We start from the raw sequence: 55700 nt of genomic DNA, 5'->3' as shown, positions 1-55700 counted from the left end.
CACGACCGAGCCCGAACGTCGCGCAAAATGCTGCTATGCAGCAGTCTTTTGCGGGGTTATCGCGCAAAAAAACAAGTGCTAGCATCGACGAGGAAGTCCGCTGCACGAGCCCGCCCCAAGCGCGCGTAAAGACGCGCGTTTTGCTTTTGAAGGCCCGTGCGACCCAACGTTTCAGGAGATCTGCAATGAGCTTCATCGAACGCCTCGCCCCCCTGCGCACCCAGCCCGGCACCCGCCTCACCAACGGCCTGGATGACGCAACCCTGACTGCCCTCGCCGCCAACCATCCGCAACTGGTTGCCGCAGTCGATGCCGCTGCTGCCGAATTCGCGCGCGTGCAGGCCGAGCTGGGGCCGCTGCTGGCACAGGATGAGCAGGCGCAGATCGATGCCATGCAGGACGGCTTCGTCAATTTCTACGCCGATGATGCGGTGACCCCATACGTGGCGCTGGCCGCGCGCGGCCCGTGGGTGGTCACCCTGAAGGGCGCGGTGCTGTACGACGCCGGCGGCTACGGCATGCTCGGCTTCGGCCACACCCCCGATGCGGTCATGGAGGCAATGTCACGGCCGCAGGTGATGGCCAACATCATGACCCCCAGCCTGTCCCAGCAGCGCTTCATCACCGCGCTGCGGGCCGAGATCGGCCACCGTCGTGGCGGCTGTCCGTTCACGCGCTTCATGTGCCTGAATTCCGGCTCCGAAGCGGTTGGCCTGGCCGCGCGCATCGCCGACGTCAACGCCAAGCTGCAGACCGACCCGGGCGCCCGCCATGCCGGTGCGGCGATCAAGCGGGTGGTCATCAAGGGCAGCTTCCACGGCCGTACCGACCGCCCGGCGCTGTATTCCGATTCCAGCCGCAAGACCTACATGCAGCACCTGGCCAGCTACCGTGGCGAGGAGTCGGTGATCACCGTCGCGCCGTACGACGAGGCCGGGCTGCGCAAGGTGTTCGAGGATGCCGCGCAGAACAACTGGTTCATCGAAGCGGTGTTCCTGGAGCCGGTGATGGGCGAAGGTGACCCGGGCCGCTCCGTGCCGCCGGCGTTCTATGCACTGGCCCGCGAACTGACCCGCGCCCATGGCAGCCTGCTGCTGCTGGACTCGATCCAGGCCGGCCTGCGCGCCCATGGCGTGCTGTCGGTGGTCGACTACCCGGGCTTCGAAGGCCTGGATGCGCCGGACATGGAAACCTATTCCAAGGCACTGAACGCCGCGCAGTACCCGCTGTCGGTGCTGGCGGTGACCGAGCACGCCGCGCAGCTGTACCGCAAGGGCATCTACGGCAACACCATGACCAGCAACCCGCGTGCGCTGGACGTGGCCTGCGCCACCCTGGCCCAGCTGACCCCGCAGGTCCGTGCCGCGATCTCCGAGCGTGGCGCCGAAGCGGTGCGCAAGCTGGAGCAGCTGAAGAACGAGCTGGGCGGCCTGATCACCAAGGTGCAGGGCACCGGCCTGCTGTTCTCCTGCGAACTGGCGCCGCAGTTCAAGTGCTATGGCGCCAACTCCACCGAGGAATGGCTGCGCCAGCACGGCATCAACGTGATCCATGGCGGCGAGAACTCGCTGCGCTTCACCCCGCACTTCGGCATGGACAGCAGCGAGCTGGACCTGCTGGTGGGCATGGTCGGCCGCGCGCTGCGTGAAGGTCCCCGCCGCGAGCAGGCTGCCGCTGCGTAACCGCAGACCCTCGTAGAGCCGGGCACTGCCCGGCTGAAGGCCGACGGGCTGGCGGTGATCTGAACGAAATGCCGCCGGGCATGGCCCGGCGCTACAGAGAACATCGGTAAGGCCTCATAATTGCCCGGACACCCCGCCCTGCGACCGGCTTCACTGGTCGACCGCGGGGCGTTTTCGTTTCCGGCCAAGACAGGAAGATCCATGAAGTCGATCTGTGTGTACTGCGGTTCCAACGCTGGCAGCAAGCCGGTCTACACCGAACGCGCCATTGCGCTGGGCGACCGCATCGCCCGCGACGGCATGCGCCTGGTGTACGGCGGCGGCAATGTCGGCCTGATGGGCACCGTGGCCAATGCCGTGCTCGCCGCCGGCGGTGAGGTCACCGGCGTGATTCCGCGCCAGCTGGCCGACTGGGAAGTGGCCCATCGCGGCCTGACCGAACTGGAGATCGTCGGTTCGATGCATGAGCGCAAGTCGCGCATGTTCGATCTGTCCGATGGCTTCGTCGCCCTGCCCGGCGGCTTCGGCACCATGGAAGAGATCTTCGAGATGCTGACCTGGCGCCAGCTCGGCATCGGCAACAAGCCCTGCGCGTTCCTCGACGTGGACGGCTTCTACGCACCGCTGATCGGCATGATCGATCGCATGGTGGAAGAGCGCTTCCTGCACCCCGAGCAGCGCCAGGACCTGTGGTACGGCTCGGACATCGAAGAGATGCTGGCCTGGATGAAGAACTACCAGCCGGCCCAGGCGTCGAAGTGGATCGACGAGAAGCGCCGCGCGGCGCTGCGTTGAAGACTGCGCGCGCGGTGGCTCAGGCCGCCGCGCGCGTCCACGGCGCCGGTCGGCCCAGCAGGTAGCCCTGGCCATAGTCGCAGCCGAGTTCGAACAGCGTGTCACGCTGCGCCTCGGTCTCGATGCCTTCGCCGATCGTCTCGATGCCCAGCGTGCGTGCCAGTGACAGCACGCCCTCCACCAGCGCGCGCGTACTCTGCGCCTCCGGTCCATGCAGGCCGGCAATGAAGCTCTGGTCGATCTTCAATGTGCTGATCGGGAACCGGTGCAGGTAGGACAACGCCGAGAAGCCGGTACCGAAGTCATCCAGCTGCACCTGGATGCCGCGTTCGCGCAGGCCCTTCAGGATGCGCAGCGTATGCGGACCATCGTCGAGCAGCGCGACCTCGGTGATCTCCAGGCGCAGCCGCCGCGGGTCCGCGTTGCAGGCCTCCAGCAGACCATACAGGCGCTCGCTGAACTCGGCAGAGCGGAAATGCCGTGGCGACACATTGACCGACACGTAGCCACGCCCGCCGTCGGCGAGGCCGGCGATGACCTGCTCGTAGATCAACCAGTCGACCTGTTCGATCAGGCCACTTTCCTCGCCCAGCTCCAGGAACGCGCCCGGCAGCAACAGGCCACGGCGCTCGTGCTTCCAGCGCAGCAGGGCCTCGTGGCCGACCACCTCGCCGTCGGACAGGCGCACGATCGGCTGGTAGAACGGCACGAAATCGCGATTGTTGATCGCCCGTCGCAGGTCGGCCTCCAGGTCCAGGCTGCGCAACGCCTGCTCGCGCATCTCCTCATCGAAGATGGAGCAGCGGTCGTGGCCCTGCGCCTTGGCCCGGTACATCGCCGCATCGGCATCGCGCAGCAGTTCCTCGCCGGTGCGATAGCGCGGGTTCCACAGGGCAATGCCCAGGCTGCCGGACGGGAACAGCTCGCGACCGGCGATCCACATCGACTCCTGCAGCGCCAGCAACAACCGCTGGCCGAAATCCAGGGCCTGCGCCAGGCCCTCCGGACAGTGCAGCAGCACGGCGAACTCATCGCCGCCGAGGCGCGCCACCACGTCGTTGTCACCCGCCATGGACACGATGCGCTTGGCCACTTCCACCAGCATGCGATCGCCGGCGGCGTGGCCGATGCTGTCGTTGACCAGCTTGAAGCGGTCGAGGTCCAGGAACAGCACCGCGAACACCGGGCCGCCTTCGCGCCGGGCCAGCGCCAGCGCATCCTGCAGCCTGTCCAGCAGGTGCAGGCGATTGGGCAGCCCGGTCAGCGCGTCGTGCATGGCCTGGTGGGTGAGGCGCTGCTCGGCGCGCAGACGCTCGCCGATCTGGCCCAGCAGCTTGTCGTTGACCTCGGCCAGTTCACGGGTGCGCTCCTCCACCCGCTTTTCCAGTTCGGCATGCGCCGAGCGCAGGCGCTGCTGGTCGCGCTGGCGCGCAAGACCGGTGCCGATGTTCTGCGCGACGAAGATCAGCAGGCGCTGGTCATGCACGCTGAAGGCGATCTGCTCGGTGTAACTCTGCACCACGATCGCACCGACCACTTCGTCATCGCGCAGCAACGGCACGCCGAGCCAGCACTGCGAACGGGCGCCGGATTCGCGCACCTCCCCGGTTTCCAGCAGCGCATCGATCTGTGCACGCGAGGCAAGCAGGGGCCGGCGATGGCGAACCACATATTCGGTCAGGCCGCGACTGAACGCGCGCGGTGCACGACTCGCGTTGTGCTCGTCGACCGAATAGACGAAATCCAGCCCATCGCCCTCGGCATTGACCAGCGCGATATAGAAATTGCGCGCATCCAGCAAGCGCCCGACCACGCCGTGCACCTGCCCGTAGAACTGCGCCAGGCTGTCGGCCGACATCGCCATTTCGGCAATGTTGTACAGCGCGGTCTGCAACTGCTCGGCGCGGCGGCGCTCGGCCACTTCATCCTGCAGGCTGAGATTGGCGCGCTGCAGCTCCTGCGTGCGCCGTTCCACCTGCTGCTCCAGCCGCACCTGCGCCTGGCGACGGTCCATGGCGGTCTGCACGTGCTGGGCGACAAAACCCAGCAGCGCGCGTTCGGCTTCGCCGTAGCGGTCGGCATGCTCGTAACTCTGCACCACGATCGCACCGCACACACGGCCATCGCGCAGCATCGGTACGCCCAGCCAGTCCAGGCTTTCCGGGCCGCGCTGCGGGTCGTGCTCCTGGTCGACGCGGGCCAGCAGTTCGCGCGAGGGCCCGCTCAGCGGCCGGCCATGCCGCAGCAGCGCCACGGTCAGGCTGCGTGGCATCTGGTCGATGTCGTAGCCCTGTGCAGGATCGGCGACGAAGTCATCGACCTGGTCGGCGAAATACAGGAAGCGGATCTGCCGACGAGCATCGTCGTACTCGACGATGTAGCAGTTCTCCGCATACATCAGCGTACCCAGCACGCCGTGCACATGGCGCAGCATCTCGCTCATTTCCAGGTCCGCACCGGCCAGGTCGGCAATCTGGAACAGCGCCTGCTGCAACCGCTCCGCCTCTTCCAGCGCTTTGATCTGCCCCGCCTGGCGGCCACGCTGCAGGGCCAGTTCCATGGCCTGCCGGGCCAGCCCCCACCAGGCCGGGGAAGGCGTCGCGCCGCGTACCGACAGCAGCAGCCGGGCACCGTCGTACTCCCAGCCGTGGTGGCCTTCGGCAGGGTCGGCCAGCGGCGACCAGACGTCCTCGTCACCGTTGCCGATCGGCCAACCGCCCTGCCCGCTGCCGAGCTGCGGATCGTCCCAGCCGACGCGCACGACCGCCGTTTCCGGCAGCAGCGCATGCAGCGCGCGCACCAGCGCCGCGCTCAGCACGGGCTCGTTGTGTGACGCTTCCAGCGCGCGGTCGGCTTCGGTGGACAAATGACGTTCTCTTGGCGCCGCCTGAGCGCCGCCTCCCCTGAATTACCGAGCATAACGCGCCACCCGGGGGGCAATGGAAGCCCGCTAACCCCGAAACGTGCCGTCGGACGTTTTTCCTGTCGATCCTCTCCCGATTCCCGCCGTGACTGTCGCCCTGTCCCACACCATCGCCGGCTATGCGCCACCGCCCGCAGGGCTTACCCTGTACGGCGTGGATGCCAGCGCCCTGCCAACCGATGAAGCCTTGATGCTGGCCTGGGCCGCCGGTGAAGTGCACGCGTTCGAAAGCCTGTATGCACGTCATCGCAAGCGCCTGTTCGGCTTCCTGCTGCGGCAGCTGCGCGACACCGCGCTGGCCGAGGAGATGTTCCAGGACGTCTGGCAGCGGGTGATCAGCGCGCGGGCCGGCTGGCAGGCCGACGCGGCCTTCAGCACCTGGCTGTTCCGCATCGCCCACAACCGCCTGAATGACCACTGGCGCGCCGCCCGCCATCGCCCCCATGCACCGGCCGATGCCGATCTGCGCCTGGCCGCGCTGGAGGATGGGCAGACCCCGGAAGCGGAGCTGTCCGAATTCGAACAACGTCGCCGCATCCAACTGGCGATGGAAGAACTGCCCGCAGAACAGCGTGAAGTGCTGCAGCTGCGGCTGGAACAGGAACTGAGCCTGGAGGAGATCGGCCAGATCACCGGCGTTGGCCGGGAAACCGTGAAATCGCGGCTGCGCTATGCGATGGACAAGCTGCGTGCGGGACTGAACGCATGAACCGAGACGATCCACTGACGCCGGAAGAACGCGAGCTGGCACGCCTGCTGGGGCGCCGCGCCGAACAGAGCCCTCCGCCGGCGCTGGACGCGGCGATTCTGGCCGCCGCGCGTGCGGCCGTGGAGGCGCCGGCCCCTGAGGCGACTCTGCTGCCGGCCGCACCGCGTACGCTGCGCCCGCGCCGCCGCTGGCCGGCCGTATTCGGCGTAGCCGCATCGACGGTGTTCGCCGTCGGCATTGCGTGGCAGATGCGTCCAGAACCGCCGTCGGCCCCTGCGGAGGCGGTTGCCACCGCGCCGGCTGCACAGGAAATGGCAGCCGATGCGAGCGCCGAAGGCATGGCCGCCGACAGCGCAGCCGCCGATGTCGCCTCCGCCGAGACGGCACCGCCACCGGCACCGGCACCGACAGCAGCACCTGGATCTGCGCCCGCTGAGGCAGCACCTGCTTCGGCGGCGGCCATCGCAGACGTGCCGAAACCCGCGCCCGCCATGCCCCGACAGGCACCTGCTCCGATGATGGCGCCGGCACCGCCACCTGCGCCCACCGCCGACACAGCGTTCGTCGCGCCTGCGATGCCCGCGGCAGCGCCAGCCGCACCGGAAGCCTATTCGGTGCCTGCGCCTGCATCCGCGCCTGCGGTTCCTGCCGCGGCGATGAGGGCGCGCAAGGCCACGGCGGCGACGGCGGAATCAACGTCTTCCGCACAGGCCACGGCCGAAGACCGCATCGCACTCACCGCGGCCAAGCAGGACGCGGCCGGCAGAACCGCACCGGGCGTCATGCGCCGCGCCAGCGATGCAGGCCTCAGCGCGGAGGCCGTACAGGCCGAAGTGCAGGCCGATGCCGGGCTGCCCCGCCGGCAATGGCTGCAGAAGATCCGCGAGCGTCGCGATTCCGGCCAGCGCGACCTGGCCAGGGCGAGCCTGGAGCGCTACCTGCAGACCTATCCCGAGGCGCGACTGCCAAAGGATGTGCGGCCATTGCTGGACGACTGAGGCACGTCGACGGCAAGCCCGTAGAATGAAGGGAATGCCCGATACCCTCGCCCAACCGGTCAGCTACACCCTCGACGTCAAGCACAGCCGCTTCATCGCGCATGCCGCGCCGATCGAGGGTGCGTCTGCTGCGCTGGCCTTTCTGCAGGAGGTGGCCGTGGCCGATGCGACCCACAACTGCTGGGCCTACCGGCACGGCCAGGACTATCGCTCCAGCGACGATGGCGAACCGGCCGGCACCGCTGGCCGGCCGATCCTGGCCGCCATTGATGGCCAGGGATTCGACCGGGTGATGGTGGTGGTCACCCGTTGGTTCGGCGGCATCAAGCTGGGCGCCGGTGGCCTGGTCCGCGCGTACGGCGGCGCCGCTGCCGAATGCCTGCGCACCGCGCCACGCCTGCCGCTGGTCGCGATGGCGCGGCTGCAGCTGCTGGCCGGATTCGAGGATCTGGGCGCACTGCACGCGGCCCTGCCCGCCCATGCCGCCGAAAAGCGCGATGAACAGTTCGATGCCAATGGCGTGAGATTGCGGGTGGAATTGCCCGCCGACCAGGTCGACGCATTGAAAATCCGCCTGCGCGACGCCACCCGTGATCGTATCCGTATCCAAGATGACCGCCTCGATGACTGACAAGGACGCACCGGCCTCCGACCCGGCCACCCCGCCGCTGCGCCGACTGGGCAGCCTGCGTACGCTGTGGCCGTTCGTGCGCCGCCACAGCGGCTTGTTCAGCGCCTGGCTGCTGGCCCTGGCCGTTTCTTCGGCGGCGACCCTGAGCCTGCCGCCGGCCGTGAAGCAGATGATCGACCACGGCTTCAGCAGCGGCGGCCAGATCAACCGTGCCTTTGCGCTGCTGATGCTGGTGGCTGTGGTGCTGGCGCTGGCGACGGCCGCGCGTTTCTACTTTGTTTCGCTGCTCGGCGAGAAGGTCGTGGCGGATCTGCGCAGCCGCCTCTACGCGCACCTGATCCAGCTCGGCGCTGGCTTCCACGACCGCAGCCGCAGCGGCGAACTGGTGTCGCGCCTGACCGCCGACAGCGAACTGCTGCGCAGCGTGGTCGGCTCGACCATGTCCGTGGCGCTGCGCAGCAGCGTCACCGTGGTCGGCAGCCTGGCGATGCTGTTCGTCACCAGCCCACGGCTGGCCGCCTGGTCGCTGCTCGGCATTCCGCTGGCGGTGCTGCCGATCATCATCGGCGCGCGCAAACTGCGCGTTGTCGCCCGCAGCAGCCAGGACCGCATCGCCGATGCCAACAGCCTGGCCAGCGAAACGCTGGGCGCGGTGCGCACGGTGCAGGCGCATGCGCGCGAACCTTATGAACGCGGCCGTTTCGACCATGCGCTGGGCGATGCGATCCGCGCCGCACGCCGGCGCATCGGAGCGCAGTCGCTGGTCACCGCCAGTGCCATCCTGCTGGTGTTCGGCGCGATTGTCGGCGTGTTGTGGCTGGGCGCGCACGACGTCATCGACGGGCGCCTCAGCGCCGGCACGCTGGGTCAGTTCGTGCTGTACGCACTGATCGGCGGCGGCTCGGTCGGTGCCTTGGCCGAAGTGTGGAACGAACTGCAGCGCGCGTCCGGCGGCATGGGCCGCATCGGCGAGCTGCTGCAGGAAGACATCGAGATCCGTGCGCCGGCCACGCCGCGTGCGCTGCCGCAGCCACTGCGTGGCGAAATCCACTTCGACGACGTGGTGTTCAACTACCCGCAGCGACCGGACCAGGCCGCACTGGACCATTTCAACCTGCACGTGCGACCGGGTGAAACCGTCGCTCTGGTCGGCCCCTCAGGCGCCGGCAAGAGCACGGTGCTGTCGATGCTGCTGCGCTTCCACGATCCGGCCGCCGGGCGCATCTGCGTGGACGGCATCGATGTGCGCGACGTCGATCCGGCCGCGCTTCGCGCACAGCTTGCGCTGGTGCCGCAGCAGCCGACGTTGTTCGCCGCCAGCGCACGCGACAACATCCGCTATGGCCGGCTGGATGCCAGCGACGCCGAAGTGGAAGAGGCAGCCCGTGCCGCCGAGGCCGACGCCTTCCTGCGTGCACTGCCGCAGGGTTACGACAGCGAACTGGGCGAGCGCGGTGCCCGCCTGTCCGGTGGCCAACAACAACGTGTGGCGATCGCCCGTGCCTTGCTGAAGGACGCACCGATCCTGCTGCTCGACGAAGCCACCAGCGCGCTGGACGCGCAGAGCGAGCATGGCGTGCAGCAGGCACTGGAACGATTGATGGCCGGGCGCACCACGGTGGTCATCGCCCACCGGCTGGCGACCGTGCTCAAGGCCGACCGCATCGTGGTGATGGATCATGGCCGCATCGTGGCCGAGGGCACGCATGCGCAGCTGCTGGCTGAAGGCGGCCTGTATGCCGAGCTTGCACGCCTGCAGTTCATCGATTGATGACGGCCGGCTAACACCGGCCGGATCACTCTGGCAGCGTAGCGAACAACCGCTGAGGGAGGTCCACCATGTCGTTCCGTCAGTTCCCTGCTGTCGACAGCAATGGCGAAAGCCACATCATCATCGAGTTCAAGCCCGAGGCCAGCGGCAGCGGGCACGGTTCCGAGACGACGCCACGTTATGAACTCGACGACGGCCGCCAGCTGGTGCGCAACGGCCGCGAATTCACGACCAGCGGTGGTGAGGTCAGGTTGTCGATCTAGCGTTCCGCTGCAGCGCCGAGCCACGTTTGGCTCAGCCGTTGGTTCCATCAAAAAAGGTTGGTCATTTTTTGACCAACCATCTTGACAACCTTGCCTGCCAAGGCCTGCAGCCGGTTATCCACATGTTTGCGCAGAAGCCATCCACACGCCCTGTGGATGAATGTTCTATGCGAGCACCCGGCCGATCCCGCTGGCATCCACCTCGGCGGCGGCGGCGGCGATAGCCTCTGGCTCGCTGCCCGCCACGAAGCCGATACGGAAATGCACCTCACCGGCCGGCGTGCGCGAGGAATGGATCGAGGCCAGGCTGATGCCATGCTGCTCGAACACGTTGAGCAGTTCGCGCAACGAACCCGCGCGGTCTTCAGGCAGATGCACCGACAGGGCGTTGCGCTCGGTCAAGTCGGCCAGCAGATAGCCGACGCGTTCGAAGGTGTAGTTTCCCGCGGCCAGTGCCTGATCGCCGAAGGCAGTCCTGTTGGCCCCCAGCAGGTGTTCGCGGAATGCGCCACGCGCAGCATCGTCGCCCTGCCCTACCTGCGCCTGCAGGGTCTGCAACTGGCCGATCAACCGTTGCAGCATCGGCGCCACATAGGGATTGCCGAACTGGATGTCTTCATAGATCGCCGGATTCAACGACAGGATGCGCGAGATGATCGCGGTATCCAGCTCGAACGAGGCCGACCGATACGGCAGCATCGCCGCCAGCGTGCCCAACTGCGGCTGGTACTCGCGCAGCACACCCGCCTGGGCCAGATGGCTCGCATGCACCATGGCCTGCACCAGCGCCATCATCTGGTCGTGGTGCTGTGGCGTGGCCCGCACGCACTCTGCCTGCAGCGCCTGGCACAACGCGTCGACCCAGGGCCGCCACTGCTGCAGCCGGGCCTCGCAGATCACCATCACCCGGCCCTTCAGGGTCGGCGCCTTGGGCGGCGCGGTCATCGGATGCAGGCCCACCACCTCGGCGCGCGAGGCCAGCATCGCCTGCACCGGCGCTTCCTTCACCGAGGTCACATCCAGCCACAAGCGTTCCTGCTCGCGGCCAGCCGACAGGCGCGCGTACTCGGCGATCAACGCGGACGTGTGCCGGATCGGTGCGGAGAACACCAGCACATCGGCCTGTTCCAGCAACTGCTCCGGCGCATGCGAATCTGGATCGGCCGGATCGTGGCCGATCACCCGCACCTGCATGTGCTGTTCGAAGAACCGGGTCAGCCAGCGCCCGTAGGCGCCGGCACTGCCGACGATGCCGACCGTGCGCGGCGTGCGCTCGTGCAGCCCGCTCATGCCAGCCGTTCGGCGCGGAAGCGCATCCCGTCGGCCAGTGCCGCCGGTGCGGCCGCGATCACGTCGAACTCCTCGAAGCCATGGGCCAGGGTTGCCTCCAGCGCCGCGTGGGTGCCGGCGATGGCACGCGAGATGGCCATCTGCATCGGCTCACCGCGCAGCAGGAAGGACACCATCAGCGACATCAGCACGTCGCCGGTGCCCGCCACGTCGACCGGCAGCAGCGGCGAGGTCCAGCGCCAGGTTTCCTCGCGACCTACCGCCAACGTCACCAGCTCGCCCGGATTGCCGCCGACGCTGTGGGCCAGCACCCATTGCGGACCGCGCGCCAGCAGCGCACGCGAGGCGGCGATGGCATCGGCTTCGGCCAACGCCGGCATGCCGGTCAGGCGACCGAGTTCGAACGCATTCGGGGTGACCAGCCAGGCATGCGGCAGCAGGCGTTCAGCGAAGATCGCCTCCAGGCCTGGCTCCACGTAGGGACCGGTGTGGGTATCGCCGATCACCGGGTCCAGGCAGTAGCGCAGCTGCGGGCATGCCGGCAGGATCTCGTCCAGCCAATCAGCAAACGCGGCACCATTGGCGGCGCTGCCGAAGTAGCCGGACACCAGCATTTTCGCCCGTTGCGGAAGACCACGTTCGCGCGTGCCGAGCAGCAGGTCGGCGAACCAGTCACTGGGCAGCACTCGGCCACGGGTGGTCTCGTAGAACGGCGCATTGCTCAGCAGCGTGGTCGGGATCGAGGCCACGCGCACACCGAGCGCGCGCATCGGCGGCAGCGCGGCGCTGTTGCCGGCATGGCCGTAGACCAGTTGTGATTGGACCGAAATGACATCGATCGGCGAAGGGCCGTCGGGCCGCTGGCGGCGGCCGTGGACCAGGTGGTTGTCGAGGGATTCGCTCATGCCCGCATTCTACGCCCAAGGGGGTTTTCGGCAGGGCTGCGCCCTGCACCTGCAGAGGCAACGGCCAAAGCCACGGCAACAGCAACAGCAACAGCGGTACTCCGAGGGATGGCGGGGCACTGTGGGTTTGCGGGGACGCCGTGAATCCGTCCATGGAGGCTTGGTCGCCGCATCCATGCGGCTCACACCCCGCAAACCCACAGTGCCCCGCCTTCGACAGTTCCCCGCGAGCAGTAGATCCACGCCATGCGTGGATGAATCTCCATCGAAATCGAATATTTCGACAATTGATCAAAGAGCATCCACGCATGGCGTGGATCTACGTGTCGACCAAGGTCGACACCCACCAACAGCAGCAGAAATCTGTCGAAGGCGGGGTGGGTCCGGTTGCGGGGGTGTCCGCGGCATGGATGCCGCGGCCAAGCCTACAGGGACGTATTTACGGCGTCCCCCGCAACCGGACCCACCCCGCCATCCCACGGAATGCCCGCTGTTGCTTTGGCTGTCGCCATTGCCCTGGCATCGGCGGGTGCAGGGCGCAGCCCTGCAGAAGAGCCCCCTCAGTGCGCAGCAGGCCTGGACGACGGCAACCATGCCGCCACGATGCCCAGCAACGGCAGGAACGCGGTGAGCTGGTAGACGAATTCGATGCTGGTCTTGTCGGCCAACAGCCCCAGCACCGCCGCGCCGAGGCCGCCCATGCCGAAGGCGAAGCCGAAGAACAACCCGGAAACCATGCCGATCCGATGCGGCATCATTTCCTGTGCGTACACCACGATGGCCGAGAACGCGGAAGACAGCACGAAGCCGATCAGCACAGCCAGTATCGTGGTCCACAGCAGATCGGCATGCGGCAGCATCAGCGCGAACGGTGCCACGCCCAGGATCGAGGCCCAGATGATCGGCTTGCGACCAATACGATCACCCAGCGGCCCACCAAAGAAACCGCCCGCCGCGGACGCCACCAGGAAGGCGAACAGATGCAGCTGCGCCTGCGCCACCGGAATGCCGAAATGATGCATCAGGTAGAAGGTGAAATAGCTGCCGATGCTGGCCATGTAGAAATACTTGCTGAAGATCAGCACCAGCAGGATCGCCAGCACCCGGGCGATCGTGCGCGGCGGATGGCGTGCGGCGATCACACCCTGTGCTGCGGGGCGAGGAGCCCCCAGATGCAGCGAGTACCAGCGGCCGACATAGGTCAGCAGGGCAATGCCGATCAACGCTGCACCGGCAAACCACGATGCGGAATGCTGGCCGTAGGGCACGATCACCGCGGCGGCGATCAGCGGCCCCAGCGCCGTACCGAAGTTGCCGCCCACCTGGAACACCGACTGCGCCAGGCCATGACGGCCGCCGGAGGCCAGGCGCGCGATGCGCGAGGCTTCCGGATGAAAGATGGCCGAACCGATGCCGACCAGCGCGGCGGCCAGCAGCACCATCGCGTAATTGGGCGCAAAGCCGAGCAGCAACATGCCGCACAAGGTCGAGGCCATGCCGATCGGCAGGGAGTACGGGGCCGGCCGGCGGTCGGTGGCAAGGCCGACCAGCGGCTGGAAGATCGAGGCGGTCAGCTGGTAGGTCAGCGTGATCAGACCGATCTGGGTAAAGCTGAGATTGAAGCCACCCTTGATCACCGGATAGATGGCCAGGATCAGCGACTGCATCATGTCGTTGACCATGTGCGAGCTGGAGATCGCCGCCAGCACTCCGGGCGATACGGGGCGGGCGGATACGGTGGGAGAAGCCAGAGTCGACATTGCGCACGGTCAGGATGGGGGCGAGCCGTGCATGCTACGGTGGCCTTCCACTCCCTTCTGCCGCGTTCTGGTCATGGCCTATCGCAAAAAGGACACCCCCTGCCCTGTCCGCGAAACCGCGCCGTGGAACGAGGTGCCGGTGCATCGCCCGGTCACCTGCCGCGCGCGCGACTACCGTGCCGGCACCCACATCTCGGCACACAAGCACCGCCGACACCAGCTGGTCTATTCCATGTCCGGGTTGATGGTGGTGCGGTCGGAAGTCGGCCGCTGGGTGGTGCCCTCCACCCGTGCCATCTGGATGCCGGCGGGCATGGCGCATGCGGTGGACTGCATCGCCGAGGTGCACATGCGCAGCCTGTACATCGAACCGGCGTTCGCCCCGCAGCTGCCCGCCGAGCCCTTCGCCGTGCAGGTGGCGCCGCTGCTGCGCGAGCTGCTGCAGGCGGCCATCCTGATCGACGGACCGCATGAAGAAGACAGCCGCGACGGCCGCGTAGTGCGACTGATGCTCGATGAGCTGCACCGCATGGACGTATTGCCGTTGCACCTGCCCGAGCCCGTCGACCCGCGCCTGCACAGGATCTGCCAGCACATCCAGAAGCATCCCGGCGACGAGGCGACCCTGCAGGACTGGGCGCAGGCGTTGGCGATCGACGTCAAAACCATCCAGCGCCACTTCGCCAGCGAACTGGGCATGACCTTCGGCCAGTGGCGGCAACAGGCGCGCCTGCTGGCCGCGATGGAACGGCTGGCCCGCGGCGAGAAGGTGATCGACGTGGCGCTGGCGATGGGCTATGACAGCCCGAGTGCGTTCACCAGCATGTTCAAGCGCCAGCTGGGGCAGACGCCGGCAGCATTTTTCCGTTGAGCCGTTGAACGGCATCCACGCATGGCGTGGATCTACTGCGCCACCTACAGGTAGGGATTCTGCTTGTCAGGATACAAGTGGAAAGTCCGTCTCATTTTCGCAACCGCACCCATGTTCCGATAGCACCTCACGGAAGAGGAAGCACTTGTGACGAAGGCATGGAGTATCAGCCGATGGCTTGCGGTTGCTGTGTTGCTGGCCCTGACGGCAATGCAACCATCCGCATATGCGAGCGGCACGCAGTTCCGTTTCTACTCGGATGAACAGAAGGACGGTTTTCATTTCTTTCTCGAGATCCAAGGTCGAAGCGACGATGGCTACATCCATGTTCGTTGGAAGGGACAGCCCAAGGATGCCGCCCCGCGGAACCCGTACTACGTCGAAATGAACCGTGCCCAGAAGCGCTTCTACATCCGGCCCAAAAAACGGGATGGCCACCCTTGGTTCGAACTGGATGTAGTGGGTGATCGCGGAACGCTTCTGTTCGAGGGGCGCCGGCTGTACGGAAAAGCCGATTGGGAAATCCTGTAAAACAGCCACAAACGAAAACGCCGGGCAGAGCCCGGCGCTGTCGTTCAACATGTCCGTTGACAGATCAGGACGTCATCCGATCCCAGAAGCCCTTGACGCCGTCGATGAAGGTCGCCGACTTCGGCGAATGCTTGCGCGCATCCTCGCCGTTGAAGGTGGCTTCGAACTGTTCCAGCAGCTTGCGCTGGTCGCTGGTGAGGTTGACCGGCGTCTCCACCACCACGCGGCAGTACAGGTCGCCTTCGCTGCGGCTGCGCACCGAACGCACACCCTTGCCGCGCAGGCGGAACAGCTTGCCGGTCTGGGTCTCGGCCGGAATGCGGATTTCCGCCTCACCACCGAGGGTGGCCACGCGCACGGTGTCACCCAGTGCGGCCTGCGAAATGCGGATCGGCACTTCGCAGTGCAGGTCGTCGCCGTCGCGCTGGAAGATGTGGTGCTCACGCACGCGCACTTCCACGTACAGATCGCCCGGCGGCGTACCGGCCGGACCGGCCTCGCCCTCACCCGCCAGGCGGATGCGGTCACCGGTATCCACGCCTGCCGGTACCTTCACCGACAGCACCTTGTCTTCCTCGACACGGCCGTTGCCGTGGCAGGTCTTGCAGGGCTTGGCGATGATCTGGCCACGGCCGCCGCAGTTGTGGCAGGCCTGCTGCATGGCGAAGATGCCACGCTGGATGCGCACCTGGCCGCGACCATGGCAGACGTTGCAGGTCTCGACCTTGCCGTCTTCCGAGCCGCTGCCATCGCAGTCGCCACATTCGGCCAGGGTCGGAATCTCGATGCGGCGTTCGACGCCACGCACCGCTTCTTCCAGGTCCAGCTCCATCACGTAGCCGATGTCGGCGCCGCGACGCGCCTGGCGTGGACCGCCGCCGCCGGCACCACCAAAGATGTTGCCGAAGATGTCGCCGAAAATGTCGTTCATGTCCGGGCCGCCCGGACCACCACCGCCACCGCCCATGCCGTGTTCGAACGCGGCGTGGCCATGGCTGTCGTACATGCGGCGCTTGTTGCCGTCGGACAGTACTTCGTAGGCTTCCTTGCACTCCTTGAAGGAGGCTTCGGCCGCCGCATCACCCGGGTTGCGGTCCGGGTGGAATTTCATCGCGCAACGACGATAGGACTTCTTCAGTTCTTCGTCGGTGGCGGTGCGGGCAACGCCCAGCACTTCGTAGTAATCGCGCTTGCTCATATCGTGGATCGCATTCCGGAAAGTCGGGATTCGTCAAAGCGGAAGAGCGGAACCAGGTCCGCTCTTGCGTCGGGCGCCCCGACACGCCAGAGGGCGGTCAGGACCCTGATGCGACAACGGGACGCTGGTAAGCAGCGTCCCGCGTCGGTCCGGATCAGGACTTCTTGTCGTCCTTGACTTCGGTGAACTCGGCGTCCACCACGTCATCCTGCGCCTTGCCCGCATTGCCGGCGTCGGCGCCCGGGGCAGCACCGCCCTGGTCGGCCGAAGCGGCAGCGAACAGCGACTGGCCAGCTTCTTCCAGCACCTTCGACTTGGCTTCGATCTGTGCCTTGTCGTCACCCTTCATCGCGGTTTCCAGGTCGGCCAGGGCCGCTTCAACCTTGCCGATCACTTCGCCACCGACCTTGCTGCCGTGCTCGGTGATCGCGCTGCGGGTGCCGTGGATCAGGGCATCGGCCTGGTTGCGGGCCTGCACCAGCTCCTGGAACTTCTTGTCTTCTTCGCGGTTGGCTTCCGCGTCGGCGACCATGCGTGCGATCTCTTCCTCGGACAGGCCCGAACCGGCCTTGATCTCGACCTTCTGTTCCTTGTTGGTCTTCTTGTCCTTGGCCGACACGTGCAGGATGCCGTTGGCGTCGATGTCGAAGGACACTTCCACCTGCGGCAGGCCACGCGGGGCCGGCTCGATGCCGGACAGGTCGAACTTGGCCAGCGACTTGTTGAAGCGGGCCTGTTCGCGCTCACCCTGCAGCACGTGCACGGTCACGGCCGACTGGTTGTCCTCGGCGGTGGAGAACACCTGCGAGGCCTTGGTCGGGATGGTGGTGTTCTTCTCGATGATCTTGGTGAACACACCGCCCATGGTTTCGATGCCCAGCGACAGCGGGGTCACGTCCAGCAGCAGCACGTCCTTGACGTCGCCGCCGAGCACGCCACCCTGGATCGCAGCACCCAGTGCCACGGCTTCGTCCGGGTTGACGTCCTTGCGCGGCTCCTTGCCGAAGAACTCGGTGACCGCCTGCTGCACCTTCGGCATGCGGGTCTGGCCACCGACCAGGATCACTTCGCTGATGTCGCTCGAACGCAGGCCGGCGTCATTCAACGCGACGCGGCACGGCTCGATCGACTTCTTGATCAGCTCTTCCACCAGCGATTCCAGTTTGGCGCGGGTCAGCTTGATGTTCAGGTGCTTCGGACCCGACGCGTCAGCGGTGACGTACGGCAGGTTCACTTCGGTCTGCTGGGCGCTGGACAGCTCGATCTTGGCGCGCTCGGCAGCATCCTTCAGGCGCTGCAGGGCCAGCGGATCCTTGCGCAGGTCGATGCCCTGGTCCTTGTTGAACTCTTCAACCAGGTACTCGATGACGCGGTTGTCGAAGTCTTCGCCACCCAGGAAGGTGTCGCCGTTGGTGGCCAGCACTTCGAACTGCTTCTCGCCGTCGACGTTGGCGATCTCGATCACCGAGACGTCGAAGGTGCCGCCGCCCAGGTCGTACACAACGATCTTGCGATCCTTGTTGTCGCCCTTGTCCAGGCCATAGGCCAGCGCGGCCGCAGTCGGCTCGTTGATGATGCGCTTGACGTCCAGACCGGCGATGCGGCCGGCGTCCTTGGTCGCCTGGCGCTGGCTGTCGTTGAAGTAGGCCGGCACGGTGATGACCGCTTCGGTGACCTTCTCACCGAGGAAGTCCTCGGCGGTCTTCTTCATCTTCTCCAGCACCTTGGCCGAGATTTCCTGCGGCGCCATCTTCTTGGCATCGCTGGTGGCCACCCAGGCATCGCCATTGTCATGGGCCAGGATGCTGTACGGGACGTGCGCGATGTCCTTCTGCACTTCGGCGTCGGTGAACTTGCGGCCGATCAGGCGCTTCACAGCGTAGAAGGTGTTCTTCGGGTTGGTCACGGCCTGGCGCTTGGCCGAGGCACCGACCAGGACTTCGCCGTCCTTGGTGTAGGCGACGATCGACGGGGTGGTGCGATCGCCTTCCGAATTTTCGATGACGCGGGCCTTGCCGCCGTCCATGATCGCCACGCACGAGTTGGTGGTGCCGAGGTCGATACCAATGATCTTGCCCATGGGGGAGACTCCTTGAAGGATGTTGTTTTTGTCAGTCCGGCCGTTCGGCCGGTGGATGAATGGGATGTGGGGGAGGCTCGTGGAACATTCAAGCCATCCCCCGAACGCTGTGTTTCCGTTCGCTCAACACGTTCAGCGTCGGTCGTGCCGATGCCCCGTCCGGGGCACGGACACCCTCGCCAGGCCGGGCCCGGCGCGCGGGGTCAATCGGCGGCAACCACCACCAGCGCCGGTCGCAGCAGGCGCTCGTTGAGCAGGTAACCCTTCTGGAACACGGTCACCACGCTGCCCGGGGCGGCGCCGGGGGCCGCGACCTGGCTGATCGCCTGGTGGTGTTCCGGGTTGAACGGCTGGCCGGTCGGGTCCAACAGCACCAGGCCGTTGTCACCAGCAACCTTCAGCAGCTGCTTGTAGGTCAGCTCCAGGCCTTCGCGAAGCGGATGGGCATCGTCGCCGGCGGCCTTGAGGCCGGCATCCAGGCTGTCGAATACCGGCAGCAGCTCGCCCAGCAGCTTCTCGTTGGCGAACTTGCGCGCCTGTTCGATGTCGCGGGCCACGCGCTTGCGCTGGTTGTCCAGGTCGGCGCGCTCTCGCAGCGCTTCGGCCTTGACCTGCTCCACTTCGGCACGGAGCTGTTCGATCTGTTCGTTGACGCCCTCGGCGGCAGCTGCGTCGGCGGCGGCCTGCTGGGCGGCGATGTCTGGCTGATCTTGATTCATGTCTGGGTCCCTGGCGGTCACTCTCCGCCTCCACCCACCCTAGTGTGGGCGGGATGCTGCGTTTCAAGCGTCCGATGCACCCGGAGTTCGCCCGCCGGGCGAAAAGGCCGCACCGAGCACATCGGCGGTGGCCTGGACCAGCGGGATCATGCGGTCGTAGGCCATCCGTTTCGGCCCGATCACGCCCAGCACGCCCAGTACCTGGCCATTGGCGGTGTACGGCGCGGTGACCAGCGAGACGCCCTGCAGGGGCACCACGCCGGTTTCTTCGCCGATGAAGATGCGCACGCCGGGGGCCTGGATGGTCCGCTCCAGCAGCTGCAGGATCTCGCGCTTGCTGGAGAACAGCTCGAACAGCTCGCGCAGGCGCTCCAGGTCGGACAGGTCCTGCACCCCCATCAGGCGGGTCTGGCCGGCCACCAGCATGTCATCGGCCGGCGGCTGCAGGGCCTGCTCGGCCAGCTCGATGCTGTGCGCCAGCACCTGTTCCAGCTCGGACCGCGCGTCGCGCAGCTCCAGCAGCAGGCGCGTGCGGATCTCGGCCAGGGGCAGTCCGGCGAAGTGGGCATTGAGGTAGTTGGCCACCTGCTCCAGCTGCCCCGGCGCGAAGTCCTGGCGGGTCTCGATCACCCGGTTCTGCACCTCGTTGTCGGCAAACACCAGGATCGCCAGCACCCGGCGCCCATCCAGCGCCACGAAATCGATCTGGCGGAAGGCGAACTGCTCGCGCCGCGGGGCGCTGACCACGCCAACGAAATGACTCATCGCCGACAGCAGCTCCGAGGCGCTGCCGAGCAGGGCCTGGGTACTGCCGCCTCCGGCCAGCTCCTGACGCAGCCGGGCCAGCTCACCCTCGCCCGGCGGCTGCATCTGCAGCAGGCTGTCGACGAACACCCGATAGCCATGCGCGGTCGGAATCCGCCCCGCCGAGGTATGCGGCGAGGCCAGCAGGCCCAGGTCTTCCAGGTCGCCAAGGATGTTGCGGATGGTGGCCGGGCTGACCTCCAGGCCGGCCACGCGCGCCAGCGTCTGCGAGCCCACGGGTTCGCCGTCCTGGATGTAGCGCGCGATCAGCGTGCGCAGCAGGTGCCGCGCGCGCGGGGCAAGTTGGTCGGGAGAACCGTGCATGGAATCAACCTGTGAGACAGGGACATTAGATAATGGCGACGCATCCCCTTGGCAAGTCATTGGACGACCCCGCCGCGCGTGCTAGCGTTGCGCGGCTGCAGACACCCCCTTACCCATGCTCAGACATCTTTCAATCAAGGATTTCGCCGTCGTCCGCGCCACCGAACTGGAGTTCGGGCCGGGCATGACCGTGGTTTCAGGCGAGACCGGCGCGGGCAAGTCGCTGATGGTCGACGCGCTGGGCTTCCTGTCCGGCCTGCGCGCCGACAGTGGCGTGGTCCGCCATGGCGCTGCCAGGGCCGAACTGTCGGCCGAGTTCGCGCTGGACCAGCTGCAGGCCGCCCGCCAGTGGCTGGCCAGCAACGAGCTGGACGATGACGACCAGTGCCAGCTGCGCCGTGTGATCCGCGCCGACGGCGGCTCACGCTCGTGGATCAACGGCCGCCCGGTCACCCTGGCGCAACTGGCCGACCTGGCCGGCCTGCTGGTGGAGATCCATGGCCAGCACGAGCAGCAGGCCCTGCTGACGCGTCCGTCGCAGCTGGCCCTGCTGGACGCCTATGCCCGCAACGAAAGCGAACGCCGCCAGGTGCGCCGTGCTGCCGCCACCTGGCAGGCGCTGGTCGATGAATCCCTGGCACTGTCGCAACAGGGCGATGTGAGTGACCGCATCGGCTTCCTCGAACACCAGCTGCGCGAACTGGACCGTGAGGATCTGGAACCGGAGTCGATCACCGCGCTCGGCGCCAGCCATCGCCGTCAGGCGCACGCCAGCGCCTTGTTGGCCGCCTGCCAGGCAGCTTCGGACCAGCTCAACGGCGACGAAGGCCACTCGGCGCTCGATCTGCTGCAGCAGGTGCGGCATGAGCTGGCCAGGGTGGCCGAACATGACCCGCGGCTGGGCGATGTCGATGCCTTGATTGACAGCGCCTCCATCCAGCTGCACGAAGCCCTGGCCCTGCTCGACAGGGTGCATGACGACCTGGACGCCGATCCGGACCAGTTCGAGGAGAACGAGCGCCGTCTGGGCCGCCTGCACGATCTGGCCCGCAAGCACCGCGTGCCGATGGATGAGCTGGGTATGCAGCGCGAGCGCATGCACGCCGAAGTGGAACAGCTGCGTGGCGCCGACGAGCGCCTGCAGCGACTGGCCGGCGAGATTGAAAAGGCCGCAGCGGCCTGGCGCGTCGAGGCCGCGGTGCTGACCAGCAGCCGCCGCACCGCTGCTGCCGAACTGTCGGCCACCACCACCGGCATCATCGCCGAGCTGGGCATGGGCGGCGGCCAGTTCCTGATCGAACTGGAGCCGCAGGACAGCGGCAAGCCGGACCCGCAGGGCGCCGAGCGCGTTGAATTCCTGGTGGCGGCCAATGCTGGCCAGCCACCGCGTGCGCTGCGCAAGGTCGCTTCCGGTGGCGAGCTGTCACGCATTTCGCTGGCCATCGAAGTGGCCGCGCTCGACCTCGACGCGGTACCGACCATGGTGTTCGACGAAGTCGACTCCGGCATCGGTGGCGCGGTGGCCGATATCGTCGGGCAGAAGCTGCGCGCGCTCGGCGAGAAGCGTCAGGTGCTGTGCGTGACCCACCTGCCGCAGGTCGCCTCCAAGGGTCACGCGCACTACCGGGTCAGCAAGGCGCCGGTGGAAGGCATGACCCAGAGCGCGGTGGAGAAGCTGGACACCAAGGCGCGCGAGGAAGAGCTGGCGCGCATGCTCGGTGGCGTGGAAGTGAGCAAGGAAGCCCGCGCCGCCGCGCGCAAGCTGCTGCAGGCCTGAGGCTGGTGGCGCCGAGCGTGGGCTCGGCTCTACAGGAATCTCGAACGGAACCGACGTGTAGAGCCGAGCCCATGCTCGGCTTCCGCGCGGCAGCGCGGCGCATGTCACCCCAGCGGTCGCGCCAGATCCACCGTTTCCACCAGGAAATCGAGGAACGCGCGCACCCGCAGCGGCAGGTAACCACCCTGCCCCAGGAACACGGCGTGCACCTCTTCCAGGTCGCCCGGGTTGGCGTCCTCCAGCACCGGCAACAACCGTCCTGCCGCGATGTCGGCCTGCACCTGGAACGCCGCCAACCGGGCCATGCCCAGCCCGCCCAGCACCAGCTGACGCAGTGCATCGCCATTGCTGGCGCGCGCATTTCCGCTGGGCAGCACCCGCTGCTCCTGCCCATCCTGCAACAGCGGCCAGCCCTGCACCGACCGTGCGTGGCCGATATCCAGCCGGTTGTGCGCCAGCAGCGCCTCGACATTGCCCGGCAATCCGTGTCGTGCCGCATAGGCCGGTGCCGCCACGATCATCATCCGCGTTGCCCCCAGCCGGCGCGCGACCAGGCTGGAGCTCTTCAGCGGACCGGCCCGCACCGCCACGTCGGTACGCTGCTCCAGCAGATCGATCACCTCGTCGGTCAGGGTCAGGTCCACCCCCACCTGCGGGTGCCGCTGCAGGAATTCCGGCAGCAGTGGCAGCAGGAAGTGCTGGCCGAACGGCACGTTGGCATTCACCCGCAGCCGCCCGCGCGGCTCGGCGTGGGCGCTGGCGCAGCGTTCGGCTTCTTCCAGATCAGCCAGCACGCGCAGGCCGCGCTCATAGAACGCACACCCCTCCGGGGTCAGCTGCAGCTGGCGGGTGGAACGCTGCAGCAGGCGCGTCCCCAGCCGCTGTTCCAGCCGCGCAACCAGCTTGCTGACCGCCGAGGGCGTCATCTCCAGGCTGCGGGCGGCAGCGGAAAAGCCGCCGGTCTCGATCACCCGCACGAACACTTCCAGTTCGCCGGATCGGTTGATGTCGGTGCGTGCCATGGCAATGAATTTGATTCACAGATGATTGTCCATGCGCATTCTAGTTCACAGGCGAGCGCGGACGCACCATGGCCGTCCCTGCTACCGGGTCACTCCCATGAATCGTTTGAGCCAGCTGACCGCCACCGCCCTGCTTGCCCTGTCCGGCGCCGCCGCCGCATCACCTGCCGCGCACTGGGTCGCCAGCTGGCAAGCCAGCCCGCAGCCGGTGTGGGGCAGCGATTTTCTGTTTCCCACCCTCATCCCCGGCCAACTGCAGGACCAGACCTTCCGGCAGAGCGCGCGCCTCAGCCTGGGCGGGCCGCGCCTGCGGGTCCGGCTGAGCAATGCCTATGGCACCCGGCCGTTGAAGATCGGCGCTGCCAGCGTGGCCGCACATACGGGTGATACACCGCAGCCGCTGCGCTTCGACGGCCAACCCGGGGTCGTGATCGGGCCGGGGCAGGACCGCCTGAGCGATCCGCTCTCCCTTCCCACGGCTGATCGGCAGGCCTTACAGGTGGACGTGTACCTGCCTGACCCCACGCCGCTGCAGACCTTCCATTGGGAAGGCAGGCAGACCAGCTGGATTGCGCCGGGCGACCAGCATCGCCTGCCTGCATTGCACGGCGCCAGCAGCACCACGGCCCGCCTGCTGTTGTCTGGCATCGAAGTCGAGGCTGCGGCCAGCGCGCGCAGCGTGGTGGTGGTCGGCGATTCAATCACCGATGGCGCCACCGCCAGCCTCGACCAGGACCAGCGCTGGACCGATCACCTCGCCGCGCGGCTGGCACCAGAAGGTATAGCGGTGGTCAATGCCGGCATCTCCGGCGGTCGCCTGCTGCGCGATGGCATGGGCGAATCGGCCTTGGGCCGCTTCCAGCGTGATGTGCTCGATCAGCCCGGCGTCGCCAGTGTGATCGTGCTGATCGGCGTCAACGACATCAGCTGGCCGGGCACCGCCTTTGCCCGCGACGAGACGCGGCCGACCCTGGCCGAGCTGCAGGCCGGCTACCGCGACCTGGCCAAGCGCGCCCATGCCCGCGGCCTGCGCATCCTCGGTGCGACCCTGACACCGTTTGCCGATGCCCTGCCCGGCACCCCGCTGGACGACTACTACGCCCCTGGCAAGGACGCCCTGCGCCAGCAGCTCAATGCCTGGCTGCGCACGGACGGTCCGTTCGATGCGGTAATCGAGCTCGACGCCGCCCTGCGCGATCCGGCCGATCCCTCAAGGATGGCGGCGGCCTATGACTCCGGCGACCACCTGCACCCGGGCGATGTGGGGAACCGGGCGATGGCCGAGGCGGTGGATCTGGAGGTTCTGCTGGGCCCATCCACGCATGGTGTGGATCTACGCTGACAAACGAAAAACCCCGGGCATGCCCGGGGTTTCGTCGCAATCGGCTGGCTGCGGGGCTTACTTGCGCTTCTTGCGCACGTACAGCACCAGCGAGTGCTCTTCCAGCTCATAGCCGTGATCGGCGGCGATCTTGCGCTGCAGGTCTTCGATCTCGGTGCTTTCGAACTCGATGATCTTGCCGCTGTCCACATCGACCATGTGGTCGTGGTGGCCGCCGCGGTCGAGTTCGTAGACGGCCTGGCCGCCTTCGAAATTGTGCTTGAGCACGAGGCCGGCGGCCTCGAACTGGGTCAGCACCCGGTACACCGTGGCCAGGCCGATCTCGTCGCCATGCTCCAGCAGCTGGCGGTAGATGTCTTCGGCGGTCATGTGGTGCTGGGCATTGCGCTGCTCGAGCAGCGCCAGGATCCGCATCCGCGGATGGGTCACCTTCAGGCCGACTTTACGCAGGTCGTGGGTTTCCATAGGTCTCCGTTCATTGGCGATTTAGCGCCAGCTGCCTCGGATTGGGTCGCGGTGGCACGCCGGGAGTGTATCATCGGATTGATTTCCCCAACCGCCAGTCCCGATGCGCAATCTCCTGTTGGTCGCCGCCGTTGCCTTGTCCACCACCGGGTGCGGCATCATCTACAAGCAACCCATCTACCAGGGCAACCTGATCCGGGAAGATGCCGTGGCCAAGCTGCAGGTCGGGCAGAGCAAGCAGCAGGTCAACGCTCTGCTGGGAACCCCCTCGGTGCCGGACCCGTTCCACGCCCAGCGCTGGGACTACACCTCGACCGAGCGCGTGAACCGCCTGGGCCGTACCGACGTGAAGAATTTCGTCGTGTACTTCGAAAATGATGTGGTCACCCGTTGGGATGGCGATTACTTCCCGGCCAACGACAAGGCCCTTGCCCAGCAGACCGTGCGCCAGTTCGGCCGCAATCTGCCGAAGGACAAGAAGAAGAAGGGCGGCCGCTGAGCCACCCTGCCCGTCCTTCGGGACGGGTCTTGAGGATCATCCGCCGCGCGCACGTCGCCGGCGGTTGTCCTTCGGGTCGGCCTGCAGGACACGCAGCAGCTCCACACGATCACCATCCAGCAGCACCTGCTGCGGCCGCGCCAGCACGCCATGCACCGCAGCGGCCGGACAATCGGCACTGCCTTCGAGCCCGGCCGCTGCCACTGCATCAGCCACGGTCGCCCCTTCCTCCAGCTGCAGCCGGCGCGACAGCACCTGTTGTGGCCAGGCCAGCACGACCTCGACCTCGATCATCGTTCAGCCCTCGTCGGCGACGCGGACGAAATCGTTGACCATGCGATCGGCCAACCCCTGGAAGCCGATCGCCAGCGCCGGGCCCAGCAGGCGTGAACTCGGCTCGAAGTCCAGGGTGAGGGTGACCTTGCAGGCATCTTCAGCCAGGGCATGGAACTCCCAGCGGCCGTGCAGTTGCTTGAAGGGCCCCTCGCGCAGCTGCATGTCGATGCTGTGCGGGCGCTGCAGGGTGTTTTCGGTCTGGAACCAGGTACTGAACGAACCCAGGCCCAGGTCCAGGCGAGCGACCAGCCGGTCTTCGCCCTGCTCGAGGATGCGGGCGTCGGAGCACCAGCGGAAGCGGCGCGGATAGGCCTGGACATCGTTGACCAGATCGAACATGCGCGCGGCCGAATGTTCGACCAGGGCACTGCGGCGGATAGTAGGCATGAATACAGGACGCTTCGGCAATCGACCGGGCGGGCCCGAATCGGAGACAATACGGAAATGAGCAAGAACACCGGCAAGGATAAAGCAAAGAGCGCGACGGCCAACAAGACCATCGCGTTGAACAAGCGTGCCCGTCACGAGTACCACATCGAAGACCGCTTCGAAGCCGGCCTGGCCCTGCAGGGCTGGGAAGTGAAGTCGATCCGCGCTGGCCGCGGCAACATCGTCGACGCCTACGCCTACGTGAAGGATGGCGAGATCTTCCTGATCGGCGCGCAGATCACCCCGCTGATCCAGGCCTCCACCCACGTGGTGGCCAACGACCGGCGCGAGCGCAAGCTGCTGCTGCACCGGAGCGAGATCGACAAGCTGGTCGGCAAGGTCGAGCGCGATGGCTACACGATCGTGCCCACCGCGATGTACTGGAGCAAGAACAAGATCAAGCTGGAAGTGGCGCTGGCCAAGGGCAAGCAGACCCACGACAAGCGCGATGCCGCCAAGGATCGTGACTGGGCGATCGAGAAGCAGCGGGTGATGCGTCGCGGCAACCGCGACGCATAAGGACGCCGGCCCGCTTTCGTGTGGAGCCGAGCCATGCTCGGCTTCGGCAAGGAAGCAGCCGAGCGCAGGCTCGGCTCTACAAGACGCTGATCAGCCCGCCAGCAGGCCCTGCCCGCGCAGACGCGGTGACAATGCAGCGTGCATCACCGCCAGGTGCATCACCACCGACAGCTCCGGCGCATGGCGATCATCACCGGCCCGCCACTGCTGCGCCAACCGCGCGGCCTCAACCGGCAGCAAGGCCAGCAGTTGCGCATCATCCAGCGCATCGGCGGACGCCTGCAGCTGCCGCGCCAACTGCCGCGACTGCCACACGTGCATGCCGATGCTGAGGCTGGCCAGCGACATCAGGGTCAAGGCCAGGCCGTGCTCGAACCACTGTGACAGCACATCCGGACCCCACAACAGCGCGGCCAGCACCGCCAGCGCCGGCAGCCGCCACCCCAGCCAGTGGAAGCGGCCACGCCGCGGCCAGTGCACCACCACCGCACTGGCGATCAGCGCAGCTGCAGCCGTGGCCGGCAGCTCGGTGGCCCACGTTCCAGCCAGCAACACCGCCAGCACCGCCCAGACCCAGCCGGGCGGCAGTGCCCGCCGCTGGTAATCGGCCCCTACCGGGCCAACCAGCTGACGCAGGCTGCGCTGTTGCATTGCTTCGGTCACCGGCCGTCTCCGTCTCTGTGCTGGCTCGAATGGTCGTGGCCAGTGTGTCGCAAATTCGTGCCAACGACGTTAGCAATCCGCTATGACGGAAGCTCTACAACATGTTGCGGATAGACGTGGGAACGGCTGGGCGGGCCGGGTGACTGTTCAGGCTTTTTGGCGTAGCATGTGCAGCGTTAGGCGGGCACTGACCGTGGCAACACGAAACAGGCCTTGTACCTTGCAGGACTTGAAGAAACCGGGGGTGCATTGGTTTCGACGGGGGTTGTGAAGTCGCCTGGCGCATGCCGAGGGGGTAGCTTTCCTCGTAAATCCAGCTGCAAAACTCTAGTTGCCAACGACGACAACTACGCTCCGGTCGCCCTCGCAGCCTAAAAACTGCGGTGCGTGACCTTCTGCCGACTTAGGCGGAGCCTCGAAACTGCTTGTGTCCATGCTCGCAGCGTAGAGTCATTATCATGGAATCGCGCTGGGCGGCTGCCTGTCAGTCCGGCACAAGAACACAACAGGCTGGTCCTTGGATGCGCTTTGCACGCCGTGCTGTCCCGGGATGAGATTCAACGGTGAGCTAAGCATGTAGTGCTGGGGATGGAGTGCCTTCGGACGGCGGTTCAATTCCGCCCACCTCCACCATTTGTACCGCCCTTCGGGGCACGAAAAGCCAGATCTCCCGTCGATTGGGGTCTGGCTTTTTTGTTGGCTACATCAGGTCCAGAACTGCCGCCTCGACAGGGAGAAGCACCGTGGCGTTGATGAACAGCTCCGAATGCAACTGCAAGGCACGCAGCGATATGACGGCCTGCCCACTCTGCGATGCAGGCGCCCCGCCGGCCATTCCGCGGCCGATCGACGCCGTCTATGCGGCACCGGTATCGCAAGCCCTGCCGATCGCCAAGAACCGGGCAATTTACATCCTCCTCGCCCTGTTCCTGGGCATTTTCGGCGCCCACAACTTCTACGCCGGTTACCACGGACGTGCGATCTGCCAACTACTGATCACGCTGCTGTTGGGTTGGCTTCTGATCGGCGTAATGATCACCGGCCTGTGGGCGCTGGTGGAAATGATCACGGTGGAAACCGACGCCTCTGGCGTGCAGATGGTGTAATCCTTGGCCCAGGAGGAACCGCCATGGATCTCGAGAGAATCGACGTTGTTTGCTGGCTCGACCAGATCCTGGATCAGGACCCGGCGACCTTCGAAGACGCCTACTGGGGTCTTCGCCCTGCCGCGGCCATTGCGGTACCGCACCTGCTCGCCCGCCTGGCGGCTGCGCACGATGGTTACTCGCGTGGAAAACTGCTGGAACTGCTCGGCGAATCAGGCGACAGCACCGTCATCCCGACTTTACAGGCTGAGCTGCAGCATCCGCTGGAAGAGGTACGCAACTGGGCGCAACTGGCACTGGATGCGCTTGATCGGGGAACCTCCTGGCAGCCCAGCATGGGGGCCTAGCCGACAACGCTGCCCTGCCCCACACTTCCGGCTGTCTGCCCGGACTTCGTGCCGGCGCCCACGCTCCTCCGCGATACAGAAGGATCTGCAATGAACAAGCCGCTGATTGCCCTGATGCTAGGCCTGGCCACCGCGAACGGTGCACTCGCCGAGCCGGCCACGAATAGCACCGCCGCACTGGAAGCCCTGTTGGCCTGCAAGGCCGGCTCCGACTTCACTGAAGCGCAGGTGGAGCAGGCATTCCATGCCGCCGGCCTGAGCCGCGACCCCGGTAGCGTGTTCGAGCCGAAGGACAAGCCCGTGGCGCTGTTCGGTGGAACCGTGGCCAGCGCGGATGTGAGCGTGTCAAATGTCCACAAGAGCCTGCACGTGTACCTGAACAACGTCGACCACAAGCGCCTGGCTAAAGCGTGGTCGGTGACCACCGTCGACGATGCCGCCCAGACGGAGGAACCGTCGTACATCAAGCAGACCGACGCCCGTCACACCCTGCACGTCGGCGCCGCTGACGACTACGAGGGCTATTCGGCCTCAGTGACCTGCCAGATCCATCCGTGACCGGACCGATGATCGACTGAAGCGCCTGCCGGCGCTACAGCCAGCGCCGGACCTGCTGCCGGTACGCGTTGTACTGGGCGCCGAAACGCTCGCCAAGAACGCGCTCTTCCGGATGGATCTGAAAGCGCGTGATGTACAGGACAAACAACGGCACCACTGCGAGTGCCAAGAGGTTCTGCAGATACAGCATGCCTCCGAGCAGGAACGCGGCTTGCCCCAGATACATGGGGTTGCGCGTATAGCGATAGACCCCTCTGGTGATCAGAGCCGTGGATGACGCCGGCCGCATCGGATTGACCGTGGTACCCGCGCGCTGGAATGCAAACTTGGGCAACAGGTTCATCGCCAGTCCCGCGGCCATCACCGCCACCGCAGCCCACCACGGCGTTGGCAATTCCGCTGCGGGCAGCCAGCGGCTGATGCCGAGACCGAGCAGACCGCACAGCAGCATTACAAGAGGTGGGGGAATACGGGTTTCCAGCAATCGCATCGGCCGTCCCGGCGTCGGATGTCCGAACCAGTGTCACACGCCGACGCTGGCCCCACACGTCGGCCCGCAATGACCCAGCTGAGCCCTGCTTCCGCGTTGACACGCCTGCCGCTAGAGTGGCGCCAGCGCAGGGAGTCCACATGGCAAGAACAGGCATCGGCTTCATCGGCCACACCACCTTCATCCTCATTGCCCTGCTCACGCTGAGCGGGTGCGCGACGCTGCGCCAGTTCGGCCCATCGGTGCAGGTGGGCACGGTCACACCGGGCCAGTACATCGCGCTCAAGCGCGGTGACATCCTCACCAGCGGCAAGCTCAGCGCGGCCACCACCGAGACCCTGCGCGTGGCAGGCCTGGACGAAGGCGCCTGCGCCAAGCCGGGTCTGCCGTGCATCGAGGCGATGGAGGCCAGCATCGTCGTCCGCGAGGAAGACAAGCGCTCGTCGCTGGCCGAGCTGTGGGTGCAGTACGCGATGACGATGCCGGCGCCGAAGCGCGAATCGGCGTCGGTGGCGCGCAGCAAGGCCGCGACTGCCCAGCCCGACCCGACATTGCAACCGCGCCTGGATGCGTGGATGCAGATCGCACGGCAGTCCTATGCGTATCTGTTCTTCACCGAACGCACCGCCAACCAGCGTGGCTTCGAAGACCGCCAGACCCAGGTGCGCGACTACTACAATCTGGCCGTGCAGGAATCCGCCGTGCTGCTGTTCGAGGCCTACTCGAGCAAGCAGGTGCGCAACCACAACGGGCGGTTCCAGCTGGGCCGCTGGACCTTCGTGCTGGCGCCTGCCGATGACGGCGCGGCAGCGGACACGCGCGAACCGATCGAACTGGTACCGGCTGCATCGATGTCCTTCACCGGCACCCTGCGCAGCGTGCATCGACGCGATGGCTTCGGTGCCGAGCTGGTGGCGGTGATGGCCGACCCGGCCAGCACAGGACTGGCGGCGGCCGCTGCAGGCACGGCACCGGCGACCGAGCGCGACTGGAGCGAGATGCCGTCGCCGTCGATGACTGTGCTGCTGCGCTTCTCGGGCAAGAACCTGTGGGAAGTGCTGCACGACGACGAGCCGGAACTGGAGATCCACGACCCCTACCAGGTGGCGGTGGTGGAACTGCATGGCGAGCAGGTGCCGCTGGCGGCGAACTTCACCGCCGGCTACGCGCTGTGGCTGGCCCGCTCCAACTTCAGCCGGCAATCGCTGCGTACATTGTTCGGTGGCAAGGGCGGCATCGAAAAACCGCACCTGTTCATGATGCAGCCGTACGATCCGAACCGCCGCGTGCTGCTGATGATCCATGGCCTGGCCAGCAGCCCGGAAGCGTGGGTGAACGTGGCCAACGAACTGATGCGCGACGATGAGATCCGCGGCGATTTCCAGATCTGGCAGTTCTACTACCCGACCAACATGCCGATCGCGCTCAGCCACGATGAGATCCGGCGGATCCTGCACGACACGCTGCGGCACTTCGACCCGAGCGGCCAGGCGCTCGCCTCGCACGACATGGTGGTGGTCGCCCACAGCATGGGCGGGGTGATTTCGCGGCTGATGGTGTCCTCCTCCGGCGACCATCTGGTCGATACCCTGTTGGCGACCGCGCAGATGACTCCGGCGCAGCGCGAACTGCTGCGTACGAAGGGCGCACCGGTGCTGACATTCCAGCCGGAGCCGGAAATCTCGCGGGTGGTGTTCATCGCTACCCCGCATCGCGGCACCGATGTCGCAGGCACGCGCTTGGGACGCTGGCTGGGCCGCTTCGTGCGCCTGCCGCTGACCGTGCTGGAGGATGTCGCGACGTTGGCAAACGACGGCAAGGTCGAGCGCAACGACGACAAGCACGGCTACCAGATGAACAGCATCCAGAACCTGGACAAGGACGATGCCTTCGTCAAGGCCGTGGCCGATCTACCGATATCGCCGAAGGTGCGTTACCACTCGATCATCGCGCGCACCCAGGCCGAAGGTCCGCTGGAAAAGACCGACGATGGACTGGTGCCGTACTGGAGTTCGCACCTGCCACATGCCGTTTCGGAAAAGGTGATCGTGTCCGGTCACAGCGTGCAGGAAGCTACGCCGGCCATCGTCGAACTTCGCCGCATCCTGCATGAGGACATGGAGGTCCATCCTCTGCCGGCGAAGTAGCACACGAAATCCAGCAACCCTGGCCCGCGCTTTTCCGACCGGGCCACCAACAACGAGGCAATGGAATGCATATCTCAACACTGGTCGAACTGCTCGGCAGCAAAGGCTCAGACGCTCATCTGCAGGCATGGTTCGCACAGCACGGTATCGGCAAGCCGCCGGCCACGATCAGCGCGAACCAGGGGCAGAAGTCAGTCAAGGACAAGCTCCACGACATGGAGTTCTACTTCGCCTTCGACATCATCAACGATCGCTTCTATCCGCCCACCAGCGGAGCGCGTGGCAGCCTGCTGAGCCACTTCAAGTCCGCCACCCTGTTCAGTCGCCGGCCCAAGGGCAATCCGCCAAAGCCCGAAGGCTTCTGGGACGGATACGTGCAGCCTGCAGCCACACTCCAGGACTGCCTGGCGTATTTCAACGGCCTGATGGAAGAATTCGGCGATACGGTCTACTTTGAAAGGCCGCTGACCGGGGACGTGGAAATCAAGCTCTGGTTCTGCAAGCGCAGGCAGCGCGTGGACACCATCCAGCTCAATCTGCGCGAGGACCGCGAGTTCATCGGCCATCATGATTTCGACCCTGGCAATGAACACAACACCACCCCGCAGGCGGCAACGCTGGTACTGAAGTGGTTGTTCGATCGCCGACACCTGCGGGTGCCGCAGGCACTCTACGAGGCCGGGTTGGAGGACGATCACCAGGCGATCCTGCACTTTGCCGATCAACATCTCGGCAACCACGTCTGGGCAGGCCAGCTTCACGATTCACCTGCGCTGCGCAGCCTGCTGGCCCACACCAGGACCACCCGCCCCCTGCAACTGGACAACGGCAGCTCGCTGCACCTGTTCGACAAGTGGCTGTACCTGAAGGCGGGCGGGGCATGGGAACGGCATCAGGCCCTCTACAACGACGACACACTGGTGGACTGGAGTGCGAGCGTGGATGCATTCGAGCGCGCGGTGGTGCTTGATGCCGCACAGCGACAGGCCTTCCTGGCACTGCTGGACGACGCCTATCAGCGGGTTCAGCAAGCGCAGCCTGCCTGATCGCGTTGGGGGAAATCCCTCATCGTGCGTACGCATCGCTCTGGCTAAGCTGGCCACTCTCTTCCGCAGGAGGTCCACATGAACACCTCAGAGCCCAGCCGCCAGCCCAGCCCCGATCCGGCCGAGCACGATGCGTTTTTCCCGTCGCCGTACTCGCTGTCCCAGTTCACTTCGGCAACCACCGATCTGTCCGGTGCGGACTATCCGGACGCCCGCCGTGACGGGCGCTGGAAGGTGCTGATGATCGCCGCCGACGAACGTTACCTGCCTACCGCCAACGGCCATCTGTTCTCCACCGGCAACCATCCGGTGGAGACGCTGCTGCCGATGTATCACCTGGACAAGGCCGGTTTCGGGATCGACGTGGCCACGCTGTCGGGCAACCCGGTGAAGTTCGAGTGGTGGGCGTTCCCAGGCGAGGACCGCGAGATCGGCGGACTGTACGAGCGCTACGAATCACGCTTCCGCCAGCCTCTGCACCTGGATGACGTGGCGGCCGCGCTGGATGCCGGCTCGGACTATGCCGCAGTGTTCATTCCCGGTGGTCACGGTGCGTTGATCGGCCTGCCGGAAAGTCGCGCAGTGAAGGCCACCCTGCAGTGGGCGATGGACCATCAGCGCCACATCATCACCCTCTGCCACGGTCCTGCCGCGTTGCTGGCGGCGGGCGTGGATGAAGCCGATGGCGGTTCATTGTTCCGTGGCCATCGGATCTGCGCCTTCCCCGATGCGATGGACCGGCAGACCCCGGATATCGGCTACATGCCCGGTCAACTGCCCTGGTTCTTCGGTGAGCGTCTGGCCCAGCAGGGCGTGCAGATCGTCAACGAGGGCATCGACGGCAGCGTGATGCAGGACCGTCTGCTGCTGACCGGCGACAGCCCGCTGGCGGGCAATGCGCTGGGCAAGCTGGCCGCGCGCACCCTGCTGGATGCGTTGGCAACGCGCTGATCGACATGGACAGCGTGGTGCCGTCATTGCTGGTGCTCGAGCGCGCGCGTTCGCTGGCGGCGGTCGGCGCGTTGCTGCGCAGCACCGGCGCGCCGCTGGGCTATGACCGCACGCTGATGTTCGCCACCGGCACCGATCTGGAACGCGGCGCGCAGCGCCTGTACTGGATCGATGGCGATTGGTTCGGTGAGGCCGCCAGCACTGACATGGCGCACTACCTGCATGCGTGCCCGGTCAATCGCCATGTGCTGGACAGCGATGCGCCCTTCTTCTGGAGCAAGCAGCAAGGCGTGCGCGGCGAGCGCTACCAGGTCGTGCGGCAACCGCGGGGCGAAGGACTGCACGGCCTGCAGGTGCCGGTGTTCGGTGCAACCGGGTTGGAAGGGGCGGTCAGCTGGGGCGGGCGCACGATCGACGCATCTCCATCGGCACGGTTGCTGCTGGAGCTGATCGGCACCGCCGCCTTCCGTGCGGCGCATCGGCTTTCTTTCGCCCCGGCGGTTGTGCCTGCCGGCACACTCAGCGCGCGCGAGCGTGAGGTCCTGCGCTGGGTTGCCGCCGGTCGTCGCCAGGCCGACATCGCTGCCACCCTTGGTCTGTCCGCGCGCACCGTGGAAAACCACCTGCGCAGAGCACGCCAGCGGCTGGGCGTGGCGACCACCGCACAGGCAGTGCGGGCCGCCGGCCGGCGCGGTGAGATCGGCGACTGAACGAGGCGCGACACTTCCGGCTGCTGCGGTCGCATGCTAAACAGGCCAGGCGCATGTGCGCGATTGCAGAAGCAAGGATGATGCTGATGAAACTGCAACTGGCCTCGATGGCCGCATTGATGTTGGCAGTGGGCAGTATGGTACCGGCAAGCAGCCACGCGGCCGGGTCTCCCGGATCGACGACCGATTGCGTGCCCGTAAGACTGGGGCCAAACCTCGTGCATCAGCGCTGCACAGTTACCCGCACTCTGGCAGATGGCACCGTTTTCACGTCGGTGTACTGGATCGACCAGAACGGTCAGTGGTACCTCCCGGCAGACTGATCTGCACAGCACCTCGACTACAAGGAGAGTGATCAATGATGCTGCACAAGAAACTGTTCGCGTGTTCATTCGGTGCCGTGCTGGCGCTTGCCGGGCTGGTGCCTTCAGCGCCGGCAACTGCCGCCGAAGAGGTCGGCCTGCAGGAAGAGTGCGTGCCCTTCCGTGCCGGCTTCGGCATCCACCAGCGTTGCACGCTGTATGTGGTCTATGACGATGGCACCCGCGTGGCCAGCGACCACTACAACCGCGACGAGAACGGGATGATGTACGACCCCTGATCGCCCAGTGGCATCTGCCGGGCGGTCGCTCGCCGTCCGCCCGGCCCTTGCAGCCGCCTGTCCCGGCATACCGCTGCCCTTGCCTTCCATGGCATCCTCCATGAAACCGCTTTCATGGAATGGAGGGATTCCACGATGTTGTCACGCTTCCGCACGTCCGCGCTCTGCGCACTCCTGGCGTTTGCACTGCCTGCCGTCACCTGGGCAGCCTCGCCCGCGCCGCTGAAGGTGATGTCCTTCAACGTGCGTACGCCGGCCGATACCGACCCTGGCAAGCGCTGGGAAGATCGCCGCGATGCCATGGTCAAGGTGATCCAGCAGGCACACCCGGCCGTGATCGGTACCCAGGAACTGGTGCTGGAACAGGCCAACTACCTGGCCGAGCAGCTGCCCGACTATCGCTGGTTCGGCGAAGGCCGCCGCGGGGGCAGCGGCGACGAGCACATGGGCGTGTTCTACGACAGCAAGGTGCTGGCGGTGGAGCAGTCCGGCAACTTCTGGCTGTCCGATACACCTGACGTTGCGGGCAGCATCAGCTGGGGCAACCTGTTCCCGCGCATGGTCACCTGGGCGGTGTTCCGCCGCCTGGATGATGGCCGTCGCTTCTACTTCATGAACACCCACCTGCCCTACCGCGACGAAGACGAACCGCGGCGGATCAAGGTCGCCGAACTGATCGCCACGCGCGTGGCCGCACTGCCTTCCGATCTGCCGGTGGTGCTGACCGGCGATTTCAACAGCGAGCCCGGCGGCGGCACCTACCAGGCCTTCACCCGGGTGCTGCAGGACACGCGCACCCAGGTCAAGTCGCCGCAGGGTCCGCGCCTGACCTTCCACAACTTCACCGGCACGGCGACCGCCGAGCTGGACTGGGTGCTGGTGCGCGGCTTCCACGCGCGCAGCTTCCTCACCGATGACCGCCGCATCGACGGCGTGCTGCCCTCCGACCACTTCCCGCTGGTGGTTGAGCTGGACTGGCCGAAGCCCTGAGCACTGTAGCGGCCCTCGCTACGGCGGGGGGCGCTTGCCCAGCAGGCGGTACAACGCCTGGTGCTGGTCGCGCGCCTGGCAGATGCGTGCGCCGACGGCGAGGAACACCGCAATGCCGACAAGGCCGACCCCCAGCATTGAATCGGGCAGGCGCAGGAAGCCGATCACCGCAGCCATCGCCGCCAGTACCAGCACCACCACCACCGCCACCGACAGCCCGGCTCCCGGCAAGCCGGGATCGCCGAGCAGCGTCCGTTGGGCCGATTGCTTCTGTTCGCTCATGTCCTGTCCTCCCGTGTTTCCCCACTAGTTACACGGTGGGCGGCACTTCCGGCAGAGTCAGAAACGTCATGGCGGCGAGAACGCGCGCGGCGGCACACGCGCTACCCTGCCAGCACCCTCATTGAGCGGAGACGGCACATGACCCATCGCAGCCGACTGGCCGGATTCATCATCGATTGCCAGGACACCCCTGCCGCAGACAGTGCCCGCTTCTGGGCCGCAGCGCTGGGCCTGCAGGCTGGGCCCGCCCGTGGCGAAGGCGACGCCGAGTACGCCGACCTGACAGGTGCGCCGGCAGGCTTGAACGTGGAGGTGCAGCGGGTCGATCACCCGTCGCGGGTGCACCTGGATATCGAAAGTGACGACATCGACGCCGAAGCCGAACGGCTGGAAAAGCTCGGTGCGCGCCGGGTCGGTTTCGTCAAACGCTGGTGGGTGATGGAAGCGCCCACCGGTCATCGTTTCTGCATCGTGCGCATGCGCGACCCCGATGCCCCGGCCAACCTCTGGCCGTAGCGAAAAAAGGGACGGAAGCTGATGCTCCCGTCCCCTGCCGATCAGCGCGCCTGGGCCACGCTCGGCGCCTGCGGTGACTGGCCCCAGCCACCCAGTGCCTTGTACACGCCCACCACGCTGACGTTGACCTCCGATTCGGCGGCGGCCAGTGCATCATCGGCCACCAGCTGCGTGCGCTGCGCGTCAAGCAGGGTCAGGAAGTCTTCCGAGCCCTCGCGGTAGCGGATCTGCGCCAGCGATTCGGCCCGTCGTGCTGCCTGCGCCTGCTCGACCACGATGGCCAGCCGTGCCTGCTGCTTGGAGTAGCGGGTCAACGCGTTCTCGGTGTCTTCCAGCGCCAGCAGCACCGCCTGCTCGTACTGTGCGGCCACGCCCTCGGCCTCGGCCTTGCTCGCACGCAGGCGTGCCTTGACCGTGCCGAAATCGAATGCCGCCCAGCTCAGCGACGGGGTCAGCGACCAGGCCTTGTTGTTGCCGTTGACCAGGCCACTGGCATCGCCACCGAGGAAGCCGACGAAACCAGACAGCGACAGCCGCGGGAACAGATCGGCGGTGGCAACACCGACACGCGCGGTGGCGGCAGCCAGGCGACGCTCGGCCACCCGCACGTCGGCACGCTGACGCAGCAGTTCGCGGGTATCGCCCAGCGGCAATGCCTTGGCAAACGCCGGTACTTCGTGCGGTGCCAGCATGGCCGTCAGCACTTCCGGGCGCTGCCCAAGCAGGACGGCAAGCCGGTTGCGCGACTGCGTCTCGGCCACTTCCAGCAGCGGGATGTCGGCTTCGATGGCCTTCAAGCGTGCGCGGCTGCTCTGCACGTCCAGCTCGCTGCCGGCACCCAGTTCCCAGCGTGCCTCGGTCAGCCGCTGCGTATCGCGCAGGTTGACCAAGGTGCGCTGGGCGACCGCGATGCGCTTCTGGGTGCCACGCAACTCGAAGTAGTTGCGTGCCACTTCGGCAGCGATCAGCACCTGCGCGTCGGCAAGGTTGGCCTGCTCGGCGTCCAGGTCGGCACGCGCAGCCTCTGCCGCGCGGCGCTTGCGGCCGAACAGATCCAGCTCCCAGCCCGCATCGAAGCCGAGCTGGTAGCTTTCACTGAACACCCGCTGCCCACCCAGCTGCGGATCCGGTTGCTTGCGGCGATCGTAGCTGCCGCCGGCGGTAACGTGCGGTGCCTGGTCGAAGCGGCTCTCGACGAACACGGCACGGGCCTGGCTGACGCGGGCCACAGCCACGCGCAGGTCCAGGTTGTCCGACAAGGCGCCGTGCACCAGTTCTTCAAGCACCGGATCATCGAACTGCGCCCACCAGCTGGCCACCGGCGAGGTGGTGCTGAACACCGGCTGCTGCGCGCCCTGCAGGACGACGGGCTCCTGCACCGGTGCCTTGTAGTTGGGGCCGACGCTGACACAGCCCGCCAGCACCAGGCTGGAGACGGCCATCGCCAGGGTGCGGATCACCATGGCAGCACCTCGCCCAGGTAGGTGAAGCTGCCGCTGGCGCCGGACTCGCCGATCAGCGACATCTGCACGCTGGAGCGCGCGCCCTCGGCGATCTCGATCTCGCCGTTGCCACCGTTCATATCGGTTTTCACGTAGCCGGGGTGCACGGTGTTGACCTTGATCGGCGTACTGCGCAGCTCATGGGCCAGGGCCAGGGTCCAGCTGTTCACTGCGGCCTTGGACGCGTTGTACGCAGGGATCTTGAAGTCGTAGATGCCCGAGGTCGGGTCGGCATGCAGGGTCTGCGAGCCGAGCATGCTGGAGACGTTGACGATGCGGCCGGACTTGGCCTGCTTGATCAGCGGCAGGAAGGCCTGGGTCACTGCCACCAGCGCGTACACGTTGGTGTCGAAGGTGCGACGCCAGGTGTCCAGCGACTGTTCCGACGGCAGCTGTGCCGGGTTCTCGATCATGATGCCGGCGTTGTTGACCAGGATGTCCAGACGGCCATGGCGCTGGCGCACCTGCTCGACCGCCTCGGCGATGCTGGCGCCATCGTTGACGTCCAGCTGCAGTGCCTCCACCGGCAGGCCTTCTGCCTGCAGCTTCAGTGCCAGTTCGACGGCGGTCTCGCGCTTGCGCCCGGCCAGCAGCGTATGCACGCCGGCCTGCGCCAGCTGGCGCACGGTTTCCAGGCCGATGCCGCGGGTTGCGCCGGTGACCAGCGCGATCTTGTTCTGATGGGTGTTCATGGATTCATTGCCTTGGTAGGGGGAAGCGGGCGCCGGTGGTTGCCGGCGCCGCTGTTTTCCATGTCAGTGGTGGATGGTCGGCTCGCCGTGCTGCACCAGTTGGCCACCACCGTTGCGGGTGACGAACTTGCGCAGTGCCACGTAGAACACCGGGGTCAGGAACAGGCCGAACAGGGTCACGCCCAGCATGCCGGCGAACACGGTGATACCGGTCACCGAGCGCACTTCGGCGCCAGCACCATGCGACAGCACCAGCGGCACGGTGCCGGCGATGAAGGCGATGGAGGTCATCACGATCGGGCGCAGACGCAGGCGGCAGGCTTCCAGTGCCGCTTCGACGATGCCCTTGCCGCCCATCTCCAGCTCTCTGGCGAACTCGACGATCAGGATCGCGTTCTTGCACGCCAGGCCCATCAGCACCACCAGGCCGACCTGCACGAACACGTTGTTGTCGCCGCCGGTCATCCACACGCCGAACAGCGCGGACAGCAGGGTCATCGGCACGATCAGGATCACCGCCAGCGGCAGCGACCAGCTTTCGTACAGCGCGGCCAGCACGAGGAACGCCAGCATGATCGCCACCGGGAACACGATGAAGGCCGCCTTGCCCTGGGTCGCCTGCTGGTAGCTCAGGTCGGTCCATTCGGTCGCCATGCCCACCGGCAGCACCTTGGCGGCGATGGCGGTGAGGTTGTTCATCGCTTCGGCCGAGGACAGCACACGCGGGTCGGCTTCACCGGCCAGGTCAGCGGCCGGGTAGCCGTTGAAGCGCAGCACCGGGTCCGGACCGTAGGTTTCCTTGACGGTGACCATCGAGCCGATCGGCACCATCTCGCCACGGTCATTGCGGGTGCGCAGCTTGCCGATGTCCTCGACGCTGTCACGGAACTGGCCATCGGCCTGTGCGATCACCTGCCAGGTACGCCCGAACTGGTTGAAGTCGTTGACGTAGGCCGAACCCAGGTAGGTCTGCAGCGTGTCGAACAACTCGGTCAGCTGTACGCCCTGGGCCTTTGCCTTGACACGGTCCACCTCGGCATCCAGCTGCGGCACGTTGGCCTGGTAGCTGGTGATCGGGAAGGCCATGCCCGGGGTCTGCGCAACCGCACCCTGCATCGACTGCACCGCGTTCTGCAACGCGCCATAGCCGAGGTTGCCACGGTCCTGGATGAACATCTGGTAGCCGTTGCCGTTACCGAGGCCAAGGATCGGCGGCGGCATCATGGCGAAGGCAAACCCTTCCTGCAGGCCTGCGATCTTCTGGTTGATCTCGGCATTGATCTGCGCGGCGGTACGGCCATGGCGCTCGCTGAACGGCTTGAGCGGAATGAACGCGACACCGGTGTTGGGCGTGTTGGTGAACTGCAGGGCATTCAGGCCCGGGAACGAGATGGTGTGGGCCACACCGTCGGTTTCCTGGGCGATCTTGGCGACCTTGCGCAGCATTTCATCGGTGCGCGCGATCGACGAACCCTCCGGCAGCTTCACACCGGCAATCAGGTACAGCTTGTCCTGGGTCGGAATGAAGCCCGGCGGCACCAGCTTGAAGATGAAGCCGGTACCGACCAGCAGCACCGCGTACACCACGAACACCGCACCACGACGGCCGAGGATCTTCGACACGCCACGCTCGTACTTTTCCGAGCTGGACTTGAAGAAGCGGTTGAACGGACGGAACACCCAGCCGAACAGACGGTCGATGATGCGGGTCGGGGCATCCTTCGGCGCGCCATGCGGCTTCAGCAGGCGGGCGGCCAGGGCCGGCGACAGGGTCAGCGAGTTGATTGCCGAGATCACCGTGGAAATGGCGATGGTGACCGCGAACTGCTTGTAGAACTGACCGGTGACGCCCGACAGGAACGCCATCGGCACGAACACTGCACACAGCACCAGCGCGATGGCGATGATCGGCCCGGACACTTCGCGCATCGCCTGATGCGCAGCGGCCAGCGGGGTCAGGCCTTCTTCGATGTTGCGTTCAACGTTTTCCACCACCACGATCGCGTCATCGACCACGATGCCGATCGCCAGCACCAGGCCGAACAGGCTCAGCGTGTTGATCGAGAAGCCCAGCAGGTACAGCGCGCCGAACGTGCCGACGATCGACACCGGCACTGCGATGAGCGGGATGATCGAGGCACGCCAGGTCTGCAGGAACAGGATCACCACCAGCACCACAAGCGCGATAGCCTCCAGCAGGGTCGAGACCACCGCCTTGATCGAGTCGCGCACGAAGATGGTGGTGTCATACACCGCTTCGTACTTCACGTCGGCCGGCATGGTCTTCTGCATCTCGTCCATGCTGGCCATCACCGCATCGCGGATCTCCAGCGCGTTGGCGCCGGGGGCCTGGAAGATACCGATACCCACCGCGTTCTTGCCGTCCAGCTGCGAGCGCAGGGTGTAGTCGCCGGCACCCAGTTCAACCCGGGCCACGTCCGACAACCGCACCACTTCACCGTCGGCGCCGCTCTTGAGCACGATGTCGCCGAACTCCTGCTCGCTGCGCAGGCGGCCCTGGGCGTTGATCAGGGTCAGGAACTGGCTGTTGGGCATCGGCTCGGCGCCGAGCTGGCCGGCCGAGACCTGCACGTTCTGCTCGCGCATGGCGCGCACCACATCGCTGGCGGTCAGGCCGCGCGCGGCCACCTTGTCCGGGTCCAGCCAGGCGCGCATGGCGTAGTCGCCACCGCCGAAGATCTGCGCATCGCCCACGCCCTGGATACGTGCCAGCGCGTCCTTGACGTGCAGGCGGGCGTAGTTGCGCAGGTACAGGGTGTCGTACTTGCCGTTGGGCGAGGTCAGGTGCACCACCATCAGGAAGGTGGGCGACTGCTTCTGGGTGGTCACGCCTTGCCGGCGCACGTCCTCGGGCAGTCGCGCCTGGGCCTGGGCGACGCGGTTCTGCACCTTCACCGCCGCTTCGTCCGGGTCGGTGCCCGGGCGGAAGGTGATGGTCATCTGCAGCACGCCGTCAGAGCCGGCCACCGACTTGAGGTAGATCATGCCCTCGACGCCGTTGATGGCCTCCTCCAGCGGGGTGGCCACGGTTTCGGCGATCACCTTGGGGTTGGCGCCGGGATACACCGTGCGTACGACCACCGACGGCGGCACTACTTCGGGGTACTCACCGATGGGCAGCATCGGAATCGAGATCAGGCCGGCGGCGAAGATCACGATCGACAGCACCGCCGCGAAGATCGGCCTGTCGATGAAGAAACGGGAAAAGTCCATGGAAGAATTCCTGGAAAAGGCCGTCGGCGGGCAACAGCCGCCCTGCCCCTCGCCAATCTGGCGAAGACAGTGACGGCTGCCGCTGGCACCGGCAGCTAAGCGGGGACGCGGATCAGTGGTTCAGTGCGGCAGTTGCATCGCGACCCGGCGCCGGCGCAGCGGTGGGCTGCATCGCCACCGCCTTCGCCTGCACCGGCATACCGGGCATGAAGACCTTCTGCACGCCATCGATGATCACCTTGTCACCGGCGGCCAGACCCTTCTCGACAATGCGCAGGCCTTCGGCGGTGCGGCCAAGCTGGATGTCGCGGCGCTGGGCCTTGCCATCCTTGTCGACCACGTAGACGTACTTGCGGTCCTGGTCGGTCAGCACGGCCTTGTCGTCGATCAGCATCGCCTGGAACTGGCCGCTGCCGAGCAGCTGCACGCGGGCGAACAGGCCCGGGGTGAACTGGCGATCGGCGTTGTCCAGCAGCGCGCGCACGCGGATGGTGCCGGTGCTGCGGGTCACCTGGTTGTCGAGGAAGTCGACCTTGCCCGTGTGCGGGTAGCCATCTTCACCGGACAGGCCGACCTTCACCGGCAGCTCGCTGTCGCGCTCGCTCGGGCGCTCGCCCTTGCGTGCCATCTGCGCGTACCGCAAGAAGGTGCTTTCGTCGGCATCGAAATAGACGAACACCGTATCCAGCGAGACCAGCGTGGTCAGCACGCTGGCACTGTCACCGGCGGTGACCAGGTTGCCGGCGGTGACCATCGCGCGACCGGCACGGCCGTCGATCGGCGCACGCACCTTGGTGAACTCAAGGTTGAGGCGGGCTGCATCCACCGCGGCCTGCGCAGCCTGCACTGCCGCACCGGACTGGTCGGCGGCCGCGCGACGCTGTTCGGCCGTTTCGGTGGAGATCGCCTGCTGCTCGGCCAGGCGCTTGGCGCGCTCGGACTCGCTGCGGGCCAGCACCGCCTGGGTGCGGGCACGGGCCAGTTCGGCGTTGGCGCGATCGTACTCGGCCTGGTAGCTGCGGGCATCGATGGTGAACAGGACGGCGCCCTTCTTCACTTCTTCGCCTTCTACATAGTTGACCTTGTCGATGTAGCCGGACACGCGCGGGCGCAGTTCGACGCTCTGTACGGCCTCGACGCGACCGCTGAATTCATCCCACTGGCTGATCTGCTTGAGCAGTACAGGGGCAGCGCTGACCTGCGGCGGGGGCGGTGCGCCAGCTTCTTCGGCATGGCCACCGCTGCAGGCAGCCAGAACGGCGGCAGCGAGGATCGACACGCCAGCCATCGCCAGGCGATGACGGAAACGATGTGGAGTGGTGTTGGGGGAAGTCATGGCATGCATCCGTACGGAGGGGTGGTACAGCTATTTGAGAATTGCTATCAACTTTTGGCGGCGTATCCTGCGACCTCAACCAAGGCTGAGGTCAAGCAACGCCTGCGGTGTCGCGCCACAGCGGCGGTATTTCCAGGTGCAGCAGCCCGCGCGGCAGTTCGGCATCACTGCTGTCGCAACGGACGATCGCGCGGTTGTCGCGGCAACCATCGAGCAGGGACACCACGCGGCGACCGACCAGCAGCGAACTGGGCCATTCGATGCAGGCGTTGGCGGCGTTGGCCGGGGTGCATACCGGGCTGCATACTTCCAGCATCTGCGCACGAACGCCGACGGCCTGCGCTTCCTGGTGCACCACCTGCGCGTACATGCGCAGCGCGGCCGTGGTGATCGAGGTCTCGCCATAACCGGCCCAGGGCTTCAGCCCGGCCGGGCTGCCGATCATCACGTAGCGACGGGCATGCACGTTGTCCTGCAGCAGCGGCAACAGATGACGCACCGCGTGCACATGCGGCATCAGGTCAGCCTGCAATGCCGCCGACAGTGCGTCGCCACCACGCTCGACCACACGACCGCGATTGTACGGACCGCCCATTGCCGCGATCACCGCCGCCAGCGGACGCGGACGCTGCGTCACACGTTCGGCCAGCGCGCGTGCCGAGCCGTCGTCGCTGAGCGAACCCAGCATCGTCTGCAGGCCCGGTTCATCTGCGAACTGCTCGTGCAACGCAGCCAGGCGGCGCGGATCGCGGCCGACCACCAGCACGGGGCTGCCGGCCTCCAGCAGCGCGCCGACCACACCCTGGCCGACGGCACCGGTGCCGCCGAGAACCAGGACTTCGGGGGTCAGAATCCCATTCACGGGACATTTCCTCCCAAATCCGGGATAGTCCCGATTCGACGCAGTCGGTCATCCTTGTGCGAAGCGAGGCGCAAGGCACCGCCACGCTGCTGACGCATGGGTGCGGTAAACTCCCGAAAATCCTTGTTAACCAAGGAGCTGGGACGGGATTCGACGGTCATTGCCAGGTCCAGAGCGTTCTGGCCGGCAATCCGGAAGCGGGCAAGAATGTTGCGCAGGCTCATGGCGGACGGGCTCCAATTAGCGAATGGCGCCACGATAGACCTCAAACCCCTACTTGATTAGTCCTGATTAAGGGGAATAATCATCCCGTCCCCGGTCCAATCGTTCTGTCACGATTGCCCCATCCCCGACGTCCAGGATTCCTGACCATGTCCCACGATCTCAACGAGACGCTGATCTTCGTCAAAGTGGTCGAGCAAGGCAGCTTCATCGCGGCTGCCAAATCGCTCGGCCTGCCCAAGACCACGGTCAGCCGCAAGGTGCAGGAACTGGAAACGCGCCTCGGTGCGCGCCTGCTGCACCGGACCACGCGCCGCCTCGGCCTCACCGAGGCCGGCTCGATCTATCACGAGCATTGCCAGCGCATCGCGCGCGAGCTTGAAGAAGCCGAAAGCGCGGTCAGCCAGCTGCAGTCCGGCCCGCGCGGCTGGCTGCGCTTCACCGTGCCCTATTCGATCGGCATCACCTGGATCGCACCGCTGCTGGGCCAGTTCCATGCGCAGTACCCGGAAATCCGCCTGGACATGCACATGGGCAACGAGAAGCTGGACCTGATCGCCGGCGAGGCCGATCTCGCCCTGCGCGTGGGTGCCCTGCCCGATTCCAACCTGGTGGCGCGCAAGCTCGGCAGCCTGCGCACGCAGGTGTTCGCCAGCCCGGCCTACATCGAGCGCTACGGCGAGCCGCTGCATCCGGAAGAACTGCAGTTCCACCGCATCCTGGCCATGCGCAAGCCATACCACACCGGCAATTCGCCACGCTTTACCTGGCAGCTGGGCGAGAACGGCGGCGAGCTGCGCGACTTCCCGGTGACGCCGCTGATGACGGCCAACGATATGTCGGCGCTGAATGGTGCGCTGGTGTGCGGCGAAGGCCTGCTGCTGACCGGCGACGTGATGGCCAAGCCGTTCGTCGAGTCGGGCATGGTGCGCCGCGTGCTGGCCGGTTGGACCGGTCCGGAAGTGGATTTCAATGCCGTGTTCGCCGGCGGCCGCCTGGTCTCGCCGAAGGTGCGCGCGTTCGTCGATTTCCTGGTGGAGAAGCTCAACTTCGACGCCAACTACATGCTGGCGCAGTGCCCCGGTGCGAAGCTGGCGCGGCAGCAGCAGGAACAGGAAGAAGCGGCGCTGGCGAGCAGCGGCAAGCGGATTCTGGAGAAGGTGGCGGCGTCGGCGGCGTAATCCACAACAATGCCGCGCGCCCATCCTGGTAGATGCCGACCTTGGTCGGCACGGCTTTCCACATGCGCTATCGGCGTGCCGAGCGAGCTCGGCACCTACAAAAAATGCCGCCTGCAAGGGCGGCATTTTGGTTCCGGCTGCGCCGGAACAGCAATAACGCTGCGCGTTATTGCTTCAGAGGAATCACTCGGATCTCGACGCGGCGGTTCTTGGCACGGCCGGCATCGGTGCTGTTGTCGGCAATCGGGTAGGACTTGCCAGCGCCCAGGGTCTCGATGCGCACGCTCTGCACACCCTGGCCGATCAGGTACTGCGCCACCGAATCAGCGCGTTCCTTGGACAGGCGGTTGTTGACCGCGTCGCTGCCGATGCTGTCGGTGTGGCCGACCACTTCGATCATGGTCTGGTTGTAATCGCGCAGGGTGCCAGCAACGCCATTGAGCGAGCCGTAGAACTGCGGCTTCAGCGCCGACTTGCCGAAATCGAAGGTGATGCCGTCCGGCAGGTTCAGCATGATGTTGTCGCCCTGGCGCTCAACGTCGATGCCGGTGTTGGCGGTGCGCTCGCGCAGCGCGCGCTCCTGGCGATCCTGGTACTGACCCACGGCGGCGCCGCTGAGTGCACCGATACCCGCGCCGATCAGCGCATGCTGGCGACGCTCGGTCGCGCTGTCGCCGGTCAGCAGGCCCGCGGCCACGCCGATGGCGGTACCGATCAGGGCATTGCGGCCGGTGCGGTTCTGCTGCTCGGTCGGGTTGCCGTACGGATCACTCTGCACATAGGAGCCGCCGGTGGCGCAGGCCGACAGGACGGCCGCACTCATCAGGGCCAGTGCGACGTTGCGGGTGGTATTGCGGATCATGGTTTTCTCCTTGGTTTCCGGTCGGGCCGGCGGCTTGCGGGCGGCAACGAGGATAAACAGCCGGACGCGATGTCGGCATGATGATCGCAGCGGCCGACAGGGACGTGTTCAGCTAGCTGTCTGGACCGCTCAGCCAGCGCTTTACCCCGCCGCCGACTGACGGTAGGCGGCCAGTGCCGCATCACGGCCTGCCGCCAGGTCCACCAGCGGCGTACGCGGATACCCGGGCGCGCGTTCGGCCAACAGCTGCGGGTGCTGCCAGGGAGCGAACCGCGCCTTCACCGGCAGCGCCGCCAGCTCCGGCACCCAACGACTGATGTAACTCGCTTGTGGATCGAACTTCTCGGCCTGGGTAACGGGATTGAATACCCGGAAATAGGGAGCCGCGTCGGCACCGGTACCGGCCACCCACTGCCACCCCATCGTATTGTTGGCCAGGTCCGCATCCACCAGCGTGTCCCAGAACCAGTGGGCGCCGTGCAGCCAATGCGCACGCAGGTGCTTGCACAGGTAGCTGGCGACGATCATCCGCACCCGGTTGTGCATGTAACCGGTATGCCAGAGTTCGCGCAGGCCAGCATCGACGATGGGCACGCCGGTGTTGCCGCGCTGCCAGTCCTGCAGCTGGGCGGCACTGGGGTTGGCCCAGGGGAAACGGTCGAAACGCGGGTTGAGATTGTCCGTGGGCGTTTTCGGGAAGTGGTGCAGCAGGTGGTAGGCGAAGTCACGCCAGCCGAGCTGGCGCAGGTAGCCGTCGATGTCGGCATCGGTCGCGGCGCTGCGCAGGCCTTCCAGCACGTGGGCAATGCGCCACGGGGCAATTTCGCCGAAATGCAGGTGCGGCGACAGCCGCGAGGTACCTACCCGATCCGGCAGATCGCGCTGCTCGCGATAGCCGCGCAGCGCACCCTCCTCGAACACGGACAGCGCCTCGAGCGCACCGGCCTCACCCGGCTGCCAGTGCTCCCAGAAGCCGGAGTCCCACTGCAACGACGGCGCCAGCTGCAGCGCGTCCAGCGCCAGGCCTTCGACCGTGTGTGCGGTCAATCTGCGCGGCGCCTCCTGCAGGGCCGGCAATCGCCAATGGCTGAGCACGTTGCGCCAGTACGGGGTGAATACCTTGTAGGGCTGACCCTGCTGGGTGGCGATGTCCCAAGGCTCGAACAGCAGGCTGCCGTTGCAGCTCTGCGCATCAATGCCCTGCTCGCGCAGCGTGCGTTTGACGGCGGCATCGCGCGATTGCGTCGCCGGCTCGTACTTGCGGTTCCAGTACACCGCCTCGGCGCCGGTCTGTTGAATCAGCGCCTGCAGTGTCGGCAGGCTGTCGCCGGTGCGCAGCACCAGCGAGGAGCCGCGTGCACGCAGGTCGCCATCCAGCGCTGCCAGCGAGCGGTGGCGCCAGGCGTTCGACGCGGCACCCGGCGCCCAATCGCCCTCTTCGTGCGGGGCGTGGATGTAGACCGGCACCACATCGTGGCCCGCTTCCAGCGCCGCCTGCAGCGCCGGATTGTCCTGCAACCGCAGGTCCCGACGGAACCATACCAACGCTACCGACACGTGCACTGCCTCTCTGTCCTGGTCGGCCATGATAGCCAGTGGCGGTGAAGGCGATGCGTGCGACGGCCTCTGCTAGGCTGCGTGCTGTCCTGCTTCCGCCCTGCCCTCGTCATGGATGATCTTCGCGCAACGTTTGCCCGCTTCGGCACCCTGCAACCGCAACACGCTGATGCGTGGCAGGGACCATTCCCGTTGCCGGACGTGCTGGCCGGATTCTATGCACGCGTCGGCCCGTTCGGTGAGGTATTCAATCCTGCCAAAGGCCCCAGCGGCATCACCGTACCGGGCGTAGAGGTGTGGCTGCCGCCGTTGCAGCGCCTGTGGGCGTATCAGGCGGGCTACCGCTGGAACGGCATCGATGGCGAACCGATCAGCGACTGGCCAGCACACTGGCTGGTGATCGCCGACCGTGGCGCCGATCCCCTCATCCTCGACATCAACGACGGCCGCGTGCTGTTCGCCCGTCATGGCGCGGGGCATTGGGACGCCGACACGTTCGTCGCCGACGTACCGACCTTGATGGCCGCATTGGCGGCGGCGGGCAGCGTTTACCTCGAGGCCGATGAGGACCTGTACAGCGATGACGATGATGGTGGGATCCGTCCCGAACATCGCGAAGCGGCGCTGCGCGCTGTCGCTGCGGTGCTGGGCGACACGGACGAGGCAGAACTGTTCCTGGACGCGCTGCAGTAGATCCACGCCGTGCGTGGATGGTGCACGGGAAGGTTCAATCCACGCATGGCGTGGATCTACTTCATGCCTTCGTTGATCACCCGCCCGTCTTTCTTTCCTGCGGCGCCTGCTTCGGCGCTGCTGAGCGGCACGGACGAGGCAGAACTGTTCCTGGACGCGCTGCAGTAGATCCACGCCGTGCGTGGATGGTGCACGGGAAGGTTCAATCCACGCATGGCGTGGATCTACTCCATGCCCTCGTTGATCACCCGCCCGTCTTTCTTTCCTGCGGCGCCTGTTTCGGCGCTGCTGGGTGGCACGGACGAGGCAGAACTGTTCCCGGACGTGCTGCAGTAGATCCACGCCGTGCGTGGATGGTGCACGGGAAGGTTCAATCCACGCATGGCGTGGATCTACTTCATGCCTTCGTTGATCACCCGCCCGTCTTTCTTTCCTGCGGCGCCTGCTTCGGCTGGGCGGTCAGGAACGGGTGCAGGACCGAATCCGCGGCAGCCACCGCGCTGCCCATCAGCAGCAGGGCAACGGCAATGGCGGCCATCGGAACGATGCGCGGGCGCGTGCTCATCGGTCTGTCCTCACTCCCAGCAGCGGTCGGTGCGGCCCTTGGCGGTCTGCGCACGTGCACAATCACGCGGTGCAATCCGCCCTTCCTGGTGCTCCACCCGCTGCTTGCCGCCATTGTCATCTCGCGTCAGCTCGAAGGCGTCGTACAGGCGTCCGGTAACCGTGCGCGCCTCGTAGCGCAGGTGCTGCGGATCGATACGCAACACCTGGAACAGCTGGGTGTCCTCGCCCACTGGCTCCATCGTCCTGCGCGCCTCGTCCGACAGCCGGTACTGCTTCGGCCCTGCTACGGTCACCACGTACTGCGGCGTTGCGGCCTGCCCTTCACCGCGACGGCCGTAGGTGTGGTCATGCCCCTGCAGCACCAGATCGACCTTGTGGCGTCGCACCACCGGCAGCAGCACCTTGCGCAGGGCAGCATTTTCGCGGCCCTCGCGCGGTGAATAGAACGGCTGGTGCAGCAGCACGATGGTCCACGGCTGCCGGTTGCCGGTCAGCACCTTGTCCAGCCACTGCGCCTGCGCCTTGGCGGTGCCGAGATCCAGCGCTGATGTGCCGTCGACCACGGCCACGCGCACGCCCTGCGCATCGAACCAGTAGCTGGTACCCGCCGCGGCATTGGCACCGTTGTCCGGCAGGGCGAAGGTCACCGGCCAATGACGGCCCAGTACGCGGCGCTCCTGCGGGGTGTCCTCGAATTCCTCGAAATACTCGTGGTTGCCGATCGCCGGCGCCACCAGCGTCTCCTGTGCCAGCCAGCTGGTGGCGGCGAACCACTCGCCCCATTCGCTGTCGTCCATGTTGTCGCCACCACTGACCAGGTCACCGGCAAACAGGCTGATCCGCGCATCCGGTGCGGCCTTCTGTGCGGCCCGCACCACGCGGCTGACATGGCTGACGTTCTTGTTCTGGGTGTCGCCGAAATACAGCAGGGTCAGCGGCTGCTCGGCAGCGGCCAGCGTGCGCAGCTGGTTCCACGCGCTCCAGCTGCCATTGCCCTGTACGCGATAGACGTACAGGGTGTCCGGCTGCAGGCCGTCAATGTCGGCGCGATGATGATGCGACAGGCCGTTCTCGGTCTGTAGCACCTGGGTGGTTGCGCGCAGCTGGCGGATGCCCTCGATGGCCGGCGAATCGTCGGCCAGTGCGATTTCCAGCAGCGGCGACTGCACGCTGCCGTCGGTGCGCCAGGCCACCGCGAAGCCGTGGCTGGGGTCGACCGACGGAGAGGCGACGATGCGGTCCGGCACCGATGCGGCTGCGTAGTAACGGCTACCCGACGGCACCTGGGTGTTGGGCTCGGCCGCCGCCATCGCCACCGATGACAATGCCAACAGCAGGCCGACCGCAAGCAAGCGCATCAAACGCGCGCTCACGAACCGCACTCCAGCGGCAGGGCCAGCTGCTTGGCAATGCTCTCCCAGTCGAAGGCCACCACGCCCTGGTCATCGTGCACCGCGTAGAGAGCGCCGTGCGGGAACCGCGGCGTCGGCTGCTGCATCATCCAGATGCCATCGGTGTTGGCCACGGTATTGCCCTGGAACGCGCCTACCGGCTTCAGCGTATGGCGGTCGAACAGATGGAACACGCTGCGCTGCTTGCCCTGCTCGGTGGTGATCCACCAGCCGTCCTTGCCACAGGTGCGCAGCATCACGCCTTCGGCCTGCGCCTTGAACACGTCGCGGCCGAAGGTAGTGCCGGTGAAGCGCCCCGCAAGGGTATAGACCTTGAATTCGCTGGCGTAGCTTTCGTCCTCTTCGGCGATCAGCAGGCGATCATTGGCCGGATCACCCCAGATCGATTCGACCACGCGCAGCGCGCCGGCTTCGCTGGTATCACCGATGCTGGCCGACAGCGTTGCCTGGACCTTGGTACCGTCGCGGATCACGTGGTACTGGCGCACGCGCTTGTCCAGCTCGGCCAGCGGCGGCAGGATGTCCTTGCCCTGTGCGTCCTCGCCGTTGTCCCAGGAGTCGGTGACGTAGACGCTGTAGCCATCGACCCGGCGGTCCACCCACAGGCCGTAGGGCTTGCGCAGGTCGTCGGCACCGAATGTAGCCAACGGCGTGAAGTCCGGCAGCGAAAGCACCTGCACACGGTGGTTGTCGCGCTCGACGATCCACAGCAGGTCATCGATCACTGCGATGCCGTTGGGACGATCGAACTGGCCCAGATCGGTGCCGGTGCTGCCGACGTCACGCAGGTGCTGGCCAGTGCTGCCGTCGTAGACCACCAGCTTGTCGGTGGCCTTGGCCGTGGCGATCAACCAGGTCTTGCCATCCGGTGCCTGCCAGGAAGCCGGCGAATCGATGTTGTCGGCCGGGGTCATCGGGGTCAGGAACGCCTCGGCGATGGTCACCACCTTGCGCTCGACGGGTGCCGCAGCGCCGGCCGCAGCCGGCGCCTTGTCCGCTGCCGGTGTGCAGCCGGCGGCAAGAACGGCGGCCAGCGAGGCGGCCATCAGGGTCATGCCGCGCACCATCACAGTGCCACCTTCAGGCCAACGGCGTAGGTGCGGCCGTACTCTTCCAGCTGCAGGGTGCGCGAGCGCGTGCCCTGGTACAGCTCCAACGGCTTGTCCAGCAGGTTCTGCGCTTCAAAGTACACGCTCACGTTCGCGTTGAACCTGTAGTCCAGCGAGAAATCGAGCTGGGTGTTGGGCGCCACATAGATGTCGAACGCACGGCCCTTGCCGATGCTGTCCAGGTACTCGCTGCGGTACACCGCCGCCAGGCGCGTGCTGAGGCCGTACTTCTCATAGCCGATGTGTGCGCTGTACACGTGCTTGGAGGCGCGCGGCAAGGTGAAGTCCTCACCGGCGCGATCCTCGATGCCGGCGTCGAAGTCGGTATCCAGCCAGGTGCCGCTGGCGCCCACCAGCAGGCCGTCCAGGCCGGCGGGCAGGAAGGCCAGCTGCTGCTGCCAGTTCAGCTCCGCACCACGCACCGTGGCCTTGCGGCCATTGATCGGCTGGGTCACGTCGAAACCGCCGTACGCCGGATCATTGGTACGCACGGTCTGCACGATGTAGCCGTCGATGGACTTGTGGAACAGACCGAGCGAAACGATGCCGCTGCTGCCGAGGTACTTCTCCACCGACAGATCGATGTTCTTCGACTCGTACGGGTCCAGCTCCGGGTTGCCCAGGCGCACTTCCTCGTCGCCACGGCTGTAGCCGACGCGCGGCGAGATATCGCCGAAGGACGGGCGCGAAACGGTCTTGTTGGCCGAAGCACGCAGCACCCAGTCATCGGCCGCGTCGTAGCGCAGGTGCAGGCCCGGCAGTACGTTGGTGTAGCTGCTGTTGGCCACGCGCGGGGTCACGGTGTAGCTGCGGCCGTTGGCAGCCACATCGACCTGGTTGCCCTCGGCCTTGAAGCGGGTGTTCTCCACGCGCACGCCACCGATGATGCGCAGCGCACCGACATCCCACGTGCCCATGGCATAGCTGGCGAAGATGTCTTCACTGGCGGTGTAGTCCTCTTCCAGCGACGTCATCGCATTGGCACCGACGTCCTGCGGACGGGCGCTGAACTGGCCGCTGTTGGCCGCCCAGTACGCGCGCATGGCATCCGAATCCATGCCATCGCCCAGCGTGCCATGACGGTAGTCGGGCGAGCCGGTGGTCCAGCTCGACAGCGCGACCTTCGGGCCGACACGCAGTTCGCTTTCGTCGACGTTGACGTCGCGGTCGCGCCAGCGCCCCAGCAGGCCGAACTTGATGCTGCTGTTGTCGCCGTCGAAGCGCACGTTGACCTGCGCGCTGTGTTCCTTGTCGTTCACCTGCTTGGGCGAGATCACGAAGCGATCGAACGCGTAGTTGCCGTTGTCCAGCCACTGCGGGTTGTCGAAGCTGTAGCTGGGCAGGCGGCTGCTCTGGTCCAGCGTGCCGTTGAACGCCTTGCCGTTGAGCTTGAAGCGCGCCTCCATCTCATCGTTCACCCGCTCTTCGGTCCGGGTGAAGCCGAGCTTGTAATCGACCACGGCGTTGGTCAACTTGTTCTCGCCGCCCAGGCTGGCGGCGAAGGTGTTCTCTTCCTTGGTGCGGTAACGCATGCGCTTGTCGATGGAATCCTTCGGCATGCCGTCCAGGCGGTACTGGTCGGTACCGGTCCTGACCATCTTCGCGTCGTCGAAATTGAAGATCACGCGCTGGCGGGTTTCGGCGTCGTCGAACTGGCTGTACAGCGCACGCAGGTAGTACTTGCTGTCATCGTTCGGGCGCCAGTCCAGGTTGAGGTTGGCGCCGATGCGCTTGCGCTCGATCTCATACTTGCGGTGCTGCAGGTTGATCGCGGTGACGTCGCCCGGCGCGGCATCGTCTTCGCCGTCGTACTCCACTTCGGTGTTGTCCGATTCGAACTTGCGCTTCTGGTAGTTCACGCCCAGCGCCACGCCGAAGGTGTCGTTGAACACTTCGCTGTAGTTGAAAGCGGCCTTCGGGCTGGTTTCGCCGGACAGCTGCTGGTGGCTGGCTTCGATCTTGCCGCGCAGGCTGCGGCCGTCACGATCGAAGGCCGAGGCCGATTCAACCAGGATCGCGCCGCCGATGGCGTCGCCCGGCATGTCCGGGGTCGGCGACTTGACCACGCGCAGGCGCTCGGTCGAATCGGACGGAATCACATCCAGCGGCGCGGCACGGCTGGAATCTTCCGGGGTGCCGATGGCGATGCCGTCGACGCTGACGCTGTTGAGGTTGGCATCCAGGCCACGCACCACCACGAAACGGCCTTCGCCCTGGTCGCGGGTCACGCTGATGCCCGGCAGGCGCTGCAGCGACTCGGCCACGTTCTTGTCCGGGTACTGGCCCAGCGCGTCGGAGGACACAGCGTCTTCGATGGCGTCGCTGCTGCGCTTGAGGTCAACCGCGCGGACCTGCGATTCCAGCTGCGCACGCACTTCGATGCGGTCCAGATCGGTCGCCGCGGCGCCGCCGCCGGCCGCTGCAGCAATTTCGGCTGCCAGCAGCGACGGGCTGGCCGTCACCAGCAGCGAGAGGCTGATTGCCAGGCCCAACGTGTTCTTCTTCTGCACAGCTATCCCCAACGGTGTAAAGATTGGGTCAGCACGGTATGTCCGCGAGGTTGCATGGGCATGACACCGGTGGAGCCTGGCCTGCCGGCGCCAGCTCGGCAGCACCGCGCATTCCGCTTAAAATGGGGCTCTCCCCTTCTGCCAGACCCTCCCATGAAGATCGTCGAAGTGCGCCACCCGCTGGTGCAGCACAAGATCGGCCTGATGCGCAACGCCGCGCTCAGCACCAAGGATTTCCGCGAACTGGCCAACGAACTTGGCACGCTGCTGGCCTACGAGGCCACCGCCGACCTGGAAACCGAGCCGCACACCCTGCCGGGCTGGTCCGGCCCGGTCACCGTGCAGCGCATCGCCGGCGCCAAGATCACCGTGGTGCCGATCCTGCGCGCCGGCCTGGGCATGCTCAGCGGCGTGCTGTCGCTGATCCCGGCCGCCCGCGTCAGCGTGGTCGGCCTGCAGCGCGATGAAGAAACCCTGCAGCCGGTGCCCTACTTCGAGCGCCTGACCGGCCGCCTGGAAGAGCGCGACGCGCTGATCCTCGACCCGATGCTGGCCACCGGCGGCACCCTGATCGCCACCATCGACATGCTCAAGCGCGCCGGTGCCCGCCGGATCAAGGGCATCTTCCTGGTTGCCGCGCCGGAGGGCATCGAAGCAGTGAAGGCCGTGCACCCGGACGTGGAGATCTACACCGCCGCGATCGACGCGCAGCTCAACGACAAGGGCTACATCCTGCCGGGTCTGGGTGATGCCGGCGACCGCATCTTCGGTACCCGCGTGGGCTGAGATCGACCGGGGTCGGAGCGCTTTCGAAAGGAAGTGCTCCACCAGCTCCAGGCACCTTCACGCCGGCTTTGCGGCGACGGGCGAATGCTCCGCGCACCCGCCCTGCCCTGGAGCCACCATGAAAG

The 55700-nt window shown here is 66.3% G+C and carries 56 protein-coding genes, 1 other RNA gene and 1 pseudogene (1 of these 58 only partly in view); 31 read left to right on the top strand and 27 right to left on the bottom strand.

Going from position 1 to position 55700, the window contains the following annotated elements; all coding sequences use genetic code 11:
* Positions 1–185 precede the first annotated feature (185 nt).
* Positions 186–1682 carry an aminotransferase class III-fold pyridoxal phosphate-dependent enzyme gene (locus CR919_RS12040; RefSeq protein WP_099820197.1) on the top strand — a complete coding sequence of 499 codons (1497 nt, stop codon included), beginning with the start codon at positions 186–188 and terminating at the stop codon, positions 1680–1682.
* A gap of 201 nt (positions 1683–1883) precedes the next feature.
* A complete protein-coding gene (locus CR919_RS12035) occupies positions 1884–2477 on the top strand; it encodes a TIGR00730 family Rossman fold protein (RefSeq protein ID WP_025875132.1) in 594 nt (197 codons plus the stop codon).
* Positions 2478–2496: 19 nt separating this feature from the next.
* On the opposite strand, the gene CR919_RS12030 is transcribed toward CR919_RS12035, so the two are convergent.
* Positions 2497–5343 (bottom strand): EAL domain-containing protein, encoded by a 2847-nt coding sequence (locus CR919_RS12030; RefSeq protein WP_099820196.1) that lies wholly within the window; start codon positions 5341–5343, stop codon positions 2497–2499.
* 247 nt (positions 5344–5590) lie between these two features.
* On the opposite strand from CR919_RS12030, the gene CR919_RS12025 reads away from it, so the two are divergent.
* From CR919_RS12025 to CR919_RS12005, 5 genes are all read left to right on the top strand, one after another.
* Complete coding sequence (locus CR919_RS12025) at positions 5591–6109, top strand: RNA polymerase sigma factor (protein WP_243380107.1); 519 nt, start codon at positions 5591–5593, stop codon at positions 6107–6109.
* On the top strand, positions 6106–7107 hold the full coding sequence (locus tag CR919_RS12020) for a hypothetical protein (RefSeq protein WP_099820194.1): 1002 nt from the start codon (positions 6106–6108) through the stop codon (positions 7105–7107). Before CR919_RS12025 ends, CR919_RS12020 begins: the two co-directional genes overlap by 4 nt.
* 34 nt (positions 7108–7141) lie before the next feature.
* Positions 7142–7738 carry a YigZ family protein gene (locus tag CR919_RS12015; protein ID WP_099820193.1) on the top strand — a complete coding sequence of 199 codons (597 nt, stop codon included), beginning with the start codon at positions 7142–7144 and terminating at the stop codon, positions 7736–7738.
* Positions 7731–9509: an ABC transporter transmembrane domain-containing protein gene (locus tag CR919_RS12010; protein ID WP_099820192.1), complete on the top strand. Its 1779-nt coding sequence runs from the start codon at positions 7731–7733 to the stop codon at positions 9507–9509. The genes CR919_RS12015 and CR919_RS12010 overlap by 8 nt, the downstream gene beginning before the upstream one ends.
* Before the next feature lie 68 nt (positions 9510–9577).
* Positions 9578–9772 carry a hypothetical protein gene (locus CR919_RS12005; protein ID WP_088101408.1) on the top strand — a complete coding sequence of 65 codons (195 nt, stop codon included), beginning with the start codon at positions 9578–9580 and terminating at the stop codon, positions 9770–9772.
* Positions 9773–9937: 165 nt separating this feature from the next.
* Here CR919_RS12005 and CR919_RS12000 read toward each other — a convergent pair whose 3' ends face one another.
* The 3 genes from CR919_RS12000 to CR919_RS11985 form a co-directional block, all read right to left on the bottom strand.
* Positions 9938–11062 carry a prephenate dehydrogenase gene (locus tag CR919_RS12000; RefSeq protein ID WP_099820191.1) on the bottom strand — a complete coding sequence of 375 codons (1125 nt, stop codon included), beginning with the start codon at positions 11060–11062 and terminating at the stop codon, positions 9938–9940.
* The gene (gene pdxY / locus CR919_RS11995; RefSeq protein ID WP_099820190.1) at positions 11059–11967 is read right to left on the bottom strand and encodes a pyridoxal kinase; all 909 of its coding nucleotides are present in this window, start codon (positions 11965–11967) and stop codon (positions 11059–11061) included. The genes CR919_RS12000 and pdxY overlap by 4 nt, the downstream gene beginning before the upstream one ends.
* Before the next feature lie 560 nt (positions 11968–12527).
* Positions 12528–13727, bottom strand: a complete 1200-nt coding sequence (locus CR919_RS11985; protein ID WP_099820188.1) for an MFS transporter — start codon at positions 13725–13727, stop codon at positions 12528–12530.
* A gap of 73 nt (positions 13728–13800) precedes the next feature.
* Between CR919_RS11985 and CR919_RS11980 the strand changes: the two genes are divergently transcribed.
* Both CR919_RS11980 and CR919_RS11975 read left to right on the top strand, forming a co-directional pair.
* Entirely contained in the window at positions 13801–14598 is a 798-nt protein-coding gene (locus CR919_RS11980; protein ID WP_099820187.1) for a helix-turn-helix transcriptional regulator, read from the top strand.
* A gap of 147 nt (positions 14599–14745) precedes the next feature.
* Entirely contained in the window at positions 14746–15129 is a 384-nt protein-coding gene (locus CR919_RS11975) for a hypothetical protein (protein ID WP_133119608.1), read from the top strand.
* A gap of 64 nt (positions 15130–15193) precedes the next feature.
* Here CR919_RS11975 and dnaJ read toward each other — a convergent pair whose 3' ends face one another.
* The 4 genes from dnaJ to hrcA all read right to left on the bottom strand — a co-directional run bounded on the left by dnaJ (position 15194) and on the right by hrcA (position 20254).
* Positions 15194–16327 carry a molecular chaperone DnaJ gene (dnaJ, locus tag CR919_RS11970; protein ID WP_025878872.1) on the bottom strand — a complete coding sequence of 378 codons (1134 nt, stop codon included), beginning with the start codon at positions 16325–16327 and terminating at the stop codon, positions 15194–15196.
* 154 nt (positions 16328–16481) lie between these two features.
* On the bottom strand, positions 16482–18407 hold the full coding sequence (dnaK, locus tag CR919_RS11965) for a molecular chaperone DnaK (protein WP_099820185.1): 1926 nt from the start codon (positions 18405–18407) through the stop codon (positions 16482–16484).
* Positions 18408–18610: 203 nt separating this feature from the next.
* On the bottom strand, positions 18611–19126 hold the full coding sequence (gene grpE / locus CR919_RS11960; RefSeq protein ID WP_025878870.1) for a nucleotide exchange factor GrpE: 516 nt from the start codon (positions 19124–19126) through the stop codon (positions 18611–18613).
* Between the two features lie 63 nt (positions 19127–19189).
* Entirely contained in the window at positions 19190–20254 is a 1065-nt protein-coding gene (gene hrcA / locus CR919_RS11955) for a heat-inducible transcriptional repressor HrcA (RefSeq protein ID WP_099820184.1), read from the bottom strand.
* 115 nt (positions 20255–20369) lie between these two features.
* Here hrcA and recN point away from each other — a divergent pair, with 115 nt between their 5' ends.
* Positions 20370–22031 carry a DNA repair protein RecN gene (gene recN / locus CR919_RS11950; protein ID WP_099820183.1) on the top strand — a complete coding sequence of 554 codons (1662 nt, stop codon included), beginning with the start codon at positions 20370–20372 and terminating at the stop codon, positions 22029–22031.
* Positions 22032–22135: 104 nt separating this feature from the next.
* On the opposite strand, the gene CR919_RS11945 is transcribed toward recN, so the two are convergent.
* Complete coding sequence (locus CR919_RS11945) at positions 22136–23053, bottom strand: LysR family transcriptional regulator (RefSeq protein WP_099820182.1); 918 nt, start codon at positions 23051–23053, stop codon at positions 22136–22138.
* A 97-nt stretch (positions 23054–23150) separates the two neighbouring features.
* Here CR919_RS11945 and CR919_RS11940 point away from each other — a divergent pair, with 97 nt between their 5' ends.
* The gene (locus CR919_RS11940; RefSeq protein ID WP_099820181.1) at positions 23151–24395 is read left to right on the top strand and encodes an SGNH/GDSL hydrolase family protein; all 1245 of its coding nucleotides are present in this window, start codon (positions 23151–23153) and stop codon (positions 24393–24395) included.
* 57 nt (positions 24396–24452) lie between these two features.
* On the opposite strand, the gene fur is transcribed toward CR919_RS11940, so the two are convergent.
* Complete coding sequence (gene fur / locus CR919_RS11935; protein ID WP_025878865.1) at positions 24453–24860, bottom strand: ferric iron uptake transcriptional regulator; 408 nt, start codon at positions 24858–24860, stop codon at positions 24453–24455.
* 103 nt (positions 24861–24963) lie between these two features.
* Here fur and bamE point away from each other — a divergent pair, with 103 nt between their 5' ends.
* Complete coding sequence (gene bamE, locus CR919_RS11930) at positions 24964–25359, top strand: outer membrane protein assembly factor BamE (RefSeq protein ID WP_099820180.1); 396 nt, start codon at positions 24964–24966, stop codon at positions 25357–25359.
* 36 nt (positions 25360–25395) lie between these two features.
* Here the strand turns inward: bamE and CR919_RS11925 are convergent, their stop codons facing one another.
* Both CR919_RS11925 and CR919_RS11920 read right to left on the bottom strand, forming a co-directional pair.
* Positions 25396–25653, bottom strand: a complete 258-nt coding sequence (locus CR919_RS11925; protein ID WP_099820179.1) for an RnfH family protein — start codon at positions 25651–25653, stop codon at positions 25396–25398.
* Between the two features lie 3 nt (positions 25654–25656).
* Complete coding sequence (locus tag CR919_RS11920; protein ID WP_025878862.1) at positions 25657–26082, bottom strand: type II toxin-antitoxin system RatA family toxin; 426 nt, start codon at positions 26080–26082, stop codon at positions 25657–25659.
* A 57-nt stretch (positions 26083–26139) separates the two neighbouring features.
* Here CR919_RS11920 and smpB point away from each other — a divergent pair, with 57 nt between their 5' ends.
* Positions 26140–26643 carry an SsrA-binding protein SmpB gene (gene smpB, locus CR919_RS11915; RefSeq protein WP_025878861.1) on the top strand — a complete coding sequence of 168 codons (504 nt, stop codon included), beginning with the start codon at positions 26140–26142 and terminating at the stop codon, positions 26641–26643.
* A gap of 90 nt (positions 26644–26733) precedes the next feature.
* Here smpB and CR919_RS11910 read toward each other — a convergent pair whose 3' ends face one another.
* Complete coding sequence (locus tag CR919_RS11910) at positions 26734–27306, bottom strand: hypothetical protein (protein WP_099820178.1); 573 nt, start codon at positions 27304–27306, stop codon at positions 26734–26736.
* A gap of 240 nt (positions 27307–27546) precedes the next feature.
* On the opposite strand from CR919_RS11910, the gene ssrA reads away from it, so the two are divergent.
* From ssrA to CR919_RS11890, 4 genes are all read left to right on the top strand, one after another.
* Positions 27547–27939: a transfer-messenger RNA gene (gene ssrA / locus CR919_RS11905) on the top strand.
* Between the two features lie 119 nt (positions 27940–28058).
* Positions 28059–28412, top strand: coding sequence for a TM2 domain-containing protein (locus tag CR919_RS11900; protein WP_099820177.1), 354 nt, complete (start codon positions 28059–28061; stop codon positions 28410–28412).
* A gap of 23 nt (positions 28413–28435) precedes the next feature.
* Positions 28436–28759, top strand: coding sequence for a HEAT repeat domain-containing protein (locus tag CR919_RS11895; RefSeq protein WP_099820176.1), 324 nt, complete (start codon positions 28436–28438; stop codon positions 28757–28759).
* A gap of 114 nt (positions 28760–28873) precedes the next feature.
* A complete protein-coding gene (locus CR919_RS11890; protein ID WP_243380105.1) occupies positions 28874–29317 on the top strand; it encodes a hypothetical protein in 444 nt (147 codons plus the stop codon).
* Positions 29318–29351: 34 nt separating this feature from the next.
* On the opposite strand, the gene CR919_RS11885 is transcribed toward CR919_RS11890, so the two are convergent.
* Positions 29352–29807, bottom strand: a complete 456-nt coding sequence (locus CR919_RS11885; protein ID WP_099820174.1) for an isoprenylcysteine carboxylmethyltransferase family protein — start codon at positions 29805–29807, stop codon at positions 29352–29354.
* Between the two features lie 140 nt (positions 29808–29947).
* Here CR919_RS11885 and CR919_RS11880 point away from each other — a divergent pair, with 140 nt between their 5' ends.
* From CR919_RS11880 to CR919_RS11850, 7 genes are all read left to right on the top strand, one after another.
* Positions 29948–31954: a hypothetical protein gene (locus tag CR919_RS11880; RefSeq protein WP_099820173.1), complete on the top strand. Its 2007-nt coding sequence runs from the start codon at positions 29948–29950 to the stop codon at positions 31952–31954.
* 65 nt (positions 31955–32019) lie between these two features.
* Positions 32020–33000 carry a hypothetical protein gene (locus tag CR919_RS11875; protein WP_099820172.1) on the top strand — a complete coding sequence of 327 codons (981 nt, stop codon included), beginning with the start codon at positions 32020–32022 and terminating at the stop codon, positions 32998–33000.
* Between the two features lie 78 nt (positions 33001–33078).
* Positions 33079–33951, top strand: a complete 873-nt coding sequence (gene hchA / locus CR919_RS11870; protein ID WP_099820171.1) for a glyoxalase III HchA — start codon at positions 33079–33081, stop codon at positions 33949–33951.
* A 5-nt stretch (positions 33952–33956) separates the two neighbouring features.
* The gene (locus CR919_RS11865; RefSeq protein ID WP_099820170.1) at positions 33957–34661 is read left to right on the top strand and encodes a PA1136 family autoinducer-binding transcriptional regulator; all 705 of its coding nucleotides are present in this window, start codon (positions 33957–33959) and stop codon (positions 34659–34661) included.
* A gap of 86 nt (positions 34662–34747) precedes the next feature.
* Positions 34748–34984: a hypothetical protein gene (locus CR919_RS11860; protein ID WP_099820216.1), complete on the top strand. Its 237-nt coding sequence runs from the start codon at positions 34748–34750 to the stop codon at positions 34982–34984.
* A gap of 38 nt (positions 34985–35022) precedes the next feature.
* Complete coding sequence (locus CR919_RS11855) at positions 35023–35262, top strand: hypothetical protein (protein WP_240196786.1); 240 nt, start codon at positions 35023–35025, stop codon at positions 35260–35262.
* Between the two features lie 135 nt (positions 35263–35397).
* Positions 35398–36252 carry an endonuclease/exonuclease/phosphatase family protein gene (locus CR919_RS11850; RefSeq protein ID WP_099820168.1) on the top strand — a complete coding sequence of 285 codons (855 nt, stop codon included), beginning with the start codon at positions 35398–35400 and terminating at the stop codon, positions 36250–36252.
* Between the two features lie 18 nt (positions 36253–36270).
* Here CR919_RS11850 and CR919_RS11845 read toward each other — a convergent pair whose 3' ends face one another.
* Positions 36271–36534, bottom strand: a complete 264-nt coding sequence (locus CR919_RS11845) for a hypothetical protein (RefSeq protein ID WP_099820167.1) — start codon at positions 36532–36534, stop codon at positions 36271–36273.
* A gap of 138 nt (positions 36535–36672) precedes the next feature.
* On the opposite strand from CR919_RS11845, the gene CR919_RS11840 reads away from it, so the two are divergent.
* Positions 36673–37050: a VOC family protein gene (locus tag CR919_RS11840; RefSeq protein ID WP_099820166.1), complete on the top strand. Its 378-nt coding sequence runs from the start codon at positions 36673–36675 to the stop codon at positions 37048–37050.
* A gap of 41 nt (positions 37051–37091) precedes the next feature.
* On the opposite strand, the gene CR919_RS11835 is transcribed toward CR919_RS11840, so the two are convergent.
* The 6 genes from CR919_RS11835 to CR919_RS11810 all read right to left on the bottom strand — a co-directional run bounded on the left by CR919_RS11835 (position 37092) and on the right by CR919_RS11810 (position 44900).
* Positions 37092–38513, bottom strand: a complete 1422-nt coding sequence (locus CR919_RS11835) for an efflux transporter outer membrane subunit (RefSeq protein ID WP_025878845.1) — start codon at positions 38511–38513, stop codon at positions 37092–37094.
* Positions 38507–39244 carry an SDR family oxidoreductase gene (locus CR919_RS11830; RefSeq protein WP_089240412.1) on the bottom strand — a complete coding sequence of 246 codons (738 nt, stop codon included), beginning with the start codon at positions 39242–39244 and terminating at the stop codon, positions 38507–38509. Before CR919_RS11830 ends, CR919_RS11835 begins: the two co-directional genes overlap by 7 nt.
* Before the next feature lie 63 nt (positions 39245–39307).
* Complete coding sequence (locus CR919_RS11825; protein WP_099820165.1) at positions 39308–42478, bottom strand: multidrug efflux RND transporter permease subunit; 3171 nt, start codon at positions 42476–42478, stop codon at positions 39308–39310.
* 112 nt (positions 42479–42590) lie between these two features.
* A complete protein-coding gene (locus CR919_RS11820) occupies positions 42591–43814 on the bottom strand; it encodes an efflux RND transporter periplasmic adaptor subunit (protein ID WP_099820164.1) in 1224 nt (407 codons plus the stop codon).
* Between the two features lie 91 nt (positions 43815–43905).
* Positions 43906–44676: an SDR family oxidoreductase gene (locus tag CR919_RS11815; RefSeq protein ID WP_099820163.1), complete on the bottom strand. Its 771-nt coding sequence runs from the start codon at positions 44674–44676 to the stop codon at positions 43906–43908.
* Complete coding sequence (locus CR919_RS11810; RefSeq protein WP_099820162.1) at positions 44673–44900, bottom strand: hypothetical protein; 228 nt, start codon at positions 44898–44900, stop codon at positions 44673–44675. Before CR919_RS11810 ends, CR919_RS11815 begins: the two co-directional genes overlap by 4 nt.
* Positions 44901–45047: 147 nt before the next feature.
* Here CR919_RS11810 and CR919_RS11805 point away from each other — a divergent pair, with 147 nt between their 5' ends.
* On the top strand, positions 45048–46079 hold the full coding sequence (locus tag CR919_RS11805; protein ID WP_025878839.1) for a LysR family transcriptional regulator: 1032 nt from the start codon (positions 45048–45050) through the stop codon (positions 46077–46079).
* 166 nt (positions 46080–46245) lie between these two features.
* Here the strand turns inward: CR919_RS11805 and CR919_RS11800 are convergent, their stop codons facing one another.
* Both CR919_RS11800 and CR919_RS11795 read right to left on the bottom strand, forming a co-directional pair.
* Positions 46246–46941 carry an OmpA family protein gene (locus tag CR919_RS11800; RefSeq protein WP_089240401.1) on the bottom strand — a complete coding sequence of 232 codons (696 nt, stop codon included), beginning with the start codon at positions 46939–46941 and terminating at the stop codon, positions 46246–46248.
* Between the two features lie 141 nt (positions 46942–47082).
* Entirely contained in the window at positions 47083–48498 is a 1416-nt protein-coding gene (locus CR919_RS11795) for a deoxyribodipyrimidine photo-lyase (protein ID WP_099820215.1), read from the bottom strand.
* Between the two features lie 111 nt (positions 48499–48609).
* On the opposite strand from CR919_RS11795, the gene CR919_RS11790 reads away from it, so the two are divergent.
* From CR919_RS11790 to CR919_RS21420, 3 genes are read left to right on the top strand one after another with little or no spacing between them, the layout of a single operon-like run.
* A complete protein-coding gene (locus CR919_RS11790) occupies positions 48610–49191 on the top strand; it encodes a hypothetical protein (protein ID WP_099820161.1) in 582 nt (193 codons plus the stop codon).
* Positions 49192–49236: 45 nt separating this feature from the next.
* On the top strand, positions 49237–49359 hold the full coding sequence (locus CR919_RS21425) for a hypothetical protein (protein WP_279324055.1): 123 nt from the start codon (positions 49237–49239) through the stop codon (positions 49357–49359).
* Positions 49360–49404: 45 nt separating this feature from the next.
* Entirely contained in the window at positions 49405–49527 is a 123-nt protein-coding gene (locus CR919_RS21420; RefSeq protein ID WP_279324054.1) for a hypothetical protein, read from the top strand.
* A 94-nt stretch (positions 49528–49621) separates the two neighbouring features.
* Here CR919_RS21420 and CR919_RS11785 read toward each other — a convergent pair.
* From CR919_RS11785 to CR919_RS11770, 4 genes and pseudogenes are all read right to left on the bottom strand, one after another.
* Positions 49622–49756: pseudogene (locus CR919_RS11785) on the bottom strand (inorganic diphosphatase); the annotation flags it as partial.
* 10 nt (positions 49757–49766) lie between these two features.
* Positions 49767–51116: a metallophosphoesterase family protein gene (locus tag CR919_RS11780; protein ID WP_099820214.1), complete on the bottom strand. Its 1350-nt coding sequence runs from the start codon at positions 51114–51116 to the stop codon at positions 49767–49769.
* Positions 51117–51127: 11 nt separating this feature from the next.
* Positions 51128–52237: a phytase gene (locus CR919_RS11775; RefSeq protein ID WP_099820160.1), complete on the bottom strand. Its 1110-nt coding sequence runs from the start codon at positions 52235–52237 to the stop codon at positions 51128–51130.
* A complete protein-coding gene (locus CR919_RS11770) occupies positions 52237–54789 on the bottom strand; it encodes a TonB-dependent receptor (protein WP_099820159.1) in 2553 nt (850 codons plus the stop codon). Before CR919_RS11770 ends, CR919_RS11775 begins: the two co-directional genes overlap by 1 nt.
* A 153-nt stretch (positions 54790–54942) precedes the next feature.
* Here CR919_RS11770 and upp point away from each other — a divergent pair, with 153 nt between their 5' ends.
* Both upp and CR919_RS11760 read left to right on the top strand, forming a co-directional pair.
* Complete coding sequence (gene upp / locus CR919_RS11765) at positions 54943–55575, top strand: uracil phosphoribosyltransferase (protein ID WP_025878832.1); 633 nt, start codon at positions 54943–54945, stop codon at positions 55573–55575.
* Positions 55576–55693: 118 nt separating this feature from the next.
* Positions 55694–55700 carry the 5' portion of a PsiF family protein gene (locus CR919_RS11760; protein WP_099820158.1) on the top strand. 287 nt of this gene lie beyond the right edge of the window, so only the first 7 of its 294 coding nucleotides appear in the window; the start codon lies at positions 55694–55696; its stop codon lies beyond the right edge, outside the window.

Origin of the sequence: Stenotrophomonas sp. LMG 10879 (assembly GCF_002750935.1) — a bacterium.
Taxonomy (GTDB): Bacteria; Pseudomonadota; Gammaproteobacteria; order Xanthomonadales; family Xanthomonadaceae; genus Stenotrophomonas; species Stenotrophomonas lactitubi_B.
The sequence above is the reverse complement of the archived record's forward strand: the minus strand, read 5'-3'. Positions and strand labels throughout refer to the sequence as shown.

Bases quoted from the DNA above. Each gene is read 5' to 3' on its own strand.
- CR919_RS12040 (WP_099820197.1), top strand. From the start codon at position 186: ATGAGCTTCATCGAACGCCTCGCCCCCCTGCGCACCCAGCCCGGCACC.
- CR919_RS12035 (WP_025875132.1), top strand. From the start codon at position 1,884: ATGAAGTCGATCTGTGTGTACTGCGGTTCCAACGCTGGCAGCAAGCCG.
- CR919_RS12025 (WP_243380107.1), top strand. From the start codon at position 5,591: ATGCTGGCCTGGGCCGCCGGTGAAGTGCACGCGTTCGAAAGCCTGTAT.
- CR919_RS12020 (WP_099820194.1), top strand. From the start codon at position 6,106: ATGAACCGAGACGATCCACTGACGCCGGAAGAACGCGAGCTGGCACGC.
- CR919_RS12015 (WP_099820193.1), top strand. From the start codon at position 7,142: ATGCCCGATACCCTCGCCCAACCGGTCAGCTACACCCTCGACGTCAAG.
- CR919_RS12010 (WP_099820192.1), top strand. From the start codon at position 7,731: ATGACTGACAAGGACGCACCGGCCTCCGACCCGGCCACCCCGCCGCTG.
- CR919_RS12005 (WP_088101408.1), top strand. From the start codon at position 9,578: ATGTCGTTCCGTCAGTTCCCTGCTGTCGACAGCAATGGCGAAAGCCAC.
- CR919_RS12000 (WP_099820191.1), bottom strand. From the start codon at position 11,062: ATGAGCGGGCTGCACGAGCGCACGCCGCGCACGGTCGGCATCGTCGGC.
- pdxY (WP_099820190.1), bottom strand. From the start codon at position 11,967: ATGAGCGAATCCCTCGACAACCACCTGGTCCACGGCCGCCGCCAGCGG.
- CR919_RS11985 (WP_099820188.1), bottom strand. From the start codon at position 13,727: ATGTCGACTCTGGCTTCTCCCACCGTATCCGCCCGCCCCGTATCGCCC.
- CR919_RS11980 (WP_099820187.1), top strand. From the start codon at position 13,801: ATGGCCTATCGCAAAAAGGACACCCCCTGCCCTGTCCGCGAAACCGCG.
- dnaJ (WP_025878872.1), bottom strand. From the start codon at position 16,327: ATGAGCAAGCGCGATTACTACGAAGTGCTGGGCGTTGCCCGCACCGCC.
- dnaK (WP_099820185.1), bottom strand. From the start codon at position 18,407: ATGGGCAAGATCATTGGTATCGACCTCGGCACCACCAACTCGTGCGTG.
- grpE (WP_025878870.1), bottom strand. From the start codon at position 19,126: ATGAATCAAGATCAGCCAGACATCGCCGCCCAGCAGGCCGCCGCCGAC.
- hrcA (WP_099820184.1), bottom strand. From the start codon at position 20,254: ATGCACGGTTCTCCCGACCAACTTGCCCCGCGCGCGCGGCACCTGCTG.
- recN (WP_099820183.1), top strand. From the start codon at position 20,370: ATGCTCAGACATCTTTCAATCAAGGATTTCGCCGTCGTCCGCGCCACC.
- CR919_RS11945 (WP_099820182.1), bottom strand. From the start codon at position 23,053: ATGGCACGCACCGACATCAACCGATCCGGCGAACTGGAAGTGTTCGTG.
- CR919_RS11940 (WP_099820181.1), top strand. From the start codon at position 23,151: ATGAATCGTTTGAGCCAGCTGACCGCCACCGCCCTGCTTGCCCTGTCC.
- fur (WP_025878865.1), bottom strand. From the start codon at position 24,860: ATGGAAACCCACGACCTGCGTAAAGTCGGCCTGAAGGTGACCCATCCG.
- bamE (WP_099820180.1), top strand. From the start codon at position 24,964: ATGCGCAATCTCCTGTTGGTCGCCGCCGTTGCCTTGTCCACCACCGGG.
- CR919_RS11925 (WP_099820179.1), bottom strand. From the start codon at position 25,653: ATGATCGAGGTCGAGGTCGTGCTGGCCTGGCCACAACAGGTGCTGTCG.
- CR919_RS11920 (WP_025878862.1), bottom strand. From the start codon at position 26,082: ATGCCTACTATCCGCCGCAGTGCCCTGGTCGAACATTCGGCCGCGCGC.
- smpB (WP_025878861.1), top strand. From the start codon at position 26,140: ATGAGCAAGAACACCGGCAAGGATAAAGCAAAGAGCGCGACGGCCAAC.
- CR919_RS11900 (WP_099820177.1), top strand. From the start codon at position 28,059: ATGAACAGCTCCGAATGCAACTGCAAGGCACGCAGCGATATGACGGCC.
- CR919_RS11895 (WP_099820176.1), top strand. From the start codon at position 28,436: ATGGATCTCGAGAGAATCGACGTTGTTTGCTGGCTCGACCAGATCCTG.
- CR919_RS11890 (WP_243380105.1), top strand. From the start codon at position 28,874: ATGCTAGGCCTGGCCACCGCGAACGGTGCACTCGCCGAGCCGGCCACG.
- CR919_RS11885 (WP_099820174.1), bottom strand. From the start codon at position 29,807: ATGCGATTGCTGGAAACCCGTATTCCCCCACCTCTTGTAATGCTGCTG.
- CR919_RS11880 (WP_099820173.1), top strand. From the start codon at position 29,948: ATGGCAAGAACAGGCATCGGCTTCATCGGCCACACCACCTTCATCCTC.
- CR919_RS11875 (WP_099820172.1), top strand. From the start codon at position 32,020: ATGCATATCTCAACACTGGTCGAACTGCTCGGCAGCAAAGGCTCAGAC.
- hchA (WP_099820171.1), top strand. From the start codon at position 33,079: ATGAACACCTCAGAGCCCAGCCGCCAGCCCAGCCCCGATCCGGCCGAG.
- CR919_RS11865 (WP_099820170.1), top strand. From the start codon at position 33,957: ATGGACAGCGTGGTGCCGTCATTGCTGGTGCTCGAGCGCGCGCGTTCG.
- CR919_RS11860 (WP_099820216.1), top strand. From the start codon at position 34,748: ATGAAACTGCAACTGGCCTCGATGGCCGCATTGATGTTGGCAGTGGGC.
- CR919_RS11855 (WP_240196786.1), top strand. From the start codon at position 35,023: ATGCTGCACAAGAAACTGTTCGCGTGTTCATTCGGTGCCGTGCTGGCG.
- CR919_RS11850 (WP_099820168.1), top strand. From the start codon at position 35,398: ATGTTGTCACGCTTCCGCACGTCCGCGCTCTGCGCACTCCTGGCGTTT.
- CR919_RS11845 (WP_099820167.1), bottom strand. From the start codon at position 36,534: ATGAGCGAACAGAAGCAATCGGCCCAACGGACGCTGCTCGGCGATCCC.
- CR919_RS11840 (WP_099820166.1), top strand. From the start codon at position 36,673: ATGACCCATCGCAGCCGACTGGCCGGATTCATCATCGATTGCCAGGAC.
- CR919_RS11835 (WP_025878845.1), bottom strand. From the start codon at position 38,513: ATGGTGATCCGCACCCTGGCGATGGCCGTCTCCAGCCTGGTGCTGGCG.
- CR919_RS11830 (WP_089240412.1), bottom strand. From the start codon at position 39,244: ATGAACACCCATCAGAACAAGATCGCGCTGGTCACCGGCGCAACCCGC.
- CR919_RS11825 (WP_099820165.1), bottom strand. From the start codon at position 42,478: ATGGACTTTTCCCGTTTCTTCATCGACAGGCCGATCTTCGCGGCGGTG.
- CR919_RS11820 (WP_099820164.1), bottom strand. From the start codon at position 43,814: ATGACTTCCCCCAACACCACTCCACATCGTTTCCGTCATCGCCTGGCG.
- CR919_RS11810 (WP_099820162.1), bottom strand. From the start codon at position 44,900: ATGAGCCTGCGCAACATTCTTGCCCGCTTCCGGATTGCCGGCCAGAAC.
- CR919_RS11805 (WP_025878839.1), top strand. From the start codon at position 45,048: ATGTCCCACGATCTCAACGAGACGCTGATCTTCGTCAAAGTGGTCGAG.
- CR919_RS11800 (WP_089240401.1), bottom strand. From the start codon at position 46,941: ATGATCCGCAATACCACCCGCAACGTCGCACTGGCCCTGATGAGTGCG.
- CR919_RS11790 (WP_099820161.1), top strand. From the start codon at position 48,610: ATGGATGATCTTCGCGCAACGTTTGCCCGCTTCGGCACCCTGCAACCG.
- CR919_RS21425 (WP_279324055.1), top strand. From the start codon at position 49,237: ATGGCGTGGATCTACTTCATGCCTTCGTTGATCACCCGCCCGTCTTTC.
- CR919_RS21420 (WP_279324054.1), top strand. From the start codon at position 49,405: ATGGCGTGGATCTACTCCATGCCCTCGTTGATCACCCGCCCGTCTTTC.
- CR919_RS11780 (WP_099820214.1), bottom strand. From the start codon at position 51,116: ATGCGCTTGCTTGCGGTCGGCCTGCTGTTGGCATTGTCATCGGTGGCG.
- CR919_RS11775 (WP_099820160.1), bottom strand. From the start codon at position 52,237: ATGGTGCGCGGCATGACCCTGATGGCCGCCTCGCTGGCCGCCGTTCTT.
- upp (WP_025878832.1), top strand. From the start codon at position 54,943: ATGAAGATCGTCGAAGTGCGCCACCCGCTGGTGCAGCACAAGATCGGC.